The organism is Serratia quinivorans, from assembly GCF_946227985.1.
In the GTDB taxonomy this organism is placed as follows: Bacteria; Pseudomonadota; Gammaproteobacteria; order Enterobacterales; family Enterobacteriaceae; genus Serratia; species Serratia quinivorans_A.
On sequence record NZ_CAMKGL010000011.1, the window covers coordinates 115,343 to 159,724 of the forward strand.

Here is a 44,382-nt window from a genome sequence, read left to right on the forward strand (position 1 = left end):
CACCGGGGTCAATAAGATCCATGCGTTGATCGGCGGTTTCCACCTGCGCTGCGCATCACCGCGCCTGTTATGGCAGGTCAGGCATTTTCTGAATCAGCAAAAACCCGATAAGCTCATGGGGTGCCATTGTACCGGTTCATGGGGACGGCTGTGGTTACCGGAGATGATATCACCGGCGACGGGAGACACTTTCGTTCTGGAATAAAACGCTAATAAGCACATTAGTTTTTACCGCCATACCATTGAACAAGAATCGCTATCTCCCCTGGCTTGCCAAAAATCACCTAAGCTTATCTCAGCGATTTTTGTCGGGAGAGATAAGAAAAAATGAATGACCCACTGGATTTACTGGGTGTCGGCCTTGGCCCCTTCAACCTCAGTCTGGCCGCGCTGGCCTATGAAAGTGGCGTCCTCAAATACACCTTTCTCGATCGAAACGCCAGCTTCCGTTGGCACCCCGGCATGCTGCTGCCTTCCGCCTATATGCAGACCTATGTACTGCAAGACCTGGTGACGGCGGTAACACCTCGTAGCCAATTCTCCTTTATCAATTACCTGGTCGAGCAGAAAAAAATCTATCGGTTTTTGATCACCGAACAGCAAATTATCAGCCGTGAAGAGTTCTCAGACTACCTGAGCTGGGCCTGCGATAGATTAGATGGGCTACAGTTTTCACAGTCGGTTGAAAGTATTGATTTTGACGATGACAAGCAGCTGTTCGAAGTCCGCACCATCAACCAGACTTTGTGGGCAAAGAATATCTGCCTGGGTACCGGCCACGATCCCTGGCTGCCGGAGGCGTTTTACCCTGCACTGGGCGAAAACTGCCTGCATGCCGCCGAAATTGCCATTCGCAACCCGGATCTGACCGGTAAGCGAGTCGCCGTTGTCGGGGGAGGCCAAAGTGGTGCAGATATTTTCCTGAACGCGCTACGCGGCCATTGGGGAGAAGCCGCACAGCTGGACTGGATTTCTCGTCGGCCGAATTTCCAGCCGCTGGACGAGTCCGCCTTCACCAATGAATACTTCACTCCTGAATATGTCGATTATTTTTATACGCTACCGCAGGAGATCCGCGAACGCGAAATCAAGGCTCAGAAGTTACCTGCAGACGGCATCAGTAATCATACGCTGCGCACGCTGTACCATGAGTTGTACATGCGTTTCGACGTGATGCACCAGCCGCGTAATGTCCGTCTTTTACCACACCGAACGTTGCTGGCGATCGAACCGACGGACCAAGGCTATCAATTACGTACCCGCCACGGTTTGGAAAATCGTCAGGAAGGATTTCATGCCGACGTCGTCATTTTAGCGACGGGTTACCGCCCTTCGCTGCCGTCCTGTCTAAAACCGCTGCTGTCACGCATTCCTTTCGACAACAAACAACGCTTGCCGCTACAGCCGGATTTTAACCTTGAGTGGCAGGGGCCTGAACAGAATCGCATTTATGCGGTGAATGCCGGAATACATAGCCACGGCAGCGCAGAAGGAGGACTCAGCCTGATGGCCTGGCGCTCGGCCCGCATCCTCAATCACCTGCTCGGCAAACCCCATTTTGATTTGACGCCGAACGCATCGATGATCCAATGGTGGAGTGATGCGCCGCCGGACAATGATATTGCTTAGTCCGATAAATAGGATAAAACGCATACTGTTTTTTAATGATAAATCCTCGACTTATGCTTAATCTAACTCCCCAGCGTTTTCAGCGCCCCCTCTGTCACGGAGTGAATAATGGCATGTCATTTTGCCCGATGGATCCCCACATCCACCGCACTGGATACCCGGAGATTATCCGCCGAGGTAGTTGCTGCAACCGCTGCTTTTTCCGTTAAACGCCGCCAGCGCTTCCTGCAGGGGCGCATCCTGCTCGCAGAAATGATGTTTTATCTTTATGGCTTGTCGACATTGCCGGCTCTCGCCACCACCCCCACCGGACGCCCCTGTTTCGTCGATAATCACCTGCCCGATTTCAGCCTGGCCTATGCCAGCGATACGGTGGGGGTTTTGCTCAGCCAGGAAGGCAAGGTAGGCCTGGATATCGAAGTCATGCGTGCCCGTGCCGGGCAACATAGAGAGCTGCAACACCAATACCAAACGCCGGCAGAAAACGCCTGGATCAGCGCACAGTACGACCGGCTAGAGGCGGAAACCCAACTGTGGAGTATTCGCCAGAGCGTGCTGAAGCTTTCGGGCCTGGGTAACAGTGGGCAATCGACGCTGCTGCTGCACCCTTTCTCCGGTCATTTGCGCTCCAGCATCACTCCTCAGGTTCATGTGATGAGCGATGCCGACGAATATCTGAGCTGGGCTTGCGCACGTGAACCCAGCCTGGAGCGCTTAATCTGCTGGCAATACGAAGCGGGTAAAGGCCTGTACAAGCACGGCGAAATCTCCCCGCGAGCCCCTGCACTCTCCACCCGCTTTGTGAAATTAACCAGTCTGGCGCTCCACCGCTGACATCGGCGATTTATGGCTAATCTGTAAGATAAAACTTTCTTTAACAGATAAATTTCTGCATAAAACTGCAAAGTCAGCCAATTATTCAGCAATCATCTATTCTCTCCGCCCTTCTTGCCCTAGTATCTTCAGGTGTTCCAAGCTGAATCTGTTCATTCGAAAGGGAGAATCACCATGTCAGACCAAGCATTAAAAATCGTCACCCTGCTCGGCAGTTTGCGCAAAGGCTCTTACAACGCAATGGTAGCCCGCGCCTTACCCGGCCTTGCGCCACAGGGTGTCACCATCGAAGCTCTTCCCTCTATCCGTGATATTCCGCTGTACGATGCCGATGTACAACAGGAAGAAGGTTTCCCCGCTTCGGTGGAAGCCATTGCCGAGCAAATCCGCCAGGCCGACGGCGTGATCATCGTGACTCCGGAATATAACTATTCGGTACCAGGTGGGTTAAAAAATGCCATCGATTGGCTATCCCGCCTGCCGAATCAGCCGTTAGCCGGTAAACCGGTGGCGATCCAGACCAGTTCTATGGGGCCGATTGGCGGCGCACGCTGCCAGTATCATCTGCGCCAGATCCTGGTATTCCTCGATGCGATGGTGATGAACAAGCCGGAGTTTATGGGCGGTGTGATCCAGAACAAAGTGGACGCGCAGGCTGAGGAACTGATCGATCAGGGAACCTTAGACTTCCTGACCGGACAACTGTCCGCTTTCAGCGATTATATTCGTCGTCTGAAATAAATGTCTTTTTTGACGCCTTCATAAAAAATTCAATTGAAGGCGTCATTTCAATCAGAGAGTTACTCCCAACACATTAAAAATAAAGCCATTAAATTATGTATTTTTTCATTTTGTCCATCTTACTGGCTTTCACCACCAGACCGCTATTAGCTACAGAAATGCATTATCCCGCCGGAGAAGAGCCGATCGAGCTACCGGTACATAGCCCACTCAGCGCCCAACTGCCACGCACCACCCAGAGCCAGGAAGATAAAAAGATCGCAGCCATGTCGTTGTATCTGACGCTGATGCGTGAAGACGGCCGTAACATATGGGCACCCTATCAACTGGCGGCTTCCTCAACGGAAAAGGGCCAGACCGAACTGGCAGAGCGCTATCTGCAACTGAGCGCCGATCGCGGGTTATGGTATTACTACAATCTGCTGGAAGACGACGCCTTCAACAACATCCAACATAGCAGCACCTACCTGTCGATTCTGGCGATAACCAAAGCCCGCTATCTGCAACATGCTCATTGGTTCGAAGGCAAAGCCAGCTATGCCATTCCTGACGGCACACCACCGCCCGGAGGCTGGCCAACGGTGGTGTACCTGCACGCCTATGGCAAAAGCGCCGGTATCACACCGGAAGAGCGCGTGTTTTTTAGTGAGATCGGCGTCGCCTATATAGAGATCAACGGCACCCAGTTGCTGTCTGAAAACAGCTTCCGCTGGTCAAATTACAGTGACGAAAGCACCCAGAGCGCGATTCAGCGGGCTCTGCAGCCATCCACCGAAGAATTAAAGCTCAACCCGCAGAAAATCTACCTTGCCGCCCGCGGACAGGGGGCGCTGCATGCCGCTAATCTGTTAGCCAAATACCCGCAACTTTATGCCGGCGCGCTGCTGATTGCCCCAAATGGCGGGATCAAGCAGGCACAGCAATCTCTGGCGACCCATAAGCGGCTGGTGGTGGCCTACTACGAACGGCAAAATTTCAGCGAACAGGCACTGGCAATGCACTTTGCCAATCTGTTCAGCGAAAATAATCAGGTGGAGGCTTTGCATTTTGCCCAGGGCGAGAGCCCTGATGGCGGCTGGCAGGCGCGTTTTAAACGGCCGTTGCAGTGGATGTTGCATCAGGCGCCCGACGCAACACCGGGCACCTAAGATAACTACACGCATTGGCTTGCAGGCTACGGAGAAAGTTAGTTATTAGGGAGAGCGTGCCGAAGGGGTCGTAGCAGCTTCAGCTGCCGGAGCGCCCCTCGGTGCGCTAGGCCCGGGTATCTCGGATTCAAAGACAACTTTGTCATCAAACTCGGGCCGACATTGTCGGCCCTGTTCTTTCGTATCAGTGACCGTCGACAAAAACAATCTTCAGCACAAACAGCAGCGCTACCACGACCACGCATGGGCTGATTTCACGCCAGCGGCCGGTACCCAGCTTCATTACGCAGTAAGAAATAAAGCCAAGCGCGATACCTTCGGTAATCGAGAAGCTGAACGGCATCATCACCGCCGTCACAAAAGCAGGTACGGCTTCGGTCAGGTCATCCCACTTCACCCGCGCCAGGCTGGATGTCATCAGCACGCCCACGTAGATCAACGCGCCGGCAGCGGCATAAGCCGGCACCATGCCTGCCAATGGCGACAGGAAAATCACCAACAGGAACAGAATACCGGTAACCACCGCGGTCAGACCGGTACGGCCGCCGACGGAAACCCCGGCAGAACTCTCAATATAGGCGGTAACGGAAGAGGTGCCGACAAACGAACCGGCCACCGAACTGATGCTGTCCACGTACAACGCCTGCTTCATGCGCGGGAACTTGCCTTTGTCGTCGGTCAGACCGGCCTTGTCGGTCACGCCAATCAAAGTGCCGGAGGAGTCAAACAGGTTCACCAGCATAAAGGAGAAAATCACCCCTGCCAGGCCAATGTTCAGCGCACCCGCCAAATCAACCTGACCCACTACCGAGGTAATGTTCGGAGGCATGGAGAACACACCGCCGTATTTCACATCGCCCAGCGCCCAGCCGATCAGGGTAGTTACCACGATGGAAACCAGCACCGCCGCATGGAAATTACGTGAGGACAGTACGGCAATAATAAAGAAGCCCAGCGCGCCCAGCAGCACGTTGTGCGAGGTCAGACTGCCTATGGTCACCAGCGTATCCGGGTTAGCCACCACGATGCCGGCATTTTTCAGCCCCATCATGCCGATAAACAGGCCGATACCGCTGGTGATCCCCACACGCAGGCTCATGGGTATATTGGCAATCATCCAGTAACGGACGCGGAAAATAGTCAGCAACAATAAGCCGACCGCCCCCCAGAAGATAGCTCCCATGCCGACCTGCCATGAAATGCCCATCGCGCCCACGACCACAAAGGCAAAGAACGCATTGAGGCCCATAGCCGGTGCCAGTGCCACCGGCAGATTCGCCAACAGGCCCATAAAAATACTGCCGAAAGCGGCAATCAGGCAGGTCGTTACGAACACCGCCTGCGTATCCATGCCCGCCGCACCCAGAATTTGGGGGTTAACGAACACGATATACACCATGGTCAAAAAGGTAGTAATACCGGCAATCGTTTCCGTACGCGCCGTGGTGCCATGTTGCTTGAGCTTAAACACACGCCCAAGCAAGCCTTGCTCAACGTCAAGGCCAGTGACTTGTTTGTTCATTTTCAGAAATTCCGAAGAAGGGAATGGACCGTCGCCGGCTATCCTATACCCAAAATAATTGGACTCGCAGCCAACACAAATGCGGTTTCAAGTATGCCGGGTATATAACAAAAAGTCAGGGTTTTGATGCTGATCACGGCTTTTTTTCGCCGTCTTTACGGCTAAAAACCTCAACAGCTTGTATTTACTGAAATTGATCGGCAATCCGTGATTCTGGGGTCGCAATCCTGCCTGATGCGGTTAAAGTGGCATTATCACCGCATAATCTAAGGACACGGCCCCTGATGAAGCAGATTGACTGTATTTTGTTTGATTGCGACGGCACGCTGGTGGACAGCGAAGTGCTGTGCAGCAAAGCCTATGTGCACATGTTTGCCCACTTTGGCATTCACCTTTCGCTGGACGAGGTATTCAGGAAGTACAAAGGGGTAAAGCTGTACGAGATTATCGAACAGGTTAATGCGGAGCACGGCGTCGCCTTGCCAAAGGAAGAACTGGAGCCTTTGTACCGTCAGGAAGTGGCCCGTCTGTTTGACAGCGAACTGCAGCAAATTGCCGGTGCGCGCGAGCTGCTGGCGCAGGTGACAGTGCCAATGTGTACCGTGTCTAACGGCCCGGTCAGCAAAATGCAGCACTCGCTCGGCCTGACCAACATGCTGCACTATTTTGATGACCGGCTGTTCAGCGGCTATGACATTCAGCGCTGGAAACCGGACCCGGCGATCGTGTTTCACGCCGCTGAAAAAATGCAGGTTCCAGTGGCGCACTGCATCCTGGTAGACGACTCCGCCGCCGGTGCACAGGCGGGGATCGCCGCCGGGATCCCGGTATTTTACTTCTGCGCCGATCCGCACAACCAACCGATCGACCACCCGCTGGTCACCGCATTCGACGATTTGGCGCAATTACCTGCGCTGTGGCGTGAGCGCGGCTGGCAGTTGACTAGCTAGCCGGCAACGGCGGTTTATTGCGCCACCAGCGCCATGAGCGTTTCAACGCCCGGGTCTGCGGGCTAAAGCGGCGGTTGACCGCATTGGCCAGCAGATCCAGCGCCAGACAGAACACAAAGTACACCAGGGCGATAAACAGGAAGACCTCCATCGGGTACACCATGCTGCGGTTGTTGACCTGGGTCGCCAGAAACGTCAGCTCACCGACACCGACGATATAGGCCAGCGAAGTGTCCTTGATCAGCGAAATCCACTGGTTGATAAACGAAGGCACCATCATTCGCAACGCCTGCGGCAACACGATCATCCGTAGCGTTTGCCAACGGGTCAATCCCAGAGACAAACCCGCCTGCCACTGGCCGGGGCCAATAGCGATAATCCCCGCCTTCACCGCATGGGCCAAATAGGCCGAGGCGATCAGCGCCAATGCGCAAACTACGGTGGTGATTTCCGGAATATCCACACCAAAAACGATAGGCAGCAGGAAATAGGTCCAGAAAATCAGCATGATCACCGGGATGGCGCGGAAAAAACCCAGGAGCATGGCCAGCAACCCGGCCGCCACGCCGCGCGACATCGCCAGAGCCACCCCCAGCAAGGTGCCGATAATGGCCGAAGCCACGCCGGCCATCAGGCTGATCGCCAACGTCAGCGCTGCGCCCCCCAGCGGCCCGTCCGGCCAGGTGCCCCACAGCAGATAACCCAGATTGTCGTAAATGACGCTGAAATCCATCTTAATGCCCTCTCAGCGGTTTACGCTGCTGTCGCCACATACCCCAAGCTTCCAACAGGGCAATGATGGCGATGTACAGCACCGTCGCCACGCCAAACGCCTGGAAGGTGCGTAGCGTCTCGGTTTCCACCTGACGCGAAGCATAGGACAGTTCGGCAACGCCGATCGCCATGGTCAGCGAGGAGTTTTTTATCACGTTCATATACTGGCCCAGCAGCGGCGGCATGGCGATTTTCAGCGCCTGCGGCAGCACCACGTAGCGCATCGCCTGCCAGCCGGTTAATCCCAGCGCGTTGGCCGCATATTTTTGCCCACCGGCGACACCACGGATGCCGGAACGGATCTCTTCGGCGATAAAGGCACTGGAGTACAGCGTCAGGCCGAAAAAGCCGGCGAGAAATTCAAACGACGGCCACTCAAGCGGGCCGATTTGATGTGACGTATTCAGCCACTGCATGGCGGCGGACGGCAGGATCTGCCCGGCGGCGAAATACCAAAAGAACAGCTGCACCAGCAACGGCGTATTGCGAAACAACGAGCTATAACCCACCGCCAACCAGCGCAGTGTCCACAGGCGGCTGTCACGCATCACTGTCAGTAAGAACCCCAACAGCGTGGCGGCCAGGCTCGCGCAGGCGGAAAGCCACAGCGTCAGCAGGAAACCCTGCCACAGCCAGCTCAAATACTCCGGCGCCAGCAGCCAATCCAGATTCATGGTCAATCCTTGTCTTGCAAAATGCGTCAGGGGCGCAGCAAGCTGCGCCCCTCCAAACAGATTTCAGCCCGTGAAAATCAGGCCTTCGGCTGTTGATCCAAAGGCGCGATTTTGAAGTCGCCACGTGGCTGTGCGGTTTTGGTTTCCGGGCCAAACCAGCGATCGTAGATCTTCGCCGCTTCACCGTCTTTTTCCAGCTTGATCAACGTGTCGTTAACACTGGCGGTCAGGCGGTCTTCGCCCTTGGGAAGGCCCACCCCCTGATACTCTTTGGTAATGCTGAACGGCGATATCTCGAAATCTGCCTTTTGCGCCGCCGGCAGGTTGCCGAGCAGGCCCACCAGCTTGGCATCATCCTGAGTAATCGCCTGAACGTTGCCGTTGCGCAGGGCGACGAACGCCAGCGGAGTGTCGTCGTAAGAGATCACTTTGGCCGTCGGGTAATGTTCACGCAGGGTAATCTCCTGCACCGTGCCTTTGTCCGCGCCGATACGCAGTTTTTTGATATCTTCCGGCGTTTTCAGCACGCCTTTATGGGCGATAAATTTCTGGCCGGTAGCGAAGTACGGCACGCTGAAGTTCACTTCCTTGGCGCGCTCGTCAGTAATAGTGAAATTGGCGGCGATCAAATCGACCTTTTTCGATACCAGCAAAGGAATGCGGTTAGCCGGGTTAGTGGCACGCAGCTCCACCTTCACCCCCAACGCCTTACCGATCGCATCGGCGACATCAACATCATAGCCCACCAGCTTTTTGCTTTGCGGATCGATATAACCGAACGGAGGATTGCTGTCGAACACCGCGATACGCACTACGCCGGCTTTCTTGATGTCGTCGAGTTTGTCCGCATGCGCGGCACCGGTAGCGAGGCTGGTCAGGCTGGCTAACAAAGTTAAGGCCAAAACGCGATGTTTCATGAGTTGCTCCTAAGGGGTTGATGTCCTGCTGGCTGCTACGCTAGCAAGACCCACTTAGGTCAGGAAATAATATAAAACGCTATATTTATAACCTTTTTGTCTTTAAGGGTTTTAAACAGCATAAAGGCGCAGTCTTCTGCGCCTTTTAAGAGGTAACTCGAGGGGATATTACTCTTGTTTCTCGTCTTTACCGTCGGAGGACAACAGCTTTTCCAGCGCATCGCCACCAATATGACGGAAGTCCTGGCCTTTCACGAAATAGAAAATAAATTCGCAGATGTTCTGGCAACGGTCACCGATACGCTCGATTGAACGGGCGCAGAACAACGCAGTCAGTACGCTGGGAATGGTGCGCGTATCTTCCATCATGTAAGTCATCAACTGACGCACGATGCCTTCATATTCCTGATCGACCTTCCTGTCTTCGCGATAAATTCGGATCGCTTCATCCAGATCCATCCGCGCGAAGGCGTCCAGCACGTCATGCAGCATCTGCACGGTGTGGCGGCCCAGCGACTCCAGGCTGACCAACAGTGGCTGGTGCTGGTGCGAGAATTTTTCCAGCGCGGTACGGCAGATTTTATCCGCCACGTCGCCGATACGTTCCAGCTCGGAGATGGTTTTGATGATCGCCATCACCAGGCGCAGGTCGCTGGCGGTCGGCTGACGTTTGGCAATGATCCGCACACAGGCCTCGTCGATCGCCACTTCCATCATGTTGACCTTGGCATCGCCTTCGATCACCCGCTTGGCCAACTCACCGTCCTGGTTATGCATCGCGGTAATGGCGTCGGTCAGTTGCTGCTCCACCAGCCCGCCCATGGTCAACACCTGGGTGCGGATGTGCTCAAGTTCTGCGTTGAACTGGCCGGAAATGTGTTTATTTAAATTCAGGTTATCCATGATGCATCCTATCAACCATAACGGCCAGTGATGTAGTCTTCGGTCTGTTTTTTCTGTGGCGCGGTGAACAGGGTATCAGTATCACTGAACTCGATCAGTTCGCCCAGATACATAAAAGCCGTGGAGTCAGAGCAACGTGCGGCCTGCTGCATGTTGTGGGTTACGATCACCACGGTGTAGTCAGACTTCAGTTCGCTGATCAGCTCTTCAATTTTACCGGTGGAAATCGGATCCAGCGCCGAGCAGGGTTCATCCAGCAATAATACGTCCGGACGAATAGCGATGCCGCGGGCGATACACAGGCGCTGCTGCTGGCCGCCGGACAGGCTGTAACCGCTCTGGTGCAGCTTGTCCTTGGTTTCGTTCCACAGTGCCGCCTTGGTCAGAGCCCACTGCACGCGCTCATCCATGTCGGCACGCGACAGCTTTTCAAACAGACGCACACCGAAGGCGATATTGTCGTAAATCGACATCGGGAACGGCGTCGGCTTCTGGAACACCATGCCAACCTTGGCACGCAGCAGGGCAATATCCGAGTTGTCGGTCAGAATGTTCTGCCCATCCAGCAGGATGCCGCCTTCTGCGCGCTGCTCAGGGTACAACTGATACATCTTGTTGAAAGTACGCAGCAGCGTTGATTTGCCACAACCGGATGGGCCGATAAACGCGGTGACCTTGTTCTTGGCGATATCCAGCGTGATGTTTTTCAGCGCATGGAATTTGCCATAGTAGAAGTTCAGATCGCGTACCTGAATTTTGCTGCTGGAAGCGTCGTTAACCATACTCATCAAGACTTCTCTCTTTTCATCAGCGCCGCCAGGGCCGCGCTCAAAATTTTATGAATGCTTTTGCTTGGCGAAAACTACGCGCGCCAAGATATTCAGTACCAGTACACACAGGGTAATCAACAGCACCCCGGCCCAGGCCAGCTCTTGCCATTCGGCGAACGGGCTCATGGCGAATTTGAAAATGGTCACCGGCAGGTTGGCGATCGGCTGCATCAGATCGGTGCTCCAGAACTGATTCGACAGCGAGGTAAACAGCAGCGGTGCGGTTTCCCCGGCGATACGTGCAATCGCCAGCAGCACGCCGGTGATAATGCCGGAAACCGAGGCCTTCAGCGTGATGGCCGAAATCATGCGCCATTTCGGCGTACCCAGCGCGTAAGCCGCCTCACGCAGCGTATCCGGCACCAGTTTCAGCATGTTTTCAGTCGTTCGAATCACGATTGGCACCTGCAACAGCGCCAGTGCAATGATCCCGGCCCAGCCGGAGAAGTGCTGCATCTTCGCCACCACGATGGTGTAGACGAACAGGCCCACGACGATCGACGGTGCCGATAACAGGATGTCGTTAATAAAGCGGATGACTTCCGCCAGCCAGGATTTACGGCCGTATTCTGCCAGGTAAATGCCGGCCATAATGCCCAGCGGCGTGCCGAATACCGTCGCCCACATGATAAGCAGCCCGCTACCGGCGATGGCGTTAGCCAGGCCGCCACCCGCGGTGTTCGGCGGCGGGGTCATTTCGGTGAACAGCGCCAGCGACATGCCGTCGATGCCTTTGGTCACGGTGGAAAACAGGATCCACACCAGCCAGAACAGGCCAAACACCATGGTCGCCATCGACAAGAACAGTGCCAGACGGTTTTTCTGACGGCGCCAGGCCTGCATTTTGCGACGGCTTTCCAACAGCGCCAGGTTGTTTTGCATTTCCATAGTCGCCACGTTAGCGTCCCTCCTTCTTGGCCAGACGCATTACCATCAACTTCGACAGCGCCAGGACGATAAAGGTGATAACAAACAGGATCAGGCCCAGCTCCATCAACGCTGCGGTGTGAACCCCAGACTCCGCTTCGGCGAATTCGTTGGCCAGCGCAGAGGTAATACTGTTGCCCGGCATATACAGTGAGGCACTGTCGAGCTGGTAGGTGTTACCGATGATAAAGGTCACCGCCATGGTTTCCCCCAGCGCGCGGCCCAACCCCAGCATCACACCACCAATCACGCCATTCTTGGTAAACGGCAGCACGATACGCCAGATCACTTCCCAGGTGGTGCAGCCGATGCCATAGGCCGACTCTTTCATCATCACCGGGGTCTGTTCGAACACATCGCGCATCACGGCGGCGATGTAAGGAATAATCATAATCGCCAGGATCACCCCGGCAGCCAGAATACCGATACCAAACGCCGGGCCAGAGAACAACTCACCGACAATCGGAATGCCGGACAGCACATCACCAACCGGAGTCTGGAAATATTCGGCAAACAGCGGAGCAAACACGAACAGGCCCCACATGCCGTAAACGATACTTGGGATTGCCGCCAGCAGTTCAATGGCGATACCCAGTGGGCGTCGCAGCCAGTTTGGCGCCAGCTCAGTCAGGAACAGGGCAATACCAAAGCTGACGGGTACGGCGATAATCAGAGCGATCAGCGAGGTCACTACGGTGCCGTAGATGGGCACCAGCGCACCGAACTGTTCGGCAGGCGCGTCCCACTCTTTGGTCCACAGGAAGGAGAAGCCGAACTTCTGGATGCTCGGCCAGGAGGCGAAGATCAGCGAAACAATAATGCCGCCCAGCAACAATAGGGTAATCAGCGCTGCCAGTTTAACCAGCGCGCTGAAGATGACGTCACCATTTTTACTCGGTGCTTTCATGGTCGGCTTGTACTCAGCCATAGATTACTCTCTGTTTTAACCCTGGCAGGCCCAACATAGTCAGACCCTGAAAAACTGAGTGGGGCGCGCCGAATCACGCGCCCCTGCGTTGTTAGTACAGCGCTTTACCGGAACTGTCTTTTACGTTGGTTTTCCATGCTGCACGCACCTGCTCGACAACTTCTTTCGGCAGAGTGGCGTAATCCAGGTCATTAGCCTGCTTGGCGCCCGTTTTGTACGCCCAGTCAAAGAACTTCAGCACTTCGGTGCCCTGAGCCGGGTTTTTCTGCTCTTTGTGCACCAGGATGAAGGTGGTGGAGGTGATTGGCCAGGCGTTGTCGCCTTTCTGGTCAGTCAGGTCCTGTGCGAAGGTCTTGCTCCAGTCCACGCCTTTGGCAGCGGCGCTGAAGCTCTCTTCTGTCGGGCTAACCGCTTTGCCATCGGCAGAAATCAGCTTGGTGTAAGCCAGGTTGTTCTGCTTGGCGTAAGCATATTCCACGTAGCCGATAGAGCCTGGCAGACGCTGTACGAAGGCTGCGATACCGTCGTTACCCTTGCCGCCCAGACCGGTTGGCCAGTTAACGGTAGAGCCTGCGCCGATTTTCTCTTTCCACTGCGCGTTGGCTTTAGACAGGTAGCTGGTGAACACGAACGAGGTGCCTGAACCATCAGCACGACGGACAACGGCAATGTTCTGATCCGGCAGTTTGACGCCTGGGTTCAACTTGGTGATCGCCGGGTCGTTCCATTTCTTCACGTTACCCAGGTAGATATCGCCCAGAGTTTTACCGTCCAGGGTCAGTTCACCGGATTTGATGCCCGGGATGTTAACCGCCAGTACCACGCCACCGATCACGGTAGGGAACTGGAACAGACCATCAGCAGCCAGTTTTTCGTCAGTCAACGGTGCGTCAGAAGCACCAAAGTCAACGGTGTTGGCAATGATTTGCTTCACGCCGCCAGAAGAGCCGATGCCCTGATAGTTAACTTTGTTGCCAGTTTCTTTCTGATAAGAATCTGCCCACTTGGCATAAACCGGAGCGGGGAATGTCGCACCTGCACCGGTCAGGCTAGCAGCAGCGAACGCGGACACGGCGGTCAGGGAGAAAGTCGCTGCCACAATACTGGCGACGGTGGTACGCATCAGTTTCATAATCCCTCCTAATGGGATATTCAAAAATCGACTTCAAGTCGTTTTCATCAGAGTAAGTATTGCTGCAGGAGGGAAAATAGGACAGTTTGGTGACAGTAAAATGTACGAAATATGACAGTTATATTACAACGCAAGTATCGTGATAAGTATTCATTTAAAATCAGTCAATTAAAGATAAAAACACTCAGTAATTAATCAATAAAAAAACCCGTTCCAACTCACCTATCCGCTTGAATATGACAACTTTTATCCCTGCTGTCGCACCATTGTCATATTTGCTACAGCCATGAAAAAAGCCGGCACTGCGGCCGGCTTTTAGAGATTAACAGAAGCGAGTTACTCTACCGTGACAGACTTCGCCAGGTTACGCGGCTGGTCAACGTCGGTGCCTTTGATCAGCGCTACGTGGTAAGACAGCAGCTGCAACGGCACGGTGTAGAAGATCGGTGCCACAATTTCTTCGACGTGCGGCAACGGGATGATAGTCATACCTTCGCTGCTGACGAAACCAGCATCCTGATCGGCGAACACGTACAGTTGGCCACCGCGCGCGCGCACTTCTTCAATGTTGGACTTCAGCTTTTCCAACAGTTCGTTGTTCGGCGCTACCACGATCACCGGCATATCGGCATCGATCAACGCCAACGGGCCATGCTTTAGCTCACCGGCCGCATAGGCCTCTGCGTGAATATAGGAGATCTCTTTGAGCTTCAGTGCGCCTTCCATAGCAATCGGGTACTGATCGCCACGGCCGAGGAACAACGCGTGATGCTTGTCGGAGAAGCCTTCCGCCAGCGCTTCAATGTTTTTGTCCAGCGACAGCATCTGCTCGATACGCGCCGGCAACGCCTGCAGGCCGTGCACGATTTCATGCTCAACGCTTTCCGCCATGCCTTTCAGACGACCCAAACGCGCCACCAGCATCAACAGCACCGCAAGCTGGGTAGTAAATGCCTTGGTGGAGGCAACACCAATTTCGGTGCCAGCTTTGGTCATCAATGCCAGATCGGATTCACGTACCAGTGAAGAACCGGCCACGTTGCACACGGCTAACGAACCGAGGTAACCCAGCTCCTTCGACAGGCGCAGTGCCGCCAGCGTATCGGCAGTTTCACCGGACTGCGACAAGGTGATGATCAGACTGCCCGGACGCACGGCAGATTTGCGATAGCGAAATTCTGACGCGATTTCCACGTCGCAAGGCACGCCGGCCAGCGATTCGAACCAATAGCGGGCAACCATGCCGGAGTGGTAAGACGTCCCACAGGCAATGATTTGCACGTGCTGCACCTTCGCCAACAATTCGTCGGCACGCGGGCCCAGCTCGCTCAGGTTGATTTGGCCATGGCTGAAACGCCCTTCCAGGGTGTTCTTCAGCGCCAGCGGCTGTTCGTAGATCTCTTTTTGCATGTAGTGGCGGTAAGCGCCTTTGTCACCGGCGTCGTACTGTACCTGAGATTCGATTTCAGGACGCTCAACGGCGTTGCCCTGCTTATCGAAAATGTTGACGGTGCGGCGAGTCATCTCCACCACATCACCTTCTTCCAGGAAGATAAAGCGGCGGGTTACCGGCAACAATGCCAGTTGATCGGAAGCCAGGAAGTTTTCACCCACGCCACGGCCGATAACCAGTGGGCTGCCGGAACGCGCAGCCACCAGCACACTAGGGTCGCGGCTGTCCATCACCACGGTGCCGTATGCGCCACGCAACTGAGGGATCACGCGCTGAACCACTTCCAGTAAGGTGCCCCCCTGGCGCTGTTCCCAATGCACCAGGTGAGCAATCACCTCGGTATCGGTTTCAGAGCTGAAGTGATAACCGCGTTCGATCAGCAATTCACGCAGCGGTTCGTGGTTTTCGATGATACCGTTATGCACCACAGTAATGTAATCAGAAACATGCGGGTGCGCGTTAGCTTCGGTAGGTTCACCGTGCGTTGCCCAGCGAGTGTGAGCAATACCGGTGCCACCATGCAATTCATGTTGTTCAGCGGCTTCGGCCAATTTATTGACTTTGCCTACGCGGCGTAAGCGGCTGACGTTGCCTTCAGCATCCACCACCGCCAAACCGGCTGAGTCGTAGCCACGGTATTCAAGACGGCGTAACCCTTCCAACAGAATCTCTGCTATATCACGTTGCGCTACTGCGCCTACAATTCCACACATCAGTTGTATTCCTAATTAAACGCCTTTCGGGGCGCTTTCGATGTCTTGACCTGATTTTGCCGGTTTTTACCGTGCGTCCCCGAGCCTGTAGATGGTGGGGATTATTATGTTTTGTATTGGGTTCTTAAGCAGAACCCAACGCAAAACACACGGGTTACTTCTTCTTGGTTGGACGCTGCCAGCCTTGAATATGCACCTGCTTGACGCGGCTCAGCACCAGTTCATCCTCGCCGATATCACGGGTCACCGTAGTGCCTGCGGCAATGGTAGAACCTTTGCCGACAGACACTGGCGCCACCAGTTGGGTGTCGGAACCGACGAACACGCCGTCGCCGATAATGGTTTTATGCTTATTGGCGCCATCATAGTTACAGGTGATGGTACCGGCGCCAATATTCACATCATCGCCAATCTCGGCATCACCCAGGTAGCTCAGATGGCCCGCTTTAGAACCTTTGCCCAAACGCGCCTTTTTCATTTCGACGAAGTTGCCGACATGGGCACCCACCGCCAGCTCAGCGCCAGGACGCAAGCGGGCAAAGGGACCCACGGTGCATTCAGCTGCCAGCACGGCATCTTCCAGCACGCTGTACGGGCTGATTTCGCAGTCATCGCCGATCACGCAGTTTTTCAACACGCAGCCGGCACCGATTTTCACTCGATCCCCGAGCTTGACCGTGCCTTCAATAATGACGTTGACATCAATAGAGATGTCACGGCCGTGCACAAGTTCCCCGCGCAGGTCAAAACGCGCCGGATCCAGCAGCATTACGCCGGCCAACAGTAATTTTTCAGACTGTTCTGCCTGATAGATACGCTCAAGCCGCGACAGTTGCAGACGGTTATTCACGCCTTCCACTTCACTCAGGCGTGATGGATGCACGGCTTCAATTTTCTTGCCGTCGGCATGGGCCAGCGCAATGATATCGGTGATGTAGAATTCACCCTGTGCGTTGTTGTTGTTCAGCATCCCCAACCAGCGTTTGAGATCGCGGCCGTTGGCCACCAGGATACCGGTGTTGATTTCATTGATTTGGCGCTGGGCTTCGCTGGCATCTTTATGCTCAACAATCCCCACCACCTGGTCGTTCTCACGCACGATACGACCGTAACCGCTCGGGTCAGCCAGCTTCACCGTCAGCAGGCCAATGCCGCCCTGTGGCTTCGCGGCCATCAGACGCTGCAAAGTATCGACAGAAATCAGCGGGACGTCACCGTACAGCATCAGCACGTCTTCATCATCGGCAAAATGCGGTGCAGCCTGCTGCATGGCATGGCCGGTACCCAATTGCTCGGCCTGCAGCACCCAGTTCAGTGCACCGTCGGTCAGGGTATTTTTCAGCAAGTCGCCGCCATGGCCGTACACCAGATGGACGTTTTTCGCGCCCAGTTTCATCGCGGCATCAATGACGTGCTGCACCATCGGCTTTCCGGCCAACGGATGTAACACCTTGGGAAGATCGGAATACATGCGTGTTCCCTTGCCCGCGGCGAGGATCACCACACTCATTGCGCTGTTCGACATAAGCAACCTGATAACTCCATTTTAATAGACGAAAGTAGAACCGTTCTGTGTCGATATTACTACATATTTCTCTGCACGAACCCGGCTCAGGCCTTGGGGCACTAGGCACGCCGAAGTTAACGTTCTGGTAACCCGACGCCGGGGATAACTGTCGGCGATCGGCGACATTTCCAGCCTCTATTGAAGGTTATACCTCACAATGCCTGCCGGGGTATCAGGCTTATTTTAAAACAAAAAAAAAGCGACCCAATAGGCCGCTTTCTTAATTTTGGCTGCGTTATGCACGCGCCAAAATATTACATCGATCTTCTGGTGAGTTCGATAACGCGCAGTTTTGCGATCGCTTTCGCCAGTTCTGCAGATGCCTGAGCATAGTCGACATCGCCATGAGAGCTACTGATATGTTCTTCAGCTTTACGCTTAGCTTCCAGCGCTCTCGCTTCGTCGAGGTCCGTTCCACGGATAGCAGTGTCAGCCAACACGGTGACCACGCTCGGTTGTACCTCAAGGATACCGCCGGACAGGTAGATGAACTCTTCTTCACCGTGTTGTTTAACAATACGCACCATGCCAGGCTTGATGGCAGTCAGCAGCGGCGCATGACCAGGGAAAATCCCCAGTTCGCCTTCGCTACCTGTCACCTGGATCTTTTGCACCAGGCCGGAAAACATATGTTTTTCCGCGCTGACTACATCCAGATGGTAAGTCATAGCCATATCACCCTCCTCTCAAGACGTTACAGTTTCTTGGCTTTTTCCACTGCTTCTTCAATGGTGCCAACCATGTAGAACGCTTGTTCAGGCAGGTGGTCATAGTCGCCGTCCATAATGCCTTTGAAACCACGAATGGTGTCTTTCAGCGATACGAACTTGCCCGGAGAACCGGTGAAGACTTCTGCCACGAAGAACGGCTGAGACAGGAAGCGTTGGATTTTACGCGCACGGGATACGACCAGTTTGTCTTCTTCAGACAGCTCGTCCATACCCAAGATTGCGATAATATCTTTCAGTTCCTGATAGCGTTGCAGAATGGACTGCACGCCACGCGCTACATCGTAGTGCTCCTGGCCAACTACCAGCGGATCCAGCTGACGGCTGGTGGAATCCAGCGGGTCAACGGCCGGGTAGATACCCAGAGAAGCGATATTACGGCTCAGTACCACAGTTGCATCCAAGTGAGCAAAGGTGGTGGCTGGTGACGGGTCAGTCAAGTCATCCGCAGGGACGTAAACGGCCTGTACGGAGGTGATTGAACCGGTCTTGGTAGAGGTGATACGTTCTTGCAGAACACCCATCTCTTCCGCCAGCGTTGGCTGATAACCTACCGCCGATGGCATACGGCCCAGAAGTGCGGACACTTCGGTACCGGCCAGGGTATAACGGTAGATGTTATCAACGAACAGCAGAACGTCACGGCCTTCGTCACGGAATTTCTCCGCCATGGTCAGACCGGTCAGAGCAACGCGCAGACGGTTACCCGGTGGCTCGTTCATCTGGCCGTAAACCAGGGATACTTTGTCCAGTACGTTGGAGTCGTTCATTTCGTGGTAGAAGTCGTTACCCTCACGAGTACGCTCACCCACGCCTGCAAACACTGAATAACCGGAGTGCTCGATCGCGATGTTACGGATCAGCTCCATCATGTTTACGGTTTTACCAACGCCCGCACCACCGAACAGACCGACTTTACCCCCTTTGGCGAACGGGCAGATCAGGTCCATTACCTTGATACCGGTTTCCAGCAGATCCTGGGAGTTGGCCAAATCTTCGTAGCTTGGCGCCGGACGGTGAATCGCCCAACGTTCTTCTTCGCCGATATCGCCCTTCATGTCGATTGGTTCACCCAATACGTTCATGATACGGCCCAGGGTAGCTTTACCTACCGGTACTTCAATTGGGTGGTCCAGGTCAGTGACTTTCAGACCGCGACGCAGACCATCAGAGGTCCCCATTGCGATACAGCGAACCACGCCACCGCCCAACTGTTGCTGAACTTCCAGCACCAGCTTATTGGCACCGTTTTCTACCTCAAGAGCGTTGTACACTTTTGGTACGGCATCCTGAGGGAACTCGACGTCCACTACGGCGCCGATTACCTGGATAATCTTTCCAGTAGCCATCTTGAATCCTCTACGTAATTCGTAAACCTAGCTTAAACCGCGGAGGCTCCCGAAACGATCTCGGTGAGTTCCTGAGTGATGCTGGCCTGACGAGCCTTGTTGTATACCAACTGCAGCTCTTTGATCAGGCTACCGCCGTTATCGGTTGCGGCTTTCATCGCTACCATTCGTGCGGCCTGCTCGCTGGCCAGGTTTTCCACGACGCCCTGATAAACCTGAGATTCCACATAGCGACGCAGCAAGGTATCAAGCAGCACTTTTGGATCGGGTTCATACAGGTAATCCCAAGATTTTTTCTTCAGCTCACCGTCTTCGGCAGGCGGCAACGGCAGCAGCTGAACGATCTGTGGTTCTTGGGACATCGTATTGATAAATTTGTTACTGACAATGTACAGCTTGTCCAAACGACCTTCGTCGTAGGCTTGCAGCATCACTTTCACCGGTCCGATCAGCTCCGACAGGGAAGGGTTATCCCCCATGCCGGTGACCTGGGCAACCACGTTGCCACCCACGGAACCAAAGAAAGAAGCGGCTTTAGAGCCAATCAGTGCCAAATCAGTTTCGACACCTTTTTCGGACCAGCCTTTCATCTCTGCCAACAGCCGCTTGAACAGGTTAATGTTCAAGCCACCACAGAGACCACGGTCAGTAGACACCACCAGATACCCGACGCGCTTAACATCACGCTCATCCAGGTACGGGTGCTTATATTCCAGATTACCCAACGCAAGGTGACCAATCACTTTGCGCATGGTCTCTGCATAAGGACGGCTGGCCGCCATGCGTTCCTGCGATTTACGCATTTTGGAGGCGGCGACCATTTCCATCGCTTTAGTGATCTTTTGCGTGTTTTGCACGCTCGCGATCTTACTACGTATCTCTTTTGCGCCGGCCATGTCTGCTTCTCCTCATTGCCAGACGGCCTGCTGTCTTTCAACTGCAGGCCGCTGAGCGTTACCAGGACTGGGTTTTCTTGAAGGTCTCGAGGATGCCTTTCAGCTTGCCCTCGATCTCATCGTTGAAATTGCCAGTTTGGTTGATGTGGTTCAGCAACTCGGCATGCTCGCGGTCTGCGTAAGCAACCAGCGCGGCTTCGAAGCTCACGACTTTCGCGACTTCAACGTCGTTCAGGAAGCCACGTTCTGCGGCAAACAGCACCAGAGACTGTTGTGCGACGGACATCGGCGCATACTGTTTCTGTTTCAGCAGCTCGGTCACTTTCTGACCGTGGCTCAGCTGTTTGCGGGTCGCATCATCCAGATCGGAAGCGAACTGAGAGAACGCAGCCAGTTCACGATACTGTGCCAGCGCGGTACGAATACCACCGGACAGTTTTTTCATGATCTTGGTTTGCGCTGCACCGCCCACACGGGATACGGAGATACCCGGGTTAACTGCCGGACGAATACCGGAGTTAAACAGGTTGGATTCCAGGAAGATCTGACCATCGGTAATCGAGATTACGTTGGTCGGAACGAACGCGGAAACGTCACCCGCCTGAGTTTCAATGATCGGCAGAGCAGTCAGTGAACCGGTTTGGCCTTTGACTTCACCTTTGGTGAAGGCTTCAACGTATTCGGCGTTAACACGCGCAGCACGCTCCAGCAAACGGGAGTGGAGATAGAATACGTCGCCTGGGTAAGCTTCACGACCTGGTGGACGACGAAGCAGCAGGGAGATCTGACGGTAAGCAACGGCCTGTTTGGACAGGTCATCATAAACAATCAGCGCATCTTCACCGCGGTCACGGAAATATTCACCCATCGCACAACCGGCATATGGCGCCAGATATTGCAATGCAGCGGACTCAGACGCGGTAGCAACCACAACGATGGTGTTTGCCAGTGCGCCGTGCTCTTCCAGTTTGCGCACCACGTTAGCGATGGTGGACGCTTTCTGGCCGATAGCCACGTAAACACATTTGATGCCGGAATCGCGTTGGTTGATGATCGCATCGATCGCCAGGGCAGTTTTACCTGTCTGACGGTCACCGATCACCAGCTCACGCTGGCCACGGCCGATTGGGATCATGGCGTCAACAGATTTGTAGCCAGTTTGAACCGGCTGATCTACGGACTGACGCTCGATAACACCAGGGGCAATAGCTTCAACCGGGGAGAAACCGTCGTTATCAACCGGGCCTTTACCGTCGATAGGTGCGCCCAGGGTGTTAACTACACGGCCCAGCAGGCCACGGCCAACCGGAACTTCCAGAATACGGCCGGTGCATTTTACCTTCATGCCTTCGGCCAGATCCGCGTACGGACCCATGACCACAGCACCTACGGAGTCACGCTCCAGGTTCAATGCGATTGCGTAACGGTTGCCTGGCAGTGCGATCATTTCGCCCTGCATAACTTCGGCCAGACCGTGTACGCGGATGATCCCGTCACTGACGGAAACAATAGTACCTTCATTGTGAGCTTCGCTCACCACATTGAACTGAGCAATGCGCTGCTTGATCAGTTCGCTGATTTCGGTGGAATTCAGTTGCATGCTCCAGTCCCCTTAAGACTGCAAGACGTCTGTCAGGCGTTCAAGACGACCGCGAACGCTGCCATCAATCACCATATCGCCAGCACGGATAATTACGCCGGCCAGTACAGACTTGTCAATTTTGCAATTCAGCTTAACTTTGCGTGACAGACGTTTTTCCATCGCAGCGGCAATATTAGCCAGCTGTTTGTCGTTCAGTGCGCTCGCAGAGAGCACGTCGACTTCGACGGTGGATTCCAGCAAAGCGCGCAGTTCGATGAACTGCTGCAGCACCGCAGGAAGAACCAGTAAACGTCCATTTTCGGCCATTACACGGATAAAGTTCTGGCCATGTTCGTCGAGTTGTTCGCCACATACCGCGATGAACGTTCTGGACAGCGTCTCCGGTGCGACAGCACCAGCCAGCAGTTCAGAAATCTGTTCATTGCGAGTGACATCAGCAGCAAACGCCAGCATATCCTGCCAGCGATCCAAGCTTTGATGCTCAACGGCAAAGTCAAAAGCTGCTTTGGCGTAGGGGCGAGCTACAGTTACAAATTCAGACATCAGCCCCTCCCTCCTTACAGTTCAGCGACCAGTTTATCAACGATGTCGCTGTTAGCAGCTTCATCCACGGAACGTTCGATGATCTTCTCGGCGCCGGCAATTGCCAGCATCGCGACTTGCTTACGCAACTCTTCACGAGCGCGCTTACGTTCGGCTTCGATCTCAGCCTGAGCCTGCGCCACGATTTTGTTACGTTCCTGCTCGGCTTCGGCTTTCGCTTCATCCATGATCTGAGCTTTGCGTTTGTTTGCTTGCTCGATGATCACCTGAGCTTCTGCCTTGGCAGTTTTCAGCTGGTCGATCGCATTGGCTTGCGCTAAGTCCAAATCTTTTTTGGCACGTTCTGCAGAAGCGAGACCGTCAGCAATTTCTCCCTGACGCTTCTCGATGGCTGCCATGATCGGCGGCCATACGTACTTCATGCAGAACCAGACAAACAGAACGAACGCGATGGCCTGGCCGAGGATTGTTGCGTTAAGATTCACAGCACAATGCCTCTTTAAAAGTTAATAGTGTGGTTTCAGTGTAGAGAAAATCTCTACTTACGCGACAGCAAACATCACGTACAGACCCAGACCAACAGCGATCATCGGGATGGCGTCAACCAGACCCATAACGATAAAGAACTGTGTACGCAGCAAAGGAATCAGGTCAGGCTGACGTGCAGCGCCTTCCAAGAATTTACCACCCAGGATGCCGATACCGATCGCAGCACCGATTGCCGCTAAACCCATCATCACAGCGGCAGCCATGTACAGCAGATCCATACTCAGGTTTTCCATGACAGTCTCCAGTTTGTTTCAGTTTAAAAGTACAAGTGTTTTAAGAAAATCAGTGCTCTTCAGATGCCATCGAGAGATAGACAATCGTCAGAACCATGAAAATAAAGGCTTGAAGCGTAATGATCAGGATGTGGAAAATAGCCCAAGGCACATTCAGAAGCCACTGTGACCACCACGGCAACAAACCGGCAATCAGGATGAAGATCAACTCACCCGCATACATGTTGCCGAACAGTCGCAGGCCCAGTGAAACAGGCTTGGACAGCAGGCTGACACCTTCAAGAATCAGGTTGATTGGAATGAATAACGGATGGTTGAACGGCTGCATGGTTAACTCTTTAACGAACCCACCAACGCCTTTCATTTTGATGCTATAGAACAGAATCAGGATAAATACGCCCAACGCCATCGACAGTGTAATACTCACGTCTGCGGTAGGGACGACACGCAGTGCCGGCAAACCAAACACATGTTCGCCAATAAACGGCAGCAGATCGATTGGCAGCAGATCCATCATGTTCATCAGGAATACCCAGACAAACACGGTCAGCGCCAGCGGAGCAATAACCTTGCTCTTGCCGTGATACATATCACGAACGCTACTGTCGACGAACCCCATGATAAGTTCGACGGCAGTTTGAAGTTTCCCCGGTACACCGCTGGTGGCTGTATTGGCTACTTTCTTGAAAATAAACAAGAACAGCGCGCCCAACACCACAGAGAAGAACAATGAGTCAATGTTCAACGTCCAGAATGTCGGATTACCAGAGTGTGGTTCAACTAACTGAAAAGTACGCAGATCCAACTGAAGGTTATTCAGATGGTGGCTGATATAGTCCTTTGCAGTCCCATTTTCTCCAGATGCAGACATGATGCCTCTTACCCTTTTAGTTAAGTTCGGTAACTGTTAATCACGGCCGGTGCCACTATCTGCACCACTAACACCGCTAAATAGGTCAGGCCAAGCGGTATAAACGCCGCTTTAAACACCCCAAGCGCCACGATCAACAAAACTATGGTGATCAGGACCTTTAATCCCTCGCCGATGGCGAACGACCAGGCAACCCGACCGGGTGCCGGCGTCTGCGCCTGATGGCGCAAGGCAAACAGCATAAACATGGTACTCGGCAACCAGGCAGCGAGACCGCCCGCCAGTGCCGAACCGCTCCATTCCAGGCTTTTCAGACCGAAAGCAGCGCTGATCAGAACAAAAGTCATTAACTGCAGAAACAGCAATTTGCGAGCAACTTTTCCGCTGTAAAGGGACACAGACATGACGTTTGTTCTCTCCGTACCCCTGAGGAGGTATGCTGAGTGACGTATAAAACTGTCTTTACTGCTCTGAGTCAAGCAGCAAAAAACGAGCAAATTATACGGGGCATACCAACGAATTCAATCGATAAGTAGCGAAAAGGTGAACAATTATTTAAATTCCCCCATTTCAGGCTATTTTCACAAGAAAACGGTCGGAATAATAGGGCTCATTTAATTGTCTGATTATTCCAGTGTTACAGTAAGAAACGTGTAGTTGCTCACAATAATACCTATTTCTGATTTATAGCCCACGGCCAGCCAAAGCGTCTTTAGCAAATCGGGCGATCAAAAAGATATTATAAATCAGAATATTACAAGTTAACTGTTCAAAAACAATCCGTCTACCCGCTAAAAACCTTTTATTGACAGCTTCAGGGATAATATTCCAACAGCTAATTAACATTAGCAGCAAAGCAAGATCCTTCACTTATGGTTGCTAACGCAACTATTACGACCTGCAATTACCCTATTGTCGCCAATCGGTGGCTATTTTGGTGTTAATAAAAAGTAAATTAACTAAAAAAACCACCTATTGATTAGCCTGCTTACTTTAACCACTGGCACTATCTTTTAATTCGCGCTTACTTGATCAAAAACAAACTCAGTTTGCCTTAAGGATCACCAGATGGCGTTCACCTTCGAGTTCAGGTACCTGCAGACGTACTACCGATTCCAACTCGATGCCTTCCGGCAACTGCGTCAGCTCTTCGTCTGGGCGCACCCCTTTCAACGCGTAGAAACGCCCCTGCCCTTTTGCCGGCAAGTGATGACACCAGGACAGCATATCCTGCAGTGAGGCGAAGGCGCGGCTGATGACGCCGTCAAACGGCGGCTCCGCAGGAAACGCCTCAACGCGGCTCTGAACCGGCTCAACGTTGGTCAACCCCAGTTCATGCTGCACCTGACGCAGGAAGCGCACACGCTTACCCAGGCTGTCCAGCAAGGTAAAATGGGAATCAGGGCGAACAATTGCCAGCGGAATGCCTGGCAAGCCGGGGCCGGTGCCCACGTCGATAAAACGCTTACCCTGCAGATGCGGGTTAACTACGATGCTGTCGAGAATATGGCGAACCAGCATTTGCTGCGGATCGCGCACCGAAGTGAGGTTATACGCCTTGTTCCACTTATCCAGCATGCCGACATAGCCCAGCAACTGCTGTTTTTGCCGATCGGGAAGCGTAATGCCTGCCGCTTTGAGCAACGAATCTAATTTTTTCTGCACAATGAGTCCTTAGACTGGCGCACAACGGCAAGCCAGGTAGGGGCTGCCCAAGAAGGTGACCATAATAATTCAGGCCAGAAACGATGTCAGCGGCCGTTTGCTGATCAAATAATCAAACGGCCGCCTAAAAACAGGATTTATGCGCTGCGGCGGAGCAGCCCCTGCTTTTTCAACCAAATAAGTAGAATTGAGATCGCCGCCGGCGTAATGCCTGAAATGCGGGAAGCCTGGCCGATAGAATTCGGCTTGTGGTCATTCAACTTGGCGATCACTTCATTCGACAGGCCGGAAACCTGCTGGTAATCAAGATCCAACGGCAGCACGGTGTTTTCATTGCGCTGCTGTTTTTCGATCTCTTCCTGCTGACGAGCAATATAACCTTCGTATTTTACCTGGATCTCAACCTGCTCGGCTGCCTGGGTATCGGCCAGCGGCGGCGCAAATGCCGCGACGGAGGTCAATTGCGTGTAATCCATTTCCGGGCGGCGCAGCAGTTCTTCACCGTTGGCTTCACGCGACAGCGGTGCTTTCAGCAGCGCGTTCACCTGCTCGACGTTTTCGGCGTGCGGGTGCATCCAGATGTCGCGCAAGCGCTGACGCTCCTGTTCGATGTGCTCGAGTTTTTCGCTAAAGCGAGCCCAGCGGGCATCGTCCACCAGGCCCAGTTCACGGCCCTTTTCCGTCAGACGCAGATCGGCATTGTCTTCACGTAACATCAGGCGGTATTCGGCACGTGAAGTAAACATGCGGTACGGCTCTTTGGTACCCAGGGTGCTGAGGTCGTCCACCAGCACGCCCAGATAAGCCTGATCGCGGCGTGGCGACCAGCCTTCGTCTTCATTGGCGTAGCGTCCGGCATTCAGGCCGGCCAACAGGCCTTGCGCTGCAGCCTCTTCGTAACCGGTGGTGCCGTTGATCTGGCCGGCGAAGAACAGGCCCTGAATAAATTTGCTTTCCAGTGTCGGCTTCAAATCACGAGGATCGAAGAAATCATATTCGATGGCATAGCCAGGTCGAATGATTCGGGCATTCTGCATGCCTTCCATCGAACGAACAATCTGCATCTGTACGTCAAACGGCAGGCTGGTGGAGATGCCGTTTGGATAAATTTCATTGCTGGTCAGGCCTTCCGGCTCGAGGAAGATCTGGTGTGCGTTACGATCGGCAAAACGCATCACCTTATCTTCGATCGACGGGCAGTAACGCGGGCCGATCCCTTCGATGATCCCGGCATACATCGGGCTGCGATCGAGGTTATTACGGATCACATCATGGGTTTTTTCATTGGTATAGGTGATGTAACACGCCATTTGCTCAGGGTGTTGCCCGGCGTTGCCCATGAACGAGAACACCGGGATCGGTGTATCACCGTGTTGAGGTGCCAATACGCTGAAATCTATGCTGCGGGCATCGATACGCGGCGGTGTGCCGGTTTTCAGTCGGTTGACACGCAAAGGCAATTCACGCAGTCGCTGTGACAGTGAGATCGACGGCGGATCTCCGGCACGGCCACCGCTGTAGTTCTCCAGACCAATGTGGATCTTGCCGTCCAGGAAGGTCCCTACGGTCAGTACCACCGCTTTGGCGCGGAATTTCAGCCCCATTTGGGTCACAGCACCGACAACGCGATCGTTTTCCACGATCAGATCTTCGACCGGTTGCTGGAAGATCATCAGATTGGGCTGGTTCTCCAGGGCAGTACGTACCGCTTGGCGATACAGTACTCGGTCAGCCTGAGCTCGGGTGGCTCGTACCGCAGGGCCTTTGCTGGCGTTTAGTATCCTAAACTGGATACCCGCATGGTCGATCGCCGTGGCCATCAGGCCGCCAAGTGCATCAATTTCCTTAACCAGATGCCCTTTACCAATACCGCCAATCGCCGGGTTGCAAGACATTTGCCCCAGCGTATCGATATTGTGAGTCAGTAATAAAGTCTGACGTCCCATACGTGCCGCAGCCATAGCGGCTTCGGTACCGGCATGGCCACCACCGATGATGATGACGTCAAATTGCTCTGGATAAAACATGGAACTGCACCTCGTCGTATTGCGAACGATCGTTGTTTGCCCTGGGGTGGAGGATTCTACTCAAGTTTAGTCGATCGACCAAGTGGTCAGGATCCTTGAGTAATTAAAAGAAGATCTTTTTATTTAAAGATCTCTTTATTAGATCTCTTATTAGGATCGCGATCTTCTGTGGATAAGTGATTATTCGCGATTGAGATCAGCTAATTAAGGAGGATCGTTAGCTGTGAATGATCGGTGATCCTATGGCTTATAAGCTGGGATCTAAATGGCATGTTATGCACAGGACAAAAAGCGACCTAAGGTTGTTATTGGGATAACTACCGGTTTTACCCTGCTTTTAAGCATAGTTATCCACAATCGTTCGGGTGATCTTTGAACAAATTAGAGTAAATTAATCCAATTTTTCACCCATTCCTCAGCTGGATCCTCAGGAATTTCGTGTTCAGTCACGTCGATCTCGAGCCGATCGCCGATCCTTTTTGCTCCACGAGCGATCAGAAGATCGTCGATCCGCTGGATCGCGCCACAGAAAGTATCGTATTCAGAGCTGCCCAAACCGACTGCGCCGAACTGCACCTGAGACAAGTCAGGAAGCTGTTCTTCTATTTGTTCCAGCAGCGGTTGCAGGTTATCCGGTAAATCCCCGGCGCCATGGGTCGAAGACACCACCAGCCAGCGTCCGGACAGGGTCAGTTCATCCAATTCAGGGCCGTGCAGCGTCTCGGTAGTAAAGCCTGCGGCCTCCAGCTTTTCAGCCAGGTGCTCGGCTACGTACTCGGCACTGCCAAGCGTACTGCCACTGATCAGAGTAATGTCTGCCATGAAATGAATGATCCCAGCCTTCTCAAAGTGGCAGCATTGTACGCTGTGAATCGGCTGGGATCTACCTGTGGATAATATGGGTATAGTAAATAGTTGGCTAGGGGGTGATGGTACGCATGATGGGGTTCTGCAGCGAGATCAGGGTTTCCGTAGACTGGATCTCGTCTATCGTCTGGATCTTGTTGATAAGTACTTGTTGCAGCGCATCTATCGAGCGGCACATTACTTTGATAAACACGCTGTAGTGGCCGGTGGTGTAATAGGCCTCAACCACCTCCTCCAGACTTTCGAGCTTTTTCAATGCGGAAGGATAGTCTTTGGCACTCTTTAATATAATGCCGATAAAACAGCAGACGTCGTAACCCAGGCGTTTGGGGTTCACGTCTACCCGTGCACCGGTGATGATACCGGCCTGTTTCATCTTCTCCACTCGTACATGAATGGTGCCGGGGCTGACGGCAAAGTTCTTCGCCAGTTCGGCATAAGGCGTGCGCGCGTTTTCCATCAAGGCATTAAGGATGCCGCGATCGAGATTATCGATCTGATAATTTTCAGCCATTTAATCCCCCACTAATTGCTGATTGTTGAATTATTACCGCATAAAAATGAACGATTAAAAGTGAAAAGGCAATATTGATTAGCGGATATTGAATTGTAGTGCCGTTCTGTTGCTTAATCGTTGGCAACAGAGACAGGTTTATAAGAGATACGGCAATGAAAAAACAATTTATTCAAAAACAACAACAAATCAGCCTGGTTAAATCCTTTTTCTCCCGCCAGTTGGAACAACAGCTTGGCCTGATCGAAGTGCAGGCACCGATCCTCAGCCGTTTGGGCGACGGTACCCAGGACAACCTGTCCGGTAGCGAGAAAGCGGTACAGGTTAAGGTGAAAACCCTGCCGGACGCCACCTTCGAAGTGGTGCACTCGCTGGCCAAATGGAAGCGTAAAACGCTGGGTAGCTATGACTTTGGTGCTGGTGAAGGCCTGTATACCCATATGAAAGCACTGCGTCCGGACGAAGATCGTCTGAGCGCCATCCATTCTGTCTACGTTGATCAATGGGACTGGGAGCGGGTGATGGGCGATGGCGAACGCAGCCAGGATTACCTCGAAAGCACCGTGCGCAGCATTTATGCGGCGATTAAGGCTACCGAAGGGGAAGTGAGTCGCGAATATGGCTTAACGCCGTTCCTGCCGGAGCAAATCCATTTTGTGCACAGCGAAACCCTGCTGCAACGCTACCCTGAACTGGATGCCAAAGGCCGTGAGCGGGCGATTGCCAAAGAGCTGGGCGCGGTATTCCTGATGGGTATTGGTGGCAAATTGTCGCACGGCAAATCACACGATGTGCGTGCGCCGGATTATGATGACTGGACTACGCCGGCAGCTGAAGGGCTGGCCGGCCTGAACGGTGACATCCTGGTATGGAACCCGGTGCTGCAGGACGCCTTCGAACTTTCTTCTATGGGGATCCGCGTTGACGCCAGCGCGCTGAAACGCCAATTGGCACAGACCGGTGATGAAGATCGCCTGGCGCTGGAATGGCATCAGTCACTGCTGCGCGGCGAGATGCCACAAACCATCGGTGGCGGTATCGGTCAGTCGCGCCTGGTGATGCTATTGCTGCAACTGTCGCACATCGGGCAGGTACAGTGCGGCGTGTGGTCACCTCAGGTACGTGAGGCGGTAGAAGGGCTGCTGTAATACTCAGCGCCGCCAGCGGCGCATTAAGCGGCTTTTTAACCCGGTATCAAAGCGCCAGATATGATCGAAAATGCGCATGATACCGGGCTTGCCGTAGTTGGACATCGCCACTGCGTGGAAACGCTGCTGGTGGTTTTGCTGCTGTTGTTTAACCTTCTTTATTATCTCTTCCGGCAATCGCTGGGCAATAAAGTCAGAAATGATCACTGCGTCGGCGTCGAACCAGCCGCTTTCCGTCATTTTGCTCAACGTGGCATTCAGGCAGGCCGCCAGATCGGTACCGCCGCGAAAATGCTGGCCGAGAAAGCGCACCGCCTGCTCAATACCGCTGGCGGCAGTCAGTTCGTAATGTACGATCTGGTTGGCGAACAGCATGATGTAGCAGCGGCGGTTATCCGCCAGCGCAATGCGCAACAGCGCCAGACAGAAAGCCTTGGCGCACTGCTCGTTAAAACCGCCCATCGACCCTGAAGTATCCACACAGACAATAAACGGCCCGCGAGGTTGTTGATCCTGCTGCTGGTGAGTGACCTGGCGGATATGGATCTGTTCCTGCCAGACATCGCCCTGCAGACGATAACTCAATAGCCGTTTTTCCAGCAGGCGGCGGTAAAACTCAAATTCCAGCTCTTCAATGCCCAGCGTGACCAACTCGGGCGGCAGCAGGCGCAGAATATCGTCGCTCTGGTGAATGCCGCTGACCTCTTCCGGCAGCGTTGCCGGTACCTGCACCATTACGCGGAACGGTTCCGGCAACGCGTCCTGCTGTTGCACCGCCTTGGCCTGATAGCTGCGTCCCAACTGCTGCGCCAGCTTTTTCAGTTCTGGTTGCTGCTGCAAGAAATTACCGTATTCCACCAGCCGTTGATAATCACCCCGTTGCAGATGGCCTTTACTCATATCCCACAGCCGCCCGGCAGCGGTGTCGTTTTCCGACAGCAGCGGCTCCAGTGCACCACTCAGCGCCAGACGTTCCTGCAGCTCCGCCATCAGCTGTTCGCGTTCCTGTTCCAGCAATTGGTGATGCATCATGGTGGCCTGCAGCGTCAGGCTGATACGCCAGCGCTGCAGAAACAGGGTTTGGAAGCTGTCATCCAGTGGATGGTTGGGCAGATCGGCGGCGTCCACCAGTGAGCGCGCCTGCTCATAAAAGGGAGAAACCAGCTGCCGCAGCAGATCCAGGGTGTCATTAAGGTTATGGAAGAACTGGGTATTGTTCTCTAGCTGGCACTGTTGATAACGATAGAATTCCTGTGCCAGCGCGGGCGGCACCATGGCTTCATGCAGGCGTTCTTTCAGCTGTAGCTTCCAGCGCGGCAGGTCGCGATCCAGCGCCCGGCGGATCGCCGGAAACTTTTTGAAGAAAATCGACAGCTGCGGTGCCGCCAGCATGCCGATGATCATCTCCTCGATCAGCTCACCTTCGGTGATCGCCAGCAGCAGATCGAGAGTTTCCAGGCTGAGCATAATTACTGGCCGCGCATTTGCTGGTACTGCTGTTTGATTTGTTCCGCCACCTGCAGCAGGCTGGCCTCAATTTTTGCCAGCCTGGCGGCAGGGGTAAACAGGCAGGGCTGATGCTGACTGAATAACCGACGCTGCTCTGCCAGGCGCTGAGCCAACAGGTCCATTTCGTCCAGCATTGCCTGCGGCGTGCCGCTGGTTTGCTTGCCGGGCTGGGCCAGTAAAGAGGGCTGGCGGCTGACGTCCAGTACCGTCAGATACAGTTGCTCGTCAACCTCCAGGTCAATCTGCTGAGCAAAGCCAATGCCGTTCAGCTTGGCGCGTACGTCGCCGCCTTTTTGCAGCCAGTTTTCCAGCGCGCTGTTTTCAATACTCAGATGGTTGACCTGAATATCATGCAGTTGCAGCGGTTTTTGCAGCAGCAGGGTCAGGCTGCCGGTACCGAGCGGCGTTGCCAGGGCAAACTGGGGCTTTCTGCTGAACATGCCGCCCTTTTTTACCAATGTAATAGCGTGACTGTCGCTCTGCTGTTGTTGATGCTGTAGCCAGCGGGTATGGATTTGTTGCAGTTGGATCAGCAAGGTTTGCTGTTGATAGGCCGACTCGTTCAGCAACTGCTCAACTTGCTGTTGCAGTAGTTTCAGCGAGCTGAGGTCGTGCCACAGGCAGTCTTTCAGCAGCAGCAGATCGATTGGGGCCACGGCGTCGCGACCACTGAAGAAGGCACAGGCCTGCAACAGCCGCAGCGCTTTTTTCCAGCGACGGTCGGAAACGTACGGAGCACTTTCCAGTGCATCCAGCCGCTGGCGCAGTTGGAATATCAGTTCAAAGCAATTTTCAGGCAGTTTGATTTTGTCGATCTGCGGTTGCCACTGGTGATATTCCTCGTCACTGATGCTCAGTGCTTCGGGCACCGGGTTTTCATTCTCGTTCTGGCGGCTGACCAGCAGTGAACGGAAATTCTGTTTGTCCTGCACTTTATCCAACCACAGGCGTATCAACATGCGGTCATACAAGGCTTCCAGACTGTTGTCGGCTTCCGGCAGTTCGTTGGAGGCGGTGACCAACAGCCGCAGTGGGATCGGTTCTTCGTTATTACCGTTACGGAAACGGCGTTCGTTAATCGCCGTCAGCAGGGTATTGAGGATCGCCGGACCGGCTTTCCAGATTTCGTCCAGAAAGACGATTTCCGCCTCGGGCAGATAGCCGGCGGTCAGGCGCTGGTAGCGCCCTTCATCTTTTAAAGCCTGGATTGATAATGGGCCGAAGACTTCTTCCGGCGTTGAAAAGCGCGTCATTAGATATTCAAACGAGCGCGCGCTGCGAAAGGCGAATTTTAACCGACGGGCAATCAGGCTTTTGGCAATGCCCGGTGGGCCAAGCAGAAACACGCTTTCCCCGCTGAGCGCCGCCAGCAAACACAGGCGAATTGCTTCCTGCCGTTCATAAAGACCGCTCTCCAGCGCGCTGCTGAGGCGGGATATCCGTTCTGCCAGAAGTGATGATGGCGCCATATTATTATCGTGTTGTCCGAGAGTTAGCCAATCTTGGTGGATAATCCGATGATAAACCACCATTATTTTTAATGGTATAGCTTGTTGATTAGTAAAATCTTTCTATTATCAAAAGGGTGGCTGGTTCACATTTTGTTTATTTTTAAGGTCTGATATAAGGATAGGCAAGCAGTATAAATCGTGCATACTGTGCGCCTTTTAGTGGGCGTAACGGATCTTAGAGCCCGTATCTCTGGCTGATGCGGATGCATCGCTAACGGATGTTCTAATAAAGAAACGAATTATGAGCACAGAGCATAAACAGTCCTTATCGGCGGTAACCCTGGCGGCAATTGGGGTGGTTTACGGTGATATCGGCACCAGCCCTCTCTATACTCTCCGAGAGTGTTTCTCCGGCCATTACGGCTTCGATGTTCGTCCAGACGTGGTTTTCGGTTTTCTTTCGCTGATCTTCTGGATGTTAATCATCATTGTTTCCCTCAAGTACCTCACCTACGTCATGCGGGCGGACAACGCCGGTGAAGGGGGGATACTGACGCTGATGTCGCTGGCCGGGCGCCATACTTCGGCGCGGACAACGTCCATATTGGTGATCCTGGGTCTGATTGGCGGCAGCTTCTTCTATGGCGAGGTGGTGATCACCCCGGCGATATCGGTGATGTCGGCGATAGAGGGTTTGGAAATTGCCGCGCCGTCGCTTGATGGCTATATAGTCCCGCTGTCGATTCTGGTATTGACCCTGTTGTTCGCCATCCAAAAGCACGGCACCGGCAGCGTCGGCAAGCTGTTTGCGCCGGTCATGCTGCTGTGGTTTATCGTTCTGGCGGTGCTGGGGGCTCGTAGCATCATGGCCAACCCGGAGGTGCTGCAGGCGCTAAACCCGAAATGGGCGCTGAACTTCTTTATCGAATATAAGAAGGTTTCGTTCTTTGCCCTGGGTGCGGTAGTGCTGTCGATCACCGGCGTTGAGGCGCTGTACGCCGACATGGGTCACTTTGGCAAATTCCCTATTCGCCTGGCCTGGTTCACCGTGGTGCTGCCTTCGCTGGTGCTGAATTATTTCGGCCAGGGTGCTTTGCTGCTGAAAAATCCTGAGGCAATAAAAAACCCGTTCTTCCTGCTGGCACCGGACTGGGCGCTGATCCCGCTGTTGATTCTGGCGACGCTGGCTACGGTTATCGCCTCACAGGCGGTGATCTCCGGCGTGTTCTCGCTGACCCGCCAGGCGGTGCGTCTGGGATATCTGTCACCGATGCGCATCATCCATACTTCGGAGATGGAATCCGGTCAGATCTACATCCCGGTGATCAACTGGACGCTGTATATCGCGGTAGTGCTGGTGATTATTGGTTTCGAGCACTCCAGCAACCTGGCGGCGGCATACGGTATTGCGGTGACCGGTACCATGGTATTGACCAGTATCCTGGTGACCTCGGTGGCGATCAAAAATTGGCACTGGAACCGCTTCTTCGCCGTTGGCATTCTGGTTGTCTTGCTGATTATCGATGTGCCGATGTTCTCCGCCAACGCCTTGAAGCTGTTCTCTGGCGGTTGGTTGCCATTATTGCTGGCACTGGTGATGTTCATCATCATGACCACCTGGAAAAGCGAGCGTTTCCGGCTGCTGCGCCGCATGCACGAACACGGTAATTCCCTCGAAGCAATGATCGCCTCGCTGGAAAAATCACCGCCGGTACGGGTGCCGGGGACGGCGGTCTTTATGTCGCGTGCCATCAATGTGATCCCTTTTGCGCTGCTGCATAACCTTAAACACAATAAGGTACTGCATGAGCGAGTGGTGCTGTTGACGCTGCGCACTGAAGATGCGCCTTACGTCCACAACGTGCGGCGGGTGACCATCGAACAACTTTCGCCGACCTTCTGGCGGGTGGTGGCCAGCTACGGCTGGCGTGAAACGCCGAACGTGGAGGAAGTGTTCCACCGCTGTGGGTTGGAAGGGCTGCCATGCCGGATGACGGAAACCTCATTCTTTATGTCGCATGAGTCGTTAATCCTGACCAAGCGGCCGTGGTACCTGTTCCTGCGCGGCAAGCTGTTTATCGCACTGAGCCGAAACGCGCTGCGTGCGCCGGACCAGTTTGAGATCCCACCCAATAGGGTGATCGAGCTGGGAACCCAGGTCGAGATTTAACTTCCCCCTCAAGGGCTCAGCAACGGCTGGGCCCTTTCTGTTTATGTTCTCGGTAACTATGTTCTCGGTAACACCAGCGAAACGTTTCGATAGCGATCACATTTCTGCACTGTCCCAGTTGCCTTCTGTTGGCGTTTTTTTAAACTCCAGATACAAGCGAAACGTTTCGCTGGTGGAGTGAGAAGAAAAAATGAAAAAAGGCGTGCTGCTGAATGCTGATGTTTCTGCCGTGGTTTCCCGCCTCGGCCATACCGACCAGATCGCCATCTGTGATGCGGGGTTACCTATTCCGGCGGCAACGCAGCGTATCGATCTGGCGCTGACCCAGGGTGTGCCGACGTTTTTGCAGGTACTCGGGGTGGTGACACAGGAAATGCAGGTAGAGAGCGCCATTCTGGCGGAAGAGATAGTTAAACAAAATCCGCAGCTCCATCGTGCGTTGTTGGCTCAACTGACCGAACTTGGCCAACACCAGGGCAATACCATCAGCGTGAGCTATATCAGCCACAGTGCGTTCAAAGCGCAAACTGAACATAGCCGGGCAGTGATCCGCAGCGGGGAATGCTCGCCGTATGCGAATGTCATCCTCTGCGCCGGCGTAACTTTCTGAGGCATTTATGCAACCTTTACTGCAACTGAAAGGGATCGATAAAGCCTTTCCCGGCGTGAAGGCGCTTTCCGGCGCCGCACTCAGCGTTTATCCCGGTAAGGTGATGGCGCTGGTGGGAGAAAACGGTGCCGGGAAATCCACCATGATGAAAGTGCTGACCGGTATTTATAACAAAGACGCCGGCAGTCAGTATTTTCTCGGTAAAGAGGTGGCATTCAACGGGCCAAAGGATTCGCAAGAAGCGGGTATTGGCATTATCCATCAGGAACTGAACCTGATCCCACAGTTGACGATTGCGGAAAACATCTTCCTCGGGCGTGAGTTTGTTAACCGCATCGGCCGCATCGACTGGAAGCGCATGTATGCCGAAGCCGACAAACTGTTGGCGCGGTTGAACCTGAGTTACAGCAGCCACCGGCTGGTGGGCGAGCTGTCGATAGGCGATCAGCAGATGGTGGAAATCGCCAAGGTGCTGAGCTTCGAATCCAAAGTGATCATTATGGATGAACCGACCGATGCGCTAACTGACACTGAAACCGCCTCTTTATTTAAAGTGATCAACGAGCTGAAGGCTGAAGGGCGCGGCATTGTTTATATTTCGCATCGGCTGAAAGAGATCTTTGAAATTTGCGACGACGTCACGGTGTTTCGTGACGGGCAGTTCATTGCCGAGCGTCCGGTCAGCGAGCTGCAGGAAGATTCGCTGATAGAAATGATGGTTGGCCGCAAGCTGGAAGAACAGTACCCACGCCTGAATCTGCCGCGCGGCGAAAAGCGGCTGGAGGTCAACCAGGTTTCCGGCCCGGGTGTGGATGACGTCAGCTTTACCCTGTACCGCGGCGAAATACTAGGTGTGGCCGGGCTGATGGGCGCCGGGCGTACCGAACTGATGAAAATTCTCTACGGTGCCGCACCGCGCAAATCCGGTACCGTCAGCCTCGATGGCCGCCCGGTGGTTACCCATTCTCCGCAGGACGGTCTGGCGAACGGCATTGTGTATATCTCCGAGGACCGCAAGCGCGATGGCCTGGTGCTGGGGATGTCGGTGAAGGAAAACATGTCGCTGACGGCCCTGCGCTATTTCAGCCGTGCCGGTGGCAGCCTGAAACAGGCAGAAGAACAACAGGCCGTGGGCGACTTTATCCGTTTGTTCAACATCAAGACGCCGTCGATGGAACAGCCGATTGGCCTGCTCTCCGGCGGTAATCAACAGAAAGTGGCGATCGCCCGTGGTCTGATGACGCGGCCAAAGGTGCTGATCCTCGATGAGCCGACACGCGGTGTCGATGTCGGAGCCAAAAAAGAAATCTATCAGTTAATCAACCAGTTCAAGCAGGAAGGGCTGAGCATCATTCTGGTGTCTTCGGAAATGCCGGAGGTGCTGGGCATGAGCGACCGCATCCTGGTGATGCACGAAGGACACCTCAGCGGTGAGTTCCCGATTGAACAGGCCACCCAGGAAGCGTTGATGGCTGCGGCCGTTGGCAAGCAATACGGCGTAAAGCAGGAGTAATCAGATATGAGTTCCCAGAGTGCGGCAAAACGCTGGTTCAGTAAAGAGTGGCTGTTAGAGCAAAAATCACTGATTGCTCTGCTGGTGCTGATCGCCGTGGTCTCTTCAATGAGCCCGAATTTCTTCACTGTAAACAACCTGTTCAATATTCTGCAGCAAACCTCGGTGAACGCCATTATGGCGGTGGGGATGACGCTGGTGATCCTCACTTCCGGCATCGATTTGTCGGTGGGATCGCTGCTGGCGCTGACCGGTGCGGTGGCGGCGTCGATCGTCGGTTTTGAAGTTAACGCGGTGGTGGCCGTGGCGGCGGCGCTGGCATTGGGAGCGGCAGTCGGCGCCTGTACCGGGGTGATCGTAGCCAAAGGCAAGGTGCAGGCGTTTATCGCTACTTTGGTGATGATGCTGCTATTGCGCGGTGTCACCATGGTGTACACCAACGGCAGCCCGGTGAATACCGGCTTTACCGACGTGGCCGATACCTTCGGCTGGTTTGGCATCGGCCGTCCGCTGGGCGTTCCTACCCCAATCTGGATCATGGCGATCGTGTTTATCGCCGCCTGGTACATGCTGCACCATACCCGTCTGGGCCGTTATATTTATGCCCTGGGCGGTAACGAAGCGGCGACCCGACTGTCCGGCATCAGCGTCGATAAAGTGAAGATTATCGTTTATTCGCTTTGTGGACTGTTGGCAGCACTGGCGGGGGTGATCGAAGTCGCGCGCCTGTCTTCCGCGCAGCCAACCGCCGGTACCGGCTATGAATTGGACGCCATTGCCGCAGTGGTGCTGGGTGGTACCAGCCTGGCCGGTGGCAAGGGCCGCATTGTTGGCACGTTGATCGGGGCGCTGATCCTTGGCTTCCTGAACAACGGCCTGAATTTACTGGGTGTTTCTTCGTACTACCAAATGATCGTGAAGGCAGTGGTGATACTGCTGGCGGTTCTGGTAGAGAACAAAAGCAACAAATAACCTCCCCCTACAGGAATCACGATGATGAAAATGAAAAAACTGGCAATTCTGGCTGCAGCCTTCGCGCTGAGCGCCACCCTGAGTGCTAACGCGCTGGCTAAAGACACCATCGCGCTGGTGGTTTCTACCCTGAATAACCCGTTCTTTGTCTCAATGAAAGAGGGCGCACAGCAGGAAGCCAATAAGCTGGGTTACAACCTGGTGGTGCTGGACTCGCAAAATAACCCGGCGAAGGAACTGGCGAACGTACAGGATCTGATGGTGCAGGCACCCAAGTTGTTGCTGATTAACCCAACCGATTCCGATGCGGTCGGCAACGCCATCAAGATGGCCAACCAGGCCAAGATCCCGGTCATCACCCTGGACCGTGTGGCGAGTAAAGGTGAAGTGATCAGCCATATCGCTTCGGATAACCGCGTCGGCGGTAAAATGGCCGGTGACTTTATCGCTAAAAAAGTGGGCGCAGACGCTAAAGTGATCCAGCTGGAAGGGATCGCCGGTACCTCCGCCGCTCGTGAACGTGGCGAAGGCTTTAAACAGTCGTTGGATCAGAACAAATTCAAACTGCTGGCCAGCCAGCCGGCAGACTTCGACCGTACCAAAGGCCTGAACGTGATGCAGAACCTGCTGACTGCTCATCCGGACGTGCAGGCGGTGTTTGCCCAGAACGATGAAATGGCGCTGGGTGCACTGCGTGCGCTGCAAACCGCCGGTAAAACCGACGTGGTCGTGGTAGGCTTCGACGGGACTGCTGACGGCGTGAAAGCGGTTGAAGGCGGAAAACTGGCAGCGACCGTGGCACAGCGCCCGGATCAGATCGGCGTAATCGGCGTAGAAACGGCGGATAAAGTGTTGAAAGGCGAAAAAGTGCCTGCCACTATCCCGGTTGATCTCAAGCTGGTCACCAAATAACACTCTGTAGCACCAGCGCCATCAAAACGGGGCGTTTATGATGGCGCGCAATTCAGGAATCAATGCGATGGCAACAGGTAAGCTGGTGGTTTTGGGCAGTATCAATGCCGACCATATCCTCAATATTGAGCAGTTTCCCCGTCCGGGTGAAACGGTGATCGGGAAGCAGTATAAAGTGGCGTTTGGCGGTAAAGGCGCCAACCAGGCGGTGGCGGCAGGGCGCAGCGGCGCGGATATCGCTTTTATCGCCTGCGTAGGCGCTGATGACATCGGCGAACGCATTCGTCAGCAACTGGCTACCGATCGCATTGATACCCAACCGATAGAGGCGATTACCGAAAACACGACCGGCGTAGCGCTGATTTTTGTTAATGCTGAAGGCGAGAACGTGATCGGCATTGATGCCGGGGCCAATGCGGCAGTGACTCCTGACTATCTGGCTCGCTATCAGCAAAAAGTGATCGATGCTGACGCGCTGCTGATGCAGCTCGAGTCGCCGCTGGAGACGGTTATCGCCGCCGCCGGCCTGGCGAAACAGCATCAGACTCAGGTGATCCTCAATCCTGCGCCGGCACGTGAACTGCCGGACGAATTATTGGCAATGATCGATATGATTACGCCAAACGAAACCGAAGCCCAGCGTCTGACCGGCATTGCGGTCAACAATGATGATGACGCCGAGCGTGCCGCGCAGGCTTTGCATGATAAAGGCATTGCCACGGTGATTATCACCCTCGGCAGTCGTGGCGTTTGGCTGAGTGAAAACGGCAAGGGTAAGCTGGTGCCTGGCTTCAAGGTTAAAGCAGTAGACACCATCGCAGCCGGCGATACCTTCAACGGGGCACTGGTCACGGCGCTACTGGAAGGTAAGGTAATGGCAGATGCGGTACGATTTGCCCATGCGGCGGCGGCTATTGCGGTGACCCGTCCAGGCGCTCAACCTTCCGTACCCTGGCGCGAAGAGATCGACACCTTCTTGCTTCAGCAGGAGTAATTCCCTTGGCCACCATGAAAGACGTTGCCCGCCTGGCGGGCGTTTCAACCTCGACGGTCTCGCACGTCATTAATAATAATCGCTTTGTTAGCGACAGCGTGCGAGCCAAAGTCATGGCGGCCGTTGAACAACTGAACTATGCGCCTTCTGCGCTGGCGCGCAGCCTCAAACTAAACCAGACGCGTACCATCGGTATGCTGGTTACCTCCAGCAATAACCCGTTTTATGCCGAAGTCGTGCGTGGCGTTGAGCGCAGTTGCTATGAACGTGGCTACAGTTTGATCCTGTGCAATACCGAAGAAGATGCCGCACGCATGAATCGCAACATGGAGACGCTGCTGCAAAAACGCGTCGATGGTTTGCTGTTAATGTGTACCGAAAATCATCGGCCATCGCAGGACGCGCTAAGTCGCTATCCTTCGTTACCGATAGTCATGATGGATTGGGCGCCGTTCGAAGGGGCCAACGATATCATTCAGGATAACTCGCTGCTGGGCGGTGAGATGGCGACCGATCACCTGATCGCCCGTGGGTATCGCAAGATTGCCTGCATCGCCGGCCCGCAGGATAAAACTACCGCCCGCCATCGGTTGGAGGGCTACCGTCGAGCCATGCAGCGCGCTGGGTTGGCAGTCTTGCCGGGGTACGAGGTGCACTGCGATTTTGAGTTTGAAGGCGGCGTGGATGCCATGAAGCAACTGCTGGCGCTGGCTGAACCCCCGCATGCGGTATTCGCCGGTAACGATGCGGTAGCCGTAGGTGCCTATCAGGCGCTGTATCAGGCCGGATTGTCGGTACCGCAGGATATGGCGGTGATGGGCTACGATGATATAGAGCTAGCCAAATATTTGGCCCCACCGTTAAGCACCATTCACCAACCGAAAGATTCACTGGGAGAATTGGCGATTGATACGCTGATTAACCGCCTGCAGAACCCGGAACGCGCAGCCCAGGTTCTGGTGTTGACCCCTGAGCTGGTTGAGCGAGCCTCGGTCGGTTACCGTTAGCCTGCCGTTTTAACCGGTTTCTTCGGGTCCTGGCCGCTAATCAAGTTACGGCCGTCTTTTCTTCTCAGCAGCATAAACACAAACGCCGAGGCCACGGTGACAATCCCCATGGTAATAAAAGTGTAGTGGAAGTGATCGACCATGGTACCCAGCGACATGGTTTGATAGAAACGTAATACCGCTGCGCTGATCGCCACCCCGAAGCTGATGGAAAGCTGTTGAGTCACTGCCAGCACGCTGTTACCGGAGCTGGCATTGGCGTCATTCAAATCTGCCAGGCTGATGGTATTCATGGCGGTGAATTGCGTAGACATCGCCATCCCCAGCACGAACAACGGCAGGATCATCAGCCACAGCGGCATCCCCGGGCTTTGCAGCGCGAACTGGGCAATCAGCACGCCGATAATCATGGTGATACCCACCAGGGTTTTACGATAGCCGAACCAGCGCAGCACCTGAGTGACGGTGGATTTCGCCATCAATGAGCCGACCGCAGTCGGCGCCATCATGCAACCGGCAATGATCGCCGAGTAACCGAAACCCACCTGCAACATCAGTGGCATCAGGAAGGGGACACAGCCGGTTCCCAGGCGTGAGGCGACGTTACCGGCAATCCCTACCGAGAAGGTTCGGGTCTGGAACAGGTCCAGGCCAATCAGCGGTTGAGGGTGCCTGCGAGCATGGACGATATAGCCGAACAGCATCACTACACCACTGAGTAAAATACCCAGCGAGATATAGCTGGCCAGTACCTGCTCGCCAAACAGCTCAAGCCCGGTGGAAACCAGTACCAGGCTCAGCCCAAACAGCATAAAGCCCATAAAGTCGAAGCGCCGTTTGGGGGTGGTAAAGTCCGGCATATATTTACGCGCATAGAAGATGCCGAGCAGGCCAATCGGGATATTGATAAGGAATATCCAGTGCCAGGTGGCGTAGGTCACCAGCCAACCGCCCAGCATCGGCCCCATGATTGGCCCAACCAGCCCTGGCATGGTCACGAAGTTCAGCACCGGTAACAGTTCGCTGCGAGGATAGGCGCGCAGCAGAGCAAGACGCGCCACTGGCATCATCATCGCACCGCCGACACCCTGAATGACTCGTGAAGTTACCAACAGGCTTAACGTCGGAGAAAGCGCACACAGCAGCGAACCGAGAGTAAACAGAGAAACGGCGATGATAAACACCCGGCGGGTACCGAAGCGATCCGCCAGCCAGCCGCTGACCGGGATCAGCATCGCTACCGTCAGGGTATAGCTGATAACCGCTGACTGCATGGCCAACGGCGAACGCTCAAGACTTTGAGCAATCGCCGGCAATGCCGTATTGAGGATGGTGGCATCCAGTGCCTGCATAAAGAACGCCATGGCGGCGATCCAGGGTAGCCCTGCCATACTGCGCGCGGATTTGGTCATTGTGAGTCCCGGTTAACTGTCGTCTTCGTCCCTTTCATCTTCTTCTATATATAAGTAGGGGGCGTTAGTCTTTCTCTCTGAGCAAAATCTGGCAGGCGGCTAATGCCTCCGCGCTGTCACCGGCGAGTATCGCATCGACGATGGCCTGATGGTGCTGGAGCTTAATCACTTCGTTGCCGGTGATGGCGCGGAAGTAACTTTGATATACCGAACTGAACAGATTGGCAAATGAGGTCAGAAATGGGTTGCCGCTCGCTTCATAGATGAGCTGGTGGAATTGGGTATCCACCTGGATCCAGTGCTCTCGGTCGAACTGGATATGCAGAGCGCGCATTTCCGCCATCAATTCAGCCAGTCGTGCGGTTTGCTGATTGCTGGCATTGGCCGCCGCCAGTGAGCAGGCCTGAGGTTCCAGAGAAGTGCGCAATATAAGGAAGTGCTGCATGACCTGATCGAAGTTTTCCTTGGTCATCCACCAGGTCAGCAAATCCTGATCGAGAAAGTTCCACTGGCTTTGTGGCATCACCCGGGTCCCAATGCGTGGTCGGGGTAACAGCATACCTTTGGCTGCCAGCATCTTCACGGCTTCGCGTACCGCGGTACGGCTAACGCCGAACTGTTCGCCCAGCTCCATCTCCCCGGGCAGAATGCTGCCGGCCTGATAATCGCCAGCCAGAATTTGTTGGCCGAGTTTTTCTGCGAGTAGATAAGAAAGATTGCGCTGGGCGGCCTGTTGTTGAGCATTAAATTGCATGGCTGCGAGTCCTTACTGACATTGTTACTCTTATTTTACTCTACGGATCGCCAGCTTTTGTGGCTCTTTACCGGAAAAAGTGACGAAAACGCTGACTTGTGCAGCGCTTTGTTGAAATAATCCGCGCTTGAAAAGTTTTTTGCATTTAGGGGTTGCGGCCTTCTGAGAACTCCCTATAATGCGCCTCCACTGACCGGGAACAACGACTCCTCTAACGAGAACCAAGTCGCCCAGTCGGAAAGAGAAAAGCGAAATAAACGCTTGACTCTTCGGGTGAAAAGCGTAATATACGCCACCTCGAGATAGCGCGCTACGGCGGCTAACTCACTGCTCTTTAACAATTTATCAGACAATCTGTGTGGGCACTCCACAAGACGATATCCAGAACCTTCGGGTTCGAAAAAATATCAAGTCTTGAAGAGTGACCAAGCAATAAGTTGTTT

42 protein-coding genes (1 of these 42 running past the window's edge) are annotated in these 44,382 nt (G+C 54.1%); 14 read left to right on the forward strand and 28 right to left on the reverse strand.

What is annotated here, in order from left to right; genetic code table 11:
- The 5 genes from OCH02_RS21335 to OCH02_RS21355 form a co-directional block, all read left to right on the forward strand.
- On the forward strand, positions 1-205 hold the 3' portion of the coding sequence (locus tag OCH02_RS21335) for an MBL fold metallo-hydrolase (RefSeq protein WP_261432859.1). 596 nt of this gene lie to the left of the window's left edge; 205 of the gene's 801 nt are visible here — the last part of the coding sequence; its start codon lies beyond the left edge, outside the window; it ends in the stop codon at positions 203-205.
- 122 nt (positions 206-327) lie between these two features.
- Positions 328-1,629, forward strand: a complete 1,302-nt coding sequence (locus tag OCH02_RS21340) for a lysine N(6)-hydroxylase/L-ornithine N(5)-oxygenase family protein (RefSeq protein ID WP_261432860.1) — start codon at positions 328-330, stop codon at positions 1,627-1,629.
- A 108-nt stretch (positions 1,630-1,737) separates the two neighbouring features.
- Entirely contained in the window at positions 1,738-2,463 is a 726-nt protein-coding gene (locus OCH02_RS21345; RefSeq protein ID WP_261432861.1) for a 4'-phosphopantetheinyl transferase family protein, read from the forward strand.
- 174 nt (positions 2,464-2,637) lie between these two features.
- Positions 2,638-3,204: an NADPH-dependent FMN reductase gene (locus OCH02_RS21350; protein WP_012004499.1), complete on the forward strand. Its 567-nt coding sequence runs from the start codon at positions 2,638-2,640 to the stop codon at positions 3,202-3,204.
- A 95-nt stretch (positions 3,205-3,299) separates the two neighbouring features.
- The gene (locus OCH02_RS21355) at positions 3,300-4,352 is read left to right on the forward strand and encodes a hypothetical protein (RefSeq protein ID WP_261432862.1); all 1,053 of its coding nucleotides are present in this window, start codon (positions 3,300-3,302) and stop codon (positions 4,350-4,352) included.
- A gap of 184 nt (positions 4,353-4,536) precedes the next feature.
- On the opposite strand, the gene OCH02_RS21360 is transcribed toward OCH02_RS21355, so the two are convergent.
- Complete coding sequence (locus OCH02_RS21360; RefSeq protein WP_017894487.1) at positions 4,537-5,874, reverse strand: NCS2 family permease; 1,338 nt, start codon at positions 5,872-5,874, stop codon at positions 4,537-4,539.
- 284 nt (positions 5,875-6,158) lie between these two features.
- Here OCH02_RS21360 and yieH point away from each other — a divergent pair, with 284 nt between their 5' ends.
- Positions 6,159-6,824, forward strand: coding sequence for a 6-phosphogluconate phosphatase (gene yieH / locus OCH02_RS21365; RefSeq protein WP_261432863.1), 666 nt, complete (start codon positions 6,159-6,161; stop codon positions 6,822-6,824).
- On the opposite strand, the gene OCH02_RS21370 is transcribed toward yieH, so the two are convergent.
- The 23 genes from OCH02_RS21370 to asnC all read right to left on the reverse strand — a co-directional run bounded on the left by OCH02_RS21370 (position 6,817) and on the right by asnC (position 29,487).
- Positions 6,817-7,557, reverse strand: coding sequence for an amino acid ABC transporter permease (locus OCH02_RS21370; protein WP_153858589.1), 741 nt, complete (start codon positions 7,555-7,557; stop codon positions 6,817-6,819). The genes yieH and OCH02_RS21370 overlap by 8 nt on opposite strands.
- Position 7,558: 1 nt before the next feature.
- Positions 7,559-8,272, reverse strand: coding sequence for an amino acid ABC transporter permease (locus tag OCH02_RS21375; RefSeq protein WP_261432864.1), 714 nt, complete (start codon positions 8,270-8,272; stop codon positions 7,559-7,561).
- 77 nt (positions 8,273-8,349) lie between these two features.
- Positions 8,350-9,189: an ABC transporter substrate-binding protein gene (locus OCH02_RS21380; protein WP_261432865.1), complete on the reverse strand. Its 840-nt coding sequence runs from the start codon at positions 9,187-9,189 to the stop codon at positions 8,350-8,352.
- Between the two features lie 168 nt (positions 9,190-9,357).
- Positions 9,358-10,092, reverse strand: a complete 735-nt coding sequence (gene phoU, locus OCH02_RS21385) for a phosphate signaling complex protein PhoU (RefSeq protein WP_261432866.1) — start codon at positions 10,090-10,092, stop codon at positions 9,358-9,360.
- Between the two features lie 11 nt (positions 10,093-10,103).
- Positions 10,104-10,880 (reverse strand): phosphate ABC transporter ATP-binding protein PstB, encoded by a 777-nt coding sequence (pstB, locus tag OCH02_RS21390; RefSeq protein WP_012004491.1) that lies wholly within the window; start codon positions 10,878-10,880, stop codon positions 10,104-10,106.
- A gap of 48 nt (positions 10,881-10,928) precedes the next feature.
- Positions 10,929-11,819, reverse strand: a complete 891-nt coding sequence (gene pstA, locus OCH02_RS21395; protein WP_153858586.1) for a phosphate ABC transporter permease PstA — start codon at positions 11,817-11,819, stop codon at positions 10,929-10,931.
- Position 11,820: 1 nt separating this feature from the next.
- Complete coding sequence (gene pstC / locus OCH02_RS21400; protein WP_012004489.1) at positions 11,821-12,777, reverse strand: phosphate ABC transporter permease PstC; 957 nt, start codon at positions 12,775-12,777, stop codon at positions 11,821-11,823.
- A gap of 91 nt (positions 12,778-12,868) precedes the next feature.
- Positions 12,869-13,909 carry a phosphate ABC transporter substrate-binding protein PstS gene (pstS, locus tag OCH02_RS21405; RefSeq protein ID WP_261432867.1) on the reverse strand — a complete coding sequence of 347 codons (1,041 nt, stop codon included), beginning with the start codon at positions 13,907-13,909 and terminating at the stop codon, positions 12,869-12,871.
- A 336-nt stretch (positions 13,910-14,245) separates the two neighbouring features.
- Entirely contained in the window at positions 14,246-16,075 is a 1,830-nt protein-coding gene (glmS, locus tag OCH02_RS21410; RefSeq protein WP_153858537.1) for a glutamine--fructose-6-phosphate transaminase (isomerizing), read from the reverse strand.
- A gap of 154 nt (positions 16,076-16,229) precedes the next feature.
- The gene (gene glmU, locus OCH02_RS21415; RefSeq protein ID WP_261432868.1) at positions 16,230-17,600 is read right to left on the reverse strand and encodes a bifunctional UDP-N-acetylglucosamine diphosphorylase/glucosamine-1-phosphate N-acetyltransferase GlmU; all 1,371 of its coding nucleotides are present in this window, start codon (positions 17,598-17,600) and stop codon (positions 16,230-16,232) included.
- A 296-nt stretch (positions 17,601-17,896) separates the two neighbouring features.
- Positions 17,897-18,316 carry a F0F1 ATP synthase subunit epsilon gene (locus OCH02_RS21420; RefSeq protein WP_004950490.1) on the reverse strand — a complete coding sequence of 140 codons (420 nt, stop codon included), beginning with the start codon at positions 18,314-18,316 and terminating at the stop codon, positions 17,897-17,899.
- Between the two features lie 20 nt (positions 18,317-18,336).
- A complete protein-coding gene (gene atpD, locus OCH02_RS21425) occupies positions 18,337-19,719 on the reverse strand; it encodes a F0F1 ATP synthase subunit beta (RefSeq protein WP_012004485.1) in 1,383 nt (460 codons plus the stop codon).
- A 32-nt stretch (positions 19,720-19,751) separates the two neighbouring features.
- Positions 19,752-20,615 (reverse strand): F0F1 ATP synthase subunit gamma, encoded by an 864-nt coding sequence (atpG, locus tag OCH02_RS21430; RefSeq protein ID WP_012004484.1) that lies wholly within the window; start codon positions 20,613-20,615, stop codon positions 19,752-19,754.
- Positions 20,616-20,673: 58 nt separating this feature from the next.
- On the reverse strand, positions 20,674-22,215 hold the full coding sequence (gene atpA, locus OCH02_RS21435) for a F0F1 ATP synthase subunit alpha (RefSeq protein ID WP_012004483.1): 1,542 nt from the start codon (positions 22,213-22,215) through the stop codon (positions 20,674-20,676).
- Positions 22,216-22,227: 12 nt separating this feature from the next.
- Positions 22,228-22,761 carry a F0F1 ATP synthase subunit delta gene (gene atpH, locus OCH02_RS21440; protein ID WP_174354831.1) on the reverse strand — a complete coding sequence of 178 codons (534 nt, stop codon included), beginning with the start codon at positions 22,759-22,761 and terminating at the stop codon, positions 22,228-22,230.
- A 14-nt stretch (positions 22,762-22,775) separates the two neighbouring features.
- Positions 22,776-23,246, reverse strand: coding sequence for a F0F1 ATP synthase subunit B (gene atpF / locus OCH02_RS21445; RefSeq protein ID WP_261432869.1), 471 nt, complete (start codon positions 23,244-23,246; stop codon positions 22,776-22,778).
- 57 nt (positions 23,247-23,303) lie between these two features.
- Entirely contained in the window at positions 23,304-23,543 is a 240-nt protein-coding gene (atpE, locus tag OCH02_RS21450) for a F0F1 ATP synthase subunit C (RefSeq protein ID WP_004093904.1), read from the reverse strand.
- Positions 23,544-23,592: 49 nt separating this feature from the next.
- On the reverse strand, positions 23,593-24,414 hold the full coding sequence (gene atpB, locus OCH02_RS21455) for a F0F1 ATP synthase subunit A (RefSeq protein WP_135314551.1): 822 nt from the start codon (positions 24,412-24,414) through the stop codon (positions 23,593-23,595).
- Between the two features lie 20 nt (positions 24,415-24,434).
- Positions 24,435-24,818, reverse strand: coding sequence for a F0F1 ATP synthase subunit I (atpI, locus tag OCH02_RS21460; protein WP_037421253.1), 384 nt, complete (start codon positions 24,816-24,818; stop codon positions 24,435-24,437).
- A 640-nt stretch (positions 24,819-25,458) separates the two neighbouring features.
- Positions 25,459-26,079 carry a 16S rRNA (guanine(527)-N(7))-methyltransferase RsmG gene (gene rsmG / locus OCH02_RS21465; protein ID WP_261432870.1) on the reverse strand — a complete coding sequence of 207 codons (621 nt, stop codon included), beginning with the start codon at positions 26,077-26,079 and terminating at the stop codon, positions 25,459-25,461.
- 137 nt (positions 26,080-26,216) lie between these two features.
- Positions 26,217-28,106 carry a tRNA uridine-5-carboxymethylaminomethyl(34) synthesis enzyme MnmG gene (gene mnmG / locus OCH02_RS21470; protein ID WP_012147575.1) on the reverse strand — a complete coding sequence of 630 codons (1,890 nt, stop codon included), beginning with the start codon at positions 28,104-28,106 and terminating at the stop codon, positions 26,217-26,219.
- 381 nt (positions 28,107-28,487) lie between these two features.
- Positions 28,488-28,928, reverse strand: coding sequence for an FMN-binding protein MioC (gene mioC, locus OCH02_RS21475; protein ID WP_012147574.1), 441 nt, complete (start codon positions 28,926-28,928; stop codon positions 28,488-28,490).
- 97 nt (positions 28,929-29,025) lie between these two features.
- Positions 29,026-29,487, reverse strand: a complete 462-nt coding sequence (gene asnC / locus OCH02_RS21480) for a transcriptional regulator AsnC (RefSeq protein ID WP_004950461.1) — start codon at positions 29,485-29,487, stop codon at positions 29,026-29,028.
- Between the two features lie 155 nt (positions 29,488-29,642).
- On the opposite strand from asnC, the gene asnA reads away from it, so the two are divergent.
- Positions 29,643-30,635 (forward strand): aspartate--ammonia ligase, encoded by a 993-nt coding sequence (gene asnA / locus OCH02_RS21485; protein WP_261152985.1) that lies wholly within the window; start codon positions 29,643-29,645, stop codon positions 30,633-30,635.
- A gap of 3 nt (positions 30,636-30,638) precedes the next feature.
- Here asnA and viaA read toward each other — a convergent pair whose 3' ends face one another.
- Entirely contained in the window at positions 30,639-32,102 is a 1,464-nt protein-coding gene (gene viaA, locus OCH02_RS21490; protein ID WP_135314546.1) for an ATPase RavA stimulator ViaA, read from the reverse strand.
- Between the two features lie 2 nt (positions 32,103-32,104).
- Positions 32,105-33,613 (reverse strand): ATPase RavA, encoded by a 1,509-nt coding sequence (gene ravA / locus OCH02_RS21495; protein ID WP_261432871.1) that lies wholly within the window; start codon positions 33,611-33,613, stop codon positions 32,105-32,107.
- A 283-nt stretch (positions 33,614-33,896) separates the two neighbouring features.
- Between ravA and kup the strand changes: the two genes are divergently transcribed.
- The 7 genes from kup (at position 33,897) to rbsR (ending at position 41,773) form a co-directional block, all read left to right on the forward strand.
- Complete coding sequence (gene kup, locus OCH02_RS21500) at positions 33,897-35,765, forward strand: low affinity potassium transporter Kup (RefSeq protein ID WP_153858531.1); 1,869 nt, start codon at positions 33,897-33,899, stop codon at positions 35,763-35,765.
- 190 nt (positions 35,766-35,955) lie between these two features.
- Positions 35,956-36,375 (forward strand): D-ribose pyranase, encoded by a 420-nt coding sequence (gene rbsD, locus OCH02_RS21505; RefSeq protein WP_261132719.1) that lies wholly within the window; start codon positions 35,956-35,958, stop codon positions 36,373-36,375.
- Positions 36,376-36,382: 7 nt separating this feature from the next.
- Positions 36,383-37,888: a ribose ABC transporter ATP-binding protein RbsA gene (gene rbsA / locus OCH02_RS21510; RefSeq protein WP_261432872.1), complete on the forward strand. Its 1,506-nt coding sequence runs from the start codon at positions 36,383-36,385 to the stop codon at positions 37,886-37,888.
- A gap of 6 nt (positions 37,889-37,894) precedes the next feature.
- Positions 37,895-38,860 (forward strand): ribose ABC transporter permease, encoded by a 966-nt coding sequence (gene rbsC / locus OCH02_RS21515; RefSeq protein ID WP_012147567.1) that lies wholly within the window; start codon positions 37,895-37,897, stop codon positions 38,858-38,860.
- A 24-nt stretch (positions 38,861-38,884) separates the two neighbouring features.
- Entirely contained in the window at positions 38,885-39,772 is an 888-nt protein-coding gene (gene rbsB / locus OCH02_RS21520) for a ribose ABC transporter substrate-binding protein RbsB (protein ID WP_261432884.1), read from the forward strand.
- A gap of 67 nt (positions 39,773-39,839) precedes the next feature.
- Complete coding sequence (gene rbsK, locus OCH02_RS21525) at positions 39,840-40,766, forward strand: ribokinase (protein ID WP_261432873.1); 927 nt, start codon at positions 39,840-39,842, stop codon at positions 40,764-40,766.
- A gap of 5 nt (positions 40,767-40,771) precedes the next feature.
- Positions 40,772-41,773 carry a ribose operon transcriptional repressor RbsR gene (gene rbsR / locus OCH02_RS21530; protein ID WP_261432875.1) on the forward strand — a complete coding sequence of 334 codons (1,002 nt, stop codon included), beginning with the start codon at positions 40,772-40,774 and terminating at the stop codon, positions 41,771-41,773.
- Here the strand turns inward: rbsR and mdtD are convergent.
- Both mdtD and OCH02_RS21540 read right to left on the reverse strand, forming a co-directional pair.
- Positions 41,770-43,185, reverse strand: a complete 1,416-nt coding sequence (gene mdtD, locus OCH02_RS21535) for a multidrug transporter subunit MdtD (protein WP_261432876.1) — start codon at positions 43,183-43,185, stop codon at positions 41,770-41,772. The genes rbsR and mdtD overlap by 4 nt on opposite strands.
- Positions 43,186-43,249: 64 nt before the next feature.
- On the reverse strand, positions 43,250-43,939 hold the full coding sequence (locus OCH02_RS21540) for a FadR/GntR family transcriptional regulator (RefSeq protein WP_261432877.1): 690 nt from the start codon (positions 43,937-43,939) through the stop codon (positions 43,250-43,252).
- Positions 43,940-44,382 lie beyond the last annotated feature (443 nt).

Excerpts from the sequence above, each read along its gene's own strand:
- OCH02_RS21345 (WP_261432861.1), top strand. The coding sequence starts at position 1,738 with ATGGCATGTCATTTTGCCCGATGGATCCCCACATCCACCGCACTGGAT.
- rbsK (WP_261432873.1), top strand. The coding sequence starts at position 39,840 with ATGGCAACAGGTAAGCTGGTGGTTTTGGGCAGTATCAATGCCGACCAT.
- mioC (WP_012147574.1), bottom strand. The coding sequence starts at position 28,928 with ATGGCAGACATTACTCTGATCAGTGGCAGTACGCTTGGCAGTGCCGAG.
- atpB (WP_135314551.1), bottom strand. The coding sequence starts at position 24,414 with ATGTCTGCATCTGGAGAAAATGGGACTGCAAAGGACTATATCAGCCAC.
- OCH02_RS21420 (WP_004950490.1), bottom strand. The coding sequence starts at position 18,316 with ATGGCTATGACTTACCATCTGGATGTAGTCAGCGCGGAAAAACATATG.
- viaA (WP_135314546.1), bottom strand. The coding sequence starts at position 32,102 with ATGCTCAGCCTGGAAACTCTCGATCTGCTGCTGGCGATCACCGAAGGT.
- atpA (WP_012004483.1), bottom strand. The coding sequence starts at position 22,215 with ATGCAACTGAATTCCACCGAAATCAGCGAACTGATCAAGCAGCGCATT.
- OCH02_RS21370 (WP_153858589.1), bottom strand. The coding sequence starts at position 7,557 with ATGGATTTCAGCGTCATTTACGACAATCTGGGTTATCTGCTGTGGGGC.
- atpE (WP_004093904.1), bottom strand. The coding sequence starts at position 23,543 with ATGGAAAACCTGAGTATGGATCTGCTGTACATGGCTGCCGCTGTGATG.
- OCH02_RS21540 (WP_261432877.1), bottom strand. The coding sequence starts at position 43,939 with ATGCAATTTAATGCTCAACAACAGGCCGCCCAGCGCAATCTTTCTTAT.
- OCH02_RS21375 (WP_261432864.1), bottom strand. The coding sequence starts at position 8,272 with ATGAATCTGGATTGGCTGCTGGCGCCGGAGTATTTGAGCTGGCTGTGG.
- asnC (WP_004950461.1), bottom strand. The coding sequence starts at position 29,487 with ATGGCTGAAAATTATCAGATCGATAATCTCGATCGCGGCATCCTTAAT.
- yieH (WP_261432863.1), top strand. The coding sequence starts at position 6,159 with ATGAAGCAGATTGACTGTATTTTGTTTGATTGCGACGGCACGCTGGTG.
- asnA (WP_261152985.1), top strand. The coding sequence starts at position 29,643 with ATGAAAAAACAATTTATTCAAAAACAACAACAAATCAGCCTGGTTAAA.
- atpG (WP_012004484.1), bottom strand. The coding sequence starts at position 20,615 with ATGGCCGGCGCAAAAGAGATACGTAGTAAGATCGCGAGCGTGCAAAAC.
- OCH02_RS21355 (WP_261432862.1), top strand. The coding sequence starts at position 3,300 with ATGTATTTTTTCATTTTGTCCATCTTACTGGCTTTCACCACCAGACCG.
- atpI (WP_037421253.1), bottom strand. The coding sequence starts at position 24,818 with ATGTCTGTGTCCCTTTACAGCGGAAAAGTTGCTCGCAAATTGCTGTTT.
- mdtD (WP_261432876.1), bottom strand. The coding sequence starts at position 43,185 with ATGACCAAATCCGCGCGCAGTATGGCAGGGCTACCCTGGATCGCCGCC.
- glmS (WP_153858537.1), bottom strand. The coding sequence starts at position 16,075 with ATGTGTGGAATTGTAGGCGCAGTAGCGCAACGTGATATAGCAGAGATT.
- pstB (WP_012004491.1), bottom strand. The coding sequence starts at position 10,880 with ATGAGTATGGTTAACGACGCTTCCAGCAGCAAAATTCAGGTACGCGAT.
- atpH (WP_174354831.1), bottom strand. The coding sequence starts at position 22,761 with ATGTCTGAATTTGTAACTGTAGCTCGCCCCTACGCCAAAGCAGCTTTT.
- pstC (WP_012004489.1), bottom strand. The coding sequence starts at position 12,777 with ATGGCTGAGTACAAGCCGACCATGAAAGCACCGAGTAAAAATGGTGAC.
- phoU (WP_261432866.1), bottom strand. The coding sequence starts at position 10,092 with ATGGATAACCTGAATTTAAATAAACACATTTCCGGCCAGTTCAACGCA.
- ravA (WP_261432871.1), bottom strand. The coding sequence starts at position 33,613 with ATGGCGCCATCATCACTTCTGGCAGAACGGATATCCCGCCTCAGCAGC.
- mnmG (WP_012147575.1), bottom strand. The coding sequence starts at position 28,106 with ATGTTTTATCCAGAGCAATTTGACGTCATCATCATCGGTGGTGGCCAT.
- rbsA (WP_261432872.1), top strand. The coding sequence starts at position 36,383 with ATGCAACCTTTACTGCAACTGAAAGGGATCGATAAAGCCTTTCCCGGC.
- rbsD (WP_261132719.1), top strand. The coding sequence starts at position 35,956 with ATGAAAAAAGGCGTGCTGCTGAATGCTGATGTTTCTGCCGTGGTTTCC.
- rbsC (WP_012147567.1), top strand. The coding sequence starts at position 37,895 with ATGAGTTCCCAGAGTGCGGCAAAACGCTGGTTCAGTAAAGAGTGGCTG.
- pstS (WP_261432867.1), bottom strand. The coding sequence starts at position 13,909 with ATGAAACTGATGCGTACCACCGTCGCCAGTATTGTGGCAGCGACTTTC.
- rbsB (WP_261432884.1), top strand. The coding sequence starts at position 38,885 with ATGAAAATGAAAAAACTGGCAATTCTGGCTGCAGCCTTCGCGCTGAGC.
- OCH02_RS21380 (WP_261432865.1), bottom strand. The coding sequence starts at position 9,189 with ATGAAACATCGCGTTTTGGCCTTAACTTTGTTAGCCAGCCTGACCAGC.
- OCH02_RS21360 (WP_017894487.1), bottom strand. The coding sequence starts at position 5,874 with ATGAACAAACAAGTCACTGGCCTTGACGTTGAGCAAGGCTTGCTTGGG.
- atpD (WP_012004485.1), bottom strand. The coding sequence starts at position 19,719 with ATGGCTACTGGAAAGATTATCCAGGTAATCGGCGCCGTAGTGGACGTC.
- kup (WP_153858531.1), top strand. The coding sequence starts at position 33,897 with ATGAGCACAGAGCATAAACAGTCCTTATCGGCGGTAACCCTGGCGGCA.
- glmU (WP_261432868.1), bottom strand. The coding sequence starts at position 17,600 with ATGTCGAACAGCGCAATGAGTGTGGTGATCCTCGCCGCGGGCAAGGGA.
- OCH02_RS21340 (WP_261432860.1), top strand. The coding sequence starts at position 328 with ATGAATGACCCACTGGATTTACTGGGTGTCGGCCTTGGCCCCTTCAAC.
- OCH02_RS21350 (WP_012004499.1), top strand. The coding sequence starts at position 2,638 with ATGTCAGACCAAGCATTAAAAATCGTCACCCTGCTCGGCAGTTTGCGC.